The 57,671-nt window shown below is 38.0% G+C and carries 50 protein-coding genes and 1 pseudogene (1 of these 51 only partly in view); 4 read left to right on the forward strand and 47 right to left on the reverse strand.

Going from position 1 to position 57,671, the window contains the following annotated elements; translation table 11 throughout:
- The 34 genes from P5G61_RS21830 to P5G61_RS21995 form a co-directional block, all read right to left on the reverse strand.
- Positions 1-604, reverse strand: the 5' portion of a protein-coding gene (locus tag P5G61_RS21830) for a hypothetical protein (protein ID WP_024630880.1). Its footprint begins 422 nt before the window's first position; 604 of the gene's 1,026 nt are visible here — the first part of the coding sequence; its start codon is at positions 602-604; its stop codon lies off the left edge, out of view.
- A 159-nt stretch (positions 605-763) separates the two neighbouring features.
- Complete coding sequence (locus tag P5G61_RS21835; RefSeq protein WP_024630881.1) at positions 764-1,156, reverse strand: hypothetical protein; 393 nt, start codon at positions 1,154-1,156, stop codon at positions 764-766.
- An 80-nt stretch (positions 1,157-1,236) separates the two neighbouring features.
- Positions 1,237-2,208 (reverse strand): site-2 protease family protein, encoded by a 972-nt coding sequence (locus P5G61_RS21840; protein ID WP_024630882.1) that lies wholly within the window; start codon positions 2,206-2,208, stop codon positions 1,237-1,239.
- 508 nt (positions 2,209-2,716) lie between these two features.
- On the reverse strand, positions 2,717-3,892 hold the full coding sequence (locus P5G61_RS21845) for a hypothetical protein (protein ID WP_024630883.1): 1,176 nt from the start codon (positions 3,890-3,892) through the stop codon (positions 2,717-2,719).
- 776 nt (positions 3,893-4,668) lie between these two features.
- A complete protein-coding gene (locus P5G61_RS21850) occupies positions 4,669-5,691 on the reverse strand; it encodes an SMEK domain-containing protein (protein WP_024630884.1) in 1,023 nt (340 codons plus the stop codon).
- Positions 5,692-6,248: 557 nt separating this feature from the next.
- Positions 6,249-6,809: a hypothetical protein gene (locus P5G61_RS21855; RefSeq protein WP_024630885.1), complete on the reverse strand. Its 561-nt coding sequence runs from the start codon at positions 6,807-6,809 to the stop codon at positions 6,249-6,251.
- 246 nt (positions 6,810-7,055) lie between these two features.
- Complete coding sequence (locus tag P5G61_RS21860) at positions 7,056-8,057, reverse strand: stalk domain-containing protein (RefSeq protein ID WP_024630887.1); 1,002 nt, start codon at positions 8,055-8,057, stop codon at positions 7,056-7,058.
- Positions 8,058-8,329: 272 nt separating this feature from the next.
- Positions 8,330-9,751: a protein kinase domain-containing protein gene (locus P5G61_RS21865; RefSeq protein WP_081717995.1), complete on the reverse strand. Its 1,422-nt coding sequence runs from the start codon at positions 9,749-9,751 to the stop codon at positions 8,330-8,332.
- 124 nt (positions 9,752-9,875) lie between these two features.
- On the reverse strand, positions 9,876-11,081 hold the full coding sequence (locus P5G61_RS21870; protein WP_024630889.1) for a hypothetical protein: 1,206 nt from the start codon (positions 11,079-11,081) through the stop codon (positions 9,876-9,878).
- 217 nt (positions 11,082-11,298) lie between these two features.
- On the reverse strand, positions 11,299-16,626 hold the full coding sequence (locus tag P5G61_RS21875) for an RCC1 domain-containing protein (protein WP_024630890.1): 5,328 nt from the start codon (positions 16,624-16,626) through the stop codon (positions 11,299-11,301).
- Positions 16,627-16,859: 233 nt separating this feature from the next.
- On the reverse strand, positions 16,860-20,750 hold the full coding sequence (locus P5G61_RS21880; RefSeq protein ID WP_152532923.1) for a hypothetical protein: 3,891 nt from the start codon (positions 20,748-20,750) through the stop codon (positions 16,860-16,862).
- 47 nt (positions 20,751-20,797) lie between these two features.
- Entirely contained in the window at positions 20,798-21,034 is a 237-nt protein-coding gene (locus P5G61_RS21885) for a hypothetical protein (RefSeq protein ID WP_024630892.1), read from the reverse strand.
- Between the two features lie 153 nt (positions 21,035-21,187).
- Positions 21,188-21,424 (reverse strand): hypothetical protein, encoded by a 237-nt coding sequence (locus P5G61_RS21890; RefSeq protein WP_024630893.1) that lies wholly within the window; start codon positions 21,422-21,424, stop codon positions 21,188-21,190.
- A 179-nt stretch (positions 21,425-21,603) separates the two neighbouring features.
- Complete coding sequence (locus tag P5G61_RS21895; RefSeq protein WP_024630894.1) at positions 21,604-21,852, reverse strand: hypothetical protein; 249 nt, start codon at positions 21,850-21,852, stop codon at positions 21,604-21,606.
- 203 nt (positions 21,853-22,055) lie between these two features.
- Complete coding sequence (locus P5G61_RS21900) at positions 22,056-24,326, reverse strand: ATP-binding protein (RefSeq protein ID WP_024630895.1); 2,271 nt, start codon at positions 24,324-24,326, stop codon at positions 22,056-22,058.
- A gap of 199 nt (positions 24,327-24,525) precedes the next feature.
- Positions 24,526-24,828: a hypothetical protein gene (locus tag P5G61_RS21905; protein WP_024630896.1), complete on the reverse strand. Its 303-nt coding sequence runs from the start codon at positions 24,826-24,828 to the stop codon at positions 24,526-24,528.
- Positions 24,829-24,895: 67 nt separating this feature from the next.
- Positions 24,896-25,099, reverse strand: coding sequence for a hypothetical protein (locus P5G61_RS21910; RefSeq protein WP_024630897.1), 204 nt, complete (start codon positions 25,097-25,099; stop codon positions 24,896-24,898).
- A 498-nt stretch (positions 25,100-25,597) separates the two neighbouring features.
- On the reverse strand, positions 25,598-25,954 hold the full coding sequence (locus P5G61_RS21915; protein WP_024630898.1) for a beta barrel domain-containing protein: 357 nt from the start codon (positions 25,952-25,954) through the stop codon (positions 25,598-25,600).
- A gap of 199 nt (positions 25,955-26,153) precedes the next feature.
- A complete protein-coding gene (locus P5G61_RS21920) occupies positions 26,154-26,336 on the reverse strand; it encodes a hypothetical protein (protein WP_024630899.1) in 183 nt (60 codons plus the stop codon).
- A 91-nt stretch (positions 26,337-26,427) separates the two neighbouring features.
- Positions 26,428-27,723 carry a DNA primase gene (gene dnaG / locus P5G61_RS21925; RefSeq protein WP_024630900.1) on the reverse strand — a complete coding sequence of 432 codons (1,296 nt, stop codon included), beginning with the start codon at positions 27,721-27,723 and terminating at the stop codon, positions 26,428-26,430.
- 21 nt (positions 27,724-27,744) lie between these two features.
- Positions 27,745-28,443, reverse strand: a complete 699-nt coding sequence (locus P5G61_RS21930; RefSeq protein WP_024630901.1) for a hypothetical protein — start codon at positions 28,441-28,443, stop codon at positions 27,745-27,747.
- A gap of 78 nt (positions 28,444-28,521) precedes the next feature.
- Positions 28,522-29,232 (reverse strand): hypothetical protein, encoded by a 711-nt coding sequence (locus P5G61_RS21935; protein WP_024630902.1) that lies wholly within the window; start codon positions 29,230-29,232, stop codon positions 28,522-28,524.
- 452 nt (positions 29,233-29,684) lie between these two features.
- Positions 29,685-30,146 (reverse strand): RNA chaperone Hfq, encoded by a 462-nt coding sequence (gene hfq / locus P5G61_RS21940; protein ID WP_024630903.1) that lies wholly within the window; start codon positions 30,144-30,146, stop codon positions 29,685-29,687.
- Positions 30,147-30,219: 73 nt separating this feature from the next.
- Positions 30,220-30,756: a hypothetical protein gene (locus P5G61_RS21945; RefSeq protein WP_024630904.1), complete on the reverse strand. Its 537-nt coding sequence runs from the start codon at positions 30,754-30,756 to the stop codon at positions 30,220-30,222.
- A 514-nt stretch (positions 30,757-31,270) separates the two neighbouring features.
- Complete coding sequence (locus tag P5G61_RS21950; protein ID WP_024630906.1) at positions 31,271-31,492, reverse strand: hypothetical protein; 222 nt, start codon at positions 31,490-31,492, stop codon at positions 31,271-31,273.
- Between the two features lie 169 nt (positions 31,493-31,661).
- Positions 31,662-32,576 (reverse strand): protease modulator HflC, encoded by a 915-nt coding sequence (gene hflC / locus P5G61_RS21955; protein WP_024630907.1) that lies wholly within the window; start codon positions 32,574-32,576, stop codon positions 31,662-31,664.
- A gap of 24 nt (positions 32,577-32,600) precedes the next feature.
- Positions 32,601-33,509, reverse strand: coding sequence for an FtsH protease activity modulator HflK (hflK, locus tag P5G61_RS21960; RefSeq protein ID WP_036665381.1), 909 nt, complete (start codon positions 33,507-33,509; stop codon positions 32,601-32,603).
- A gap of 16 nt (positions 33,510-33,525) precedes the next feature.
- Complete coding sequence (locus P5G61_RS21965; RefSeq protein WP_024630908.1) at positions 33,526-34,134, reverse strand: P-loop NTPase family protein; 609 nt, start codon at positions 34,132-34,134, stop codon at positions 33,526-33,528.
- 334 nt (positions 34,135-34,468) lie between these two features.
- Positions 34,469-37,426 (reverse strand): Tn3 family transposase, encoded by a 2,958-nt coding sequence (locus P5G61_RS21970; RefSeq protein ID WP_024630909.1) that lies wholly within the window; start codon positions 37,424-37,426, stop codon positions 34,469-34,471.
- A 159-nt stretch (positions 37,427-37,585) separates the two neighbouring features.
- The gene (locus tag P5G61_RS21975; protein WP_024630910.1) at positions 37,586-38,041 is read right to left on the reverse strand and encodes a hypothetical protein; all 456 of its coding nucleotides are present in this window, start codon (positions 38,039-38,041) and stop codon (positions 37,586-37,588) included.
- A complete protein-coding gene (locus tag P5G61_RS21980; protein ID WP_024630911.1) occupies positions 38,038-38,646 on the reverse strand; it encodes an ABC transporter ATP-binding protein in 609 nt (202 codons plus the stop codon). Before P5G61_RS21980 ends, P5G61_RS21975 begins: the two co-directional genes overlap by 4 nt.
- Positions 38,643-40,616, reverse strand: a complete 1,974-nt coding sequence (locus P5G61_RS21985) for a DUF1430 domain-containing protein (protein WP_024630912.1) — start codon at positions 40,614-40,616, stop codon at positions 38,643-38,645. Before P5G61_RS21985 ends, P5G61_RS21980 begins: the two co-directional genes overlap by 4 nt.
- A 109-nt stretch (positions 40,617-40,725) precedes the next feature.
- A complete protein-coding gene (locus tag P5G61_RS21990) occupies positions 40,726-41,934 on the reverse strand; it encodes a HAMP domain-containing sensor histidine kinase (RefSeq protein WP_024630913.1) in 1,209 nt (402 codons plus the stop codon).
- Positions 41,922-42,596: a response regulator transcription factor gene (locus tag P5G61_RS21995; protein WP_024630914.1), complete on the reverse strand. Its 675-nt coding sequence runs from the start codon at positions 42,594-42,596 to the stop codon at positions 41,922-41,924. Before P5G61_RS21995 ends, P5G61_RS21990 begins: the two co-directional genes overlap by 13 nt.
- Positions 42,597-42,988: 392 nt before the next feature.
- On the opposite strand from P5G61_RS21995, the gene P5G61_RS22000 reads away from it, so the two are divergent.
- Positions 42,989-43,291, forward strand: a complete 303-nt coding sequence (locus P5G61_RS22000) for a hypothetical protein (protein WP_024630915.1) — start codon at positions 42,989-42,991, stop codon at positions 43,289-43,291.
- A gap of 53 nt (positions 43,292-43,344) precedes the next feature.
- Here P5G61_RS22000 and P5G61_RS22005 read toward each other — a convergent pair.
- Positions 43,345-44,698 (reverse strand): annotated as a pseudogene (locus P5G61_RS22005) (IS3 family transposase).
- 158 nt (positions 44,699-44,856) lie between these two features.
- On the opposite strand from P5G61_RS22005, the gene P5G61_RS22010 reads away from it, so the two are divergent.
- Together P5G61_RS22010 and P5G61_RS22015 are read left to right on the forward strand one after the other, a co-directional pair.
- Entirely contained in the window at positions 44,857-44,991 is a 135-nt protein-coding gene (locus tag P5G61_RS22010; RefSeq protein ID WP_142245376.1) for a lysozyme, read from the forward strand.
- A 26-nt stretch (positions 44,992-45,017) separates the two neighbouring features.
- Positions 45,018-45,590, forward strand: a complete 573-nt coding sequence (locus tag P5G61_RS22015; protein ID WP_024630917.1) for a lysozyme — start codon at positions 45,018-45,020, stop codon at positions 45,588-45,590.
- Between the two features lie 543 nt (positions 45,591-46,133).
- On the opposite strand, the gene P5G61_RS22020 is transcribed toward P5G61_RS22015, so the two are convergent.
- Both P5G61_RS22020 and P5G61_RS22025 read right to left on the reverse strand, forming a co-directional pair.
- A complete protein-coding gene (locus P5G61_RS22020) occupies positions 46,134-46,442 on the reverse strand; it encodes a DUF2325 domain-containing protein (RefSeq protein WP_024630920.1) in 309 nt (102 codons plus the stop codon).
- Positions 46,443-46,557: 115 nt separating this feature from the next.
- Entirely contained in the window at positions 46,558-47,058 is a 501-nt protein-coding gene (locus P5G61_RS22025) for a hypothetical protein (protein ID WP_024630921.1), read from the reverse strand.
- Between the two features lie 296 nt (positions 47,059-47,354).
- Here P5G61_RS22025 and P5G61_RS22030 point away from each other — a divergent pair, with 296 nt between their 5' ends.
- A complete protein-coding gene (locus P5G61_RS22030; RefSeq protein ID WP_301248452.1) occupies positions 47,355-49,550 on the forward strand; it encodes an S-layer homology domain-containing protein in 2,196 nt (731 codons plus the stop codon).
- Positions 49,551-49,608: 58 nt separating this feature from the next.
- Here the strand turns inward: P5G61_RS22030 and P5G61_RS22035 are convergent, their stop codons facing one another.
- The 10 genes from P5G61_RS22035 to P5G61_RS22075 all read right to left on the reverse strand — a co-directional run bounded on the left by P5G61_RS22035 (position 49,609) and on the right by P5G61_RS22075 (position 57,285).
- Entirely contained in the window at positions 49,609-50,190 is a 582-nt protein-coding gene (locus P5G61_RS22035) for a sporulation initiation factor Spo0A C-terminal domain-containing protein (RefSeq protein ID WP_024630923.1), read from the reverse strand.
- Between the two features lie 111 nt (positions 50,191-50,301).
- Positions 50,302-50,664, reverse strand: a complete 363-nt coding sequence (locus P5G61_RS22040) for a hypothetical protein (protein ID WP_024630924.1) — start codon at positions 50,662-50,664, stop codon at positions 50,302-50,304.
- A 369-nt stretch (positions 50,665-51,033) separates the two neighbouring features.
- The gene (locus P5G61_RS22045; protein ID WP_024630925.1) at positions 51,034-52,944 is read right to left on the reverse strand and encodes an ATP-binding protein; all 1,911 of its coding nucleotides are present in this window, start codon (positions 52,942-52,944) and stop codon (positions 51,034-51,036) included.
- A gap of 21 nt (positions 52,945-52,965) precedes the next feature.
- Positions 52,966-53,706, reverse strand: a complete 741-nt coding sequence (locus P5G61_RS22050; protein ID WP_024630926.1) for a LytR/AlgR family response regulator transcription factor — start codon at positions 53,704-53,706, stop codon at positions 52,966-52,968.
- A 38-nt stretch (positions 53,707-53,744) separates the two neighbouring features.
- Positions 53,745-54,488: a LytTR family DNA-binding domain-containing protein gene (locus tag P5G61_RS22055; protein ID WP_024630927.1), complete on the reverse strand. Its 744-nt coding sequence runs from the start codon at positions 54,486-54,488 to the stop codon at positions 53,745-53,747.
- A gap of 197 nt (positions 54,489-54,685) precedes the next feature.
- A complete protein-coding gene (locus P5G61_RS22060) occupies positions 54,686-55,069 on the reverse strand; it encodes a LytTR family DNA-binding domain-containing protein (protein WP_024630928.1) in 384 nt (127 codons plus the stop codon).
- A 78-nt stretch (positions 55,070-55,147) separates the two neighbouring features.
- On the reverse strand, positions 55,148-55,270 hold the full coding sequence (locus P5G61_RS22065) for a hypothetical protein (protein ID WP_268870895.1): 123 nt from the start codon (positions 55,268-55,270) through the stop codon (positions 55,148-55,150).
- Entirely contained in the window at positions 55,242-55,820 is a 579-nt protein-coding gene (locus tag P5G61_RS31955) for an accessory gene regulator B family protein (RefSeq protein ID WP_024630929.1), read from the reverse strand. Before P5G61_RS31955 ends, P5G61_RS22065 begins: the two co-directional genes overlap by 29 nt.
- The gene (locus tag P5G61_RS22070) at positions 55,810-56,511 is read right to left on the reverse strand and encodes a hypothetical protein (RefSeq protein WP_024630930.1); all 702 of its coding nucleotides are present in this window, start codon (positions 56,509-56,511) and stop codon (positions 55,810-55,812) included. The genes P5G61_RS31955 and P5G61_RS22070 overlap by 11 nt, the downstream gene beginning before the upstream one ends.
- A gap of 282 nt (positions 56,512-56,793) precedes the next feature.
- Positions 56,794-57,285: a helix-turn-helix domain-containing protein gene (locus P5G61_RS22075; RefSeq protein WP_052016625.1), complete on the reverse strand. Its 492-nt coding sequence runs from the start codon at positions 57,283-57,285 to the stop codon at positions 56,794-56,796.
- Between the last annotated feature and the right edge of the window lie 386 nt (positions 57,286-57,671).

Below are 57,671 nucleotides of genomic sequence, written 5' to 3' on the forward strand. Positions count from 1 at the left end.
TCGGAACGATATTCTTACGCATGGCCAGCTGAGAAATCGTCCGAAGTCTCCGGTAATACTGTGCATAGGATGTAGCAGCGTCAACTATAGGATCAGAAAGATCATTGTTATCTACGTATTCTTTAAATGAGTAAAATATTAATTCGGCTACTTCTGCAGGAGCATTGTCCATAATGAATGACATATCACGATAAATCGAAAGCTCCGGGGCAAACGTGACATTAGGATTGTTTTCTTGGATGTTGCGGATTTGTAACGTCGCTTGACTCTGGTTACCAAACGGCAGGCAACAGAACACGTACCATTGTTGATTATGGTTTGTAAAATACTGCAGAAGCGGTCGCAGTTTTAGATCACTCAGTGTGTCTACTCTGGCAACCTGCCAATGTTGCATAGTTAATTCCTTAAGGTCAGCTTCTTCTACGTTAATGGGTGCCTCGATATACAAGATTTGCCCAGACGCTTGATTAAAGTGAACCTTAAGATCAATATATCGGTCGTTAAGCAGTTGGAAATGAATTTTTATTCTATTCAGCTCATCGAGCGATACAGATTCATTTGAAAAACGAATTTTATAGTGAGTAAATCGATTTACTATATCCATAATCAGTCTCCTTCTGATTTATCATCAGAAGTGCTGATCTCCATTTATATTTGATGAGCTTTAAAATGAGCTTTAAAAGCACATCTCCAACGATAAAGTTGGCTTGGAGCTCCATTCGTGCCGGGAGGTGCTCATTACCGGATAAAGAGAAAGTGGGAATTAATATGTGTACGAGGAAGCCTTGTCTAGAGCGTCCTTGCATAATGTGAGTGCAGCGCTCAACTCAGATTTCGTTGTTTGATACAGTTCTTCGTGAGGCTCACTTGAGCTTAAATCGACTATTTCACTTAACTGCTTGAGTGCTTTGAACAAATCTGGAGCTGCTGCCATGAGTTTAGCTAATTCTAATGCTTGCTCCTGAGGGAGTGATGGTTGAACAAGAACTGTGGCTAACACCTCATCTGAATCAGGTTGAAACGTTTGGTGCGTGTCTTGAAATAAGTCTGGTCCAGTTAAGACTTGGCGTCGGATCGAATAATCACTAGATTCTACACAAAGTTGTAGACCTGTTACATTTGTAATTGCTGGTGTTTCTTTAAATGTTGAATTCATGGTAATAACCTCCTGAAATGATGTTGGATATTCTATACATGAAGCATAAGTCTGTTTTTAAATATTACAACTCTATCAAATCATTGAAGAAATTTAATGATGTCATTCCAAGTGGCTAATATCGTTAGTCCGATCATTAATAGAAATCCTGCAAAGTGTATCCAGCCCTCTTTTTCTGCAGAGATTGGACGAACCATTCCAATCAAAGTTACGAGAACTCTACCACCATCCAGAGCCGGCAAGGGCAGCAAGTTGAAAATGGCTACATTGAGATTCATGATTGCGGCCCAAATCATTAAATTTTGAATCGTTGAATAACTTGCTATATCGAATGTCTGTTTCATTACTCCTGCAGGACCTGATAGGTTAGATAACGCTTCGTTCCCTAAAATGATGTCCTTTAAACCGTAAATCAAGATAGTAGAGTAATGCCAGGCATCCTTCAATGTCTTTTCAAACACGTTCATAGACGAAAAATAGGAAAACAAGATATTGGTCAACAAGATAAGAGCAAGTGCCACCAGGATATTTGCTAATGGACCAGCTAAAAGAATACTTAACTTTTGAATAGATGATTTACTTGATAATAATGAATCATAGTTAGATACCGGGATGATCCTTCTTCTTTTGCCAACGCATATATAGGCATTCTCACTGAGAGGGAGCGTATACAGATCCTCACCATTTAAAAATGTTAATTTCCGATGTTTGTGATCTAGTTTTTTGATTAACACCTTCTCCAGATCTTGATCGTCATTAACCCTATCATAAATGGCAACTATTCCTTCTTCATTTTTATCAAGGTAAAGCTCCTGATCAATAATAAAGTAGGTTTCATCGTCCCCGGCCATTCGTACATAACCACCAATCGGAAATAAGCGTAGGACAAATCTAGTTTGTTTCATCGTAAAAGAAAATAGTCTGGGGCCCATTCCTATAGAGAATTCTGGGCATCCTACATTAGCTTTTTTCGCGATTATAAAATGGCCAAATTCATGGGAGATAACCAGCAACATGAATATCATAACAACGGCCAAAATGGAAAGTATCATCTATTTCCTCCTAAATACTCTGGTAGTGAGAAAAATGATTGCCTATAGTAATTTTTCATGACTTTGAGGAGGAGGATATTTTGAAGCATTATAAAATGCCATCTTCAAACCCATTGATTAATATCATTAATTAAAACAATAAATTAATACCATTAAGGAATGGAAAAGAACCCTACTAGCCCTTGCACAGCGCAGGTTTCCGGGTATCGCTCTATTTTTTTCCTACTTAATCAATTCATGATAGGCAACGTATAAAACAGCAATCCCAATCCACATATTCAACGGATAACCAAAGTAATCATTAAACCCATGTTAAGCAATCCATCAACACAACATGTTTGATATTACCAACAAATATGATTATCAGGTAACACATGCTTATACTCGTTATCCACAACCTAAAAGGATATAAAAAACTGATTTAGTTTTTTAGTATTTTTGAAATTTAATTGGTTAGTACCGTTTTTTTGATAATTATGAAACAAACATGAGACATCTCAACATTCTTTTAGTTTTCAGCCAGCCAAAATTCGTACATTAAACTTTGGAGATCTTTCATCTTATGAAGAACCGTTTGGAGTTTTGAATCGCGCTGGTTGAGATAGATAGAACGATTACCCCTTTGCAAAGCATGGATCCACATGGATTCAATAAGGTGTAATTTCTTCTCTAAGTTATTTCGGTGTGCTTTAGCATCGAGAAGCTCTTTGATCTTGTTCGGATCCTTCCCTTCTTTTTTTGCAATCCGTGAAGCATCTTCTATTAATGAAGATGTTAAATCGTATTCTAATGTGATACCTAATGCAACAAATCGTTCTGATGATTCAGCTACATTTTTGAAATAAGCGGAAATCTCATCTAGCTGTTTCTCATCTTGAATTTCTGAGTAAATCATAGAGTGAAAGGCAGATGAATACAGTAGATCATCAAGAGCTCCAACAAAAATATTGTATGCCAGGTCATAACCCACTTGGCTATAATAGTACTCCATGACTTTTGCCAACTGATTTTTAACTCGTTGGTCGATGACTTCTACAACAAAGCCAGCAGCGTACATTTTTTGAGAAACCCAAAGCAGAGCTCCTTCACTATCGAAAGAGCCCATTTCTTCAAATTCAGGATTCAATCCATGTACGACGACAAGCCAATCTCTTTTTTGCCTACATTCCAACCGTAAATTGAGATACTTGCCGGCTTTTTCAATAATGCTATTCATTTCTCCAACGGTTCGAACATTGAACGTACCGGAATCACGAGTGCCAGACGAGATGAGGTTTTTAACATATGTGACGTATTTTCTACTGGGTAAATAAACATGCTGACATAGCATGTCCAGAACAAATCGTTGAACACGACGATCCTCCGCCATAAATTCAGGTGAGGATAAGAATTTGAAATACTTCACATAGAGGGCTGTGTCTGTACCGCTGTAATCAACAATCGATGATGGATTTACAAAAAGCCTACCATCCTTCTCGTAGATTTCTCCTGTATATTTTGATTCAGATATAATTCGTTTTAATGCGGAAACAGATATGGAAAGCCTATCTTTAATTTCATTTCGTGTTAATGGGATCTCGCCATTGTAAGCAGCGATATTCCCGAGGAGCAGTTTGAATTGAAGTTTCTTTGGAGTATCGTACGTAGTATTTGAAGCTTTAAACATTTCTACCGAATGTTTCATTTTAAGAATCCCTTTCTCCTCACAACCTAAGAAGCGGCATAGAAAAATAAAGGGTTTTGCTTGGAAAATCGAAAAAAATATGATAAAATAATCTCAATAAGTTTCGTTTCCTTACAAAACCCTGCCAGGTGAATTTCTAATAGAGGTTGGTCGGTCAAAACTCTCCTCTACTAGAAATAGGTTGGGTTTTTTTTTATGTATTTTTTTTGAAAATGAAAACGCACTTGCTGATTAGCATGTGCGTATGGTGGTCTCGTAAATGAAAAAGATGACCTTCGCTAGAATCACAACTAGAGAGTTACCGTATAACATGGTCGTATCTTTCTTGTTGCAAAGCATGAGCATGCTAAGTTATTCATAGAATACAGCACTTTTAGAATGAACCCTTCAAATAGGTACTAAATTTTTTGTAACTATTATCTCCTGCTTTATCTAATGAAGAGATCTTTTAAAATGGTTTCATTTCTACTGATGTCAATTATAACAGTCATTAAATTGTATATCAAGATAAACACATTTTTTTTCATTGATTACACTCTACTTTTATTTATTTATGTATCGTTCTAATAAACATCAGATAAATATTTATTTTGAACTAACGTTCCTTATTTTCACAAGCTACTGCATTGTAATTGTAGGCAAATTGGTGTGCTGCTTAAGTTGTTCGCTGTGCCCCTTGAGGGTAACGCTCTCAGTCGGCAGGGGTTGTCCCCCCTGAACTTCCTCCAGTTGATGGATTTTTCTATCTGTTCAATGAAACATTGTTACATCTGTTTTCAACCTAAACAACTAAAATCTAAGTTAACAATTATACTCTTTAAATCGTAATCGTTATCTCTTGTATAATGTAACAAGTTCAATAAACAATGTTCGTTTAAACAAACACCACTGAATAAAATTCTGTAGTCATTGTCATTCACTTCTTCTAAGTAAGCTAAGTCATACGCACTGAGTAAGTCTAATTCTTCATTAAACCTTGTCTCAGAAATGGGTAGTAGTCTTCTGATTAAAGTTTCTCTAATTCCTAAAGCATCTTTGCCCTTAACATATTCCGAGCGTACAAGTAAAGCATAAAAAAACTCGCGAGTTATTCTTGGTAACTCTGATAATTGTTTAATAAGTCTGTTAAATGCTTCATTGATTATTGGAATATTTAAACTAACAGTCTCTTTTTGGTTAATATGTTCAACTAATCTTTCGCAACCGTTGTATAGGTAGGTAGGTCGTTGTTCTAGCCGGTCTAATAAAGATGTCGATTCTCCCGATGGTGTCGTCCCAATCTCAAAATCACTAAATAGTCTAATAAGATCACTTTGAAGCAAGTCATACACCTGTTTAACTTTTTCAACTGGAAGGGTAAGCAGAATTCTTTCTAAATCATTAAAATCCCAGATATCATTCTCAGCAACAAATTGAAGTTCGGTTGCGAGTTCAGAATTGATGGAGTAACTACGTTGCTTTGATCCTAAAATAAGAATAATATAACGATCATACCGCGATTTTTGATCCGTAGTTATCTTTTCTAGAGTTAAGTTTACCTTGCTTGAACTTTTATCAGTAGTTACTTGGATACCCAGCCTCTGAACTTCATCCCCCAAATCTAATCCTGGTTCATTTGATCTTGAGGTATTTAGGTTAACTAAGTTATACCCGTAGATTAAATTCACCAGTTCTTTGATGAAATCCTCACAATATTTGTTTAAATCAGTAAGACCTAAACTACTTCTGGTTTGAAGAACGAAACTTAATTGTCCAAGCCCGTCTAGTATATCCCCTAGTATTTTTCCTCTCGTTAGCATTTCTAAATGCCTCCCCAAATTATATTATTTTTCTTTTTTTCATGCGTTAATTTTAATTATTCAGTAAATATCAATATTCTCAATATTAATCTATGGAATAGCAGATGACAAACAATTACATTTTGTCAGGTTCAAAAGTGACTGTCCTTTATTTTAATGAAAAGTCGTTATAGAATAATCCAGAACACTCATTGTTTTGTATACTTCTTAAATTGAATCGGACTTGTAAGGGTATAATGAAAACGTAAAAGGCCTTCACTGCTGTAACAGTTAAGACCGACGAGTTATCAAGTTGTTGTGTTGATGTAACCGGGTCACGGCAATTTGCTCTGGAATAACTTCATCAAAAAACCACCATCAGGTCCCAACCTTAGTCGGTGGTTTTTTCGTTTTGGCTTGCTGTCTACGACGTTTGATCAATATATAGATTCTCAATATATTTAGCACCGACCGTGCTAATGCAGACAATCTTCTGGTGATCATGCAAAAACCTGTTACAGGCAATCACCTCCCTTTTCTTCGGAATGCAAAAATTCTCGATTGAAACATTGAACTCTTTACTCAACCGCTATATCAAATGTAACATCTGCTACCTTCCATGGTCGGAGTGACCTTTCTCTGAAAAAGTGAACATGAATGGATAAATCATGATCAAATTCATCGCCCATCTCGCTTCCTTGTTCTGATGCAACTACTTTTAGTACCGCAGTGGTATCACTCTTTTGGACGGAAGATGGGTCAACCTCTAAATCGTAAAGCTCACGTACGATCTTTCTCGATTTAGCAATTTGTTCATTCCTAATTTTTAACTGACTGAAAGCAGCTTGATAACCAGGTGAAAGGTAGGCGTTGGATCCATTCATGTATTCGGAAGTATCTTCATAATCAATGTTTCTCAAGTCTTGGGCTACAACCATCGCGATTTCTTCTACACTTAATGAAGGTTCGGCAATGTCTGCAGTTGTTTCATTTGATGGCTGGGAAACTTCTATGGTTTGCTCCGTTGTAGGGTTGGATATTGGGGCTTCCTTGGCCTGTGTATCATGGATTTCGTACGCGCTTAGCGGGCCATTTACGGTGCACCCACCAAGGAGAGCGGAAATAATGATGGTAAACATAATCCTGCTGCAATGCATGATTTCTCTTCCTCCTTGCAGAAAATTAGGGTTGATTAAATGGCTAAGGGAAGGTAAAATCGCCTCTTTTTCCTGGCTTTGTAATATACAATACTTACGTAGTATTTTTATACTGCGCCAGTTTCTTGCCGAGATTGTATTCGCTCGTATTCCCCATACTCTCCCTCCCCATCACTTCAGTGTTAAAACACTCTCTTATGAGCTAAGGAAAAAGGGATAAGTTATCCCCTACCCCTCTAGTCTCTGGTATGAAAAATCGTTGGTCACAATTGTTCCGCTGAAGCCGATTTTACCCTCATAAAGTACCTTTCCTTCGCGGTTAGTCAATGACCCAACACCTATCTTTTGGTCATCAGATATGGTTCCTTTAAAGACTCTCTTATCCGGTAGTAATAAGGCCCCTTCTTTAAGAGATTGACGCCCGAATGTCCCCTCAAAGAAGGCAGATCCATTTGCAGAAAGTACGCCGCTTACAATCTCACCTTTATTAAATAGACCTTTGATTTTTATCTTACCATCGCTTGATAGGTTCACGGTTCCTTCTCCATTCGGGAGACCATTTAACCAGGTACCCGTATATACGATATCTAATTTCTGTGAGAGCAACGTTCCCTGTCCATTTGGTTTGTCCGATTGATTCATCTGTCCAACATACTTACTTCCCCAATTTATCTTCATACCACTATTCCCTGGTATAGCCCAACCATCATTCGTAAAGATTCGTACGTCCTGCGTAGTCACCTCATTTAGTTCAGGAAGATTTACATCGACTGTTTGACCCATGGATACCCAGTGAACAGTACCTCCGATTGTCTCCACGAAGGTGATCGGTACAAACGTTTCCTTATTAATCAGTACTGCCGGGCTACCCATATCCTTTCGTTCTCCATTGAACAAAATGTAACGTGAGCCGGCATTCTCACCAACGCCTGATCCAGAATGAACTATTATTTCTTGGCCATTCTGAATTTTTATAAGGGCATCCATCGTGTTATCTTGGTACTTGATTTCGGCACCCAATGGTTCAAGTATTTTTCTTACCGGTACCATAGTAATTTCTCCAATTTTAAATGGTTTAGAGCCAGCTAACTCTTGTGATACTCCATTAATAAGGATATGTACTGGGGCGTCTTCTTGAGCAAACACTTGTTGTATATTTGGTGCTGAGCAAGCCGTTGTTAATAAAGCAGTACTTATGGATAGCAGCACCGCCATTCTTCTAATTGTCATCAATTTACCTCCAGGAAGTATTTTCTCTATCAATTGTAATCCATTTATACGCACTATGTAAATCATGTATTACATTAATTAATTATAATTTTTTTTTTTGGTTATGTTTCTATACATGAGTGGTGTGCAATTCATTATCCTCAACTGTGCATAGAATAAATGGGTCTAGCAACAAAAAAAGAGTAGTCTGTTAAACTAACAGACCACTCATTGAGCTAACGTTCCCTTTGGCTAATTGACACTTTATAACAAAATGGAGAATTCGGTTAATTTCAGGTTTTTGTAAGACTTTCGGTAATTCCAAGTTTTTTCATCTCGCTCATATGAAACTTTCTCCAGGCCTTATACTCCTCACGATGTTTAAAGAACATTACGTTATGGATCTTATAATATTCCTCATCATCGAGAAATCCATATGGTCCTGAAAGTTCGTTGCTTGTCCGCTGTAACAATTGGAATAGAGCATCATCCATACCTTCCTCATTATCAAAACTAGTGGAAAAATACATACTAGCCACAAACGCCTTTATCTCCGTTTCCTTGCAATTGGAACTTAGGTGATTAAAGAGATTTTTATACTTTATGAATGGAGAGCGCATTAAGAAGGTTGCTAAGTCTGACATTAAAGGTACATTAATAATCCGGTCTGTGTAAAAACTTTTTGCCATTAAAAACTCAACCATAAAGTCGAAACTAGCATTAACATAATCAGCAGGATACACCAATGAAGATAATTTCTTACTAAAATAATTTTTTTTGATTTCTCTCCATCTTTTTTCTTTTATAAAGTCCTGTATGTGATCACTAAGAAGGTCCAGATGTGGATCTATTTCTGGTTTTAGCAACTCATACATGGTTTGCGCCAAAATCCATGCAGCGCGATGATTGGAAAGTTTTTTTCCACTTTTAACTGATGTTCCGAAATCAAGAATTTTAATCTTTTGAATGGGTGTTATGATGATGTTATCTGAATGCAGATCTCCGTGATATATATTCTGATCATGAATATGATCAAGAGTTTCGATTATTTGCTTCGCTACCAAAGCTCTCTCATGAAAAGAGGGATGATTTTTTAACCAATTCCTCAAAGTCATACCGTTGATGAGATCTAGCTCTGCATAGATGTACCCTTCCGAAACTCCAGAATACTTTATATTTACCACATTAGGATGTTCAGCTTTTTTTAACTTTTTTGACTCTAACAATGCCTTCTCATCTTTCAGCCATACTTTTATTGCTAGGGCTGAATCTAAACGTGTGTCTATGCATTCCAACACAAATCCATTTATTCCCGCCCCTAAAAAGGAAACTATCTTTCGGTCTGAAAAAGTAACCATATCCTCCTCAATGTTTACAACATTCTCTTCGGGGTGGACAAAAACAAATGTCTTTTCTACAAAATGTCCCTGTACCTTCTCATGATGACACCCATCTTTGAATAATAATGCCTGGATTCCACATTCGTTTCTTGTCATTTTATCCTTAGTATCCGCATCCTGATTCATTAAGTTTCTAGCACAGATAAGAATTTCTTTAAATGCTGTTACAGCCTCATTTCTATCGTTTGTCACTTTGACACTAGTTTCTTGGTCCAGATTCTTTTCATCATCCCAGAATCTTTTCTTGACTAGGTATGTAGGCATTTGCTCCATCTCCTTACATGTATAGGCATTACCATGAATGCCATCAATCAATTTATTATATTCAATGCGACGCTGTTATTATCCTGTCCTCTAGTTGAACAAAAGCAGCTAATCCACGTGGATAGCTGCTTCGTTAGTTATATTGAGTTGTAGTCCTAGTTAGCTTATAAAACTACTACTTTACGATAGCAACAGGCGACTTGTTTAAATCATATCGAGTAATCTGACTGCTGTCGTTCATGTAATATAGAATACCTCCACCCTCATACACAAACGAGAACGGAGAACCATCGATTTCAGAGGTATTCATGGTATGCAACAATTTTAATTTGGTTGTCGCCGACTTGCTTGCCTGATAGATGGATACTTGAGAATCCTCGACCAGCATCACTGTACCATCTGATGCCGTCTGATAGCTCTTTGCAGAAGCCTTAACTGTTTGCATAACACCTTTACGGTCTATAAAAATAAAGTTGCCATTAGATAGAATTCCTGTAAATCCAAATGAAAACACATCCTTACTTACACGCTCTGAATTGTTCTGACCTTCTCGGTAAATTAAGTTACTTATCTTTTTAGTCCAAGCTACTTTGCCCTCTTTTGTTTTTGCCGTAAAGCTCGTAACATTGTTGCCAAGGTTTTTTTCTAAATATAGATATCCGTCATAACCCAGGCCAGCAAATACTCCTTCTTTGAAATCAAAATTATATCGAAATTGTTCTTTTAATTTTGAATCATAATAAGTCATACGACTTGAAGTTTTGCTTGTCCTATTAATGGTCTGCAGATAACCATCTACAAAGCCGTAATATATCGATGCATTCCAAGTATTCTTGCCCAAAAACTTACCTTTTGGGTTGTACCGGTAACTAATAACACGATCAGAGGCTGTCTCCAGGTATACAAACAGGTTACCGTCAGGCATCAATGACACTCCCGACAACGAACGTATCTTCTCATTAAAGTACTTATCCCATAGCACATGTCCGTCCGGGTGATAAGCTCTTAAACGCTGTTTTACAACCCCAGCCGCATTTTTGATCGGTGTGAGAATATACACTGTACCATTTTTATCGACTTGCGCGTATGTACCGAAGAAGCTAAAGCTAAGATTAGTTCCTGCTGTATAGCTGGTGCTGGACATTAGTTTGCCGGTCTTTTTGTTAAGAATGTACATCTGGTTGTCCATGCTCAAATAATTGTACGTTGTATCAGTAATTCTAACGTTGCTATTCGACATGTAAGTGTGTTCTTCTGGAACTGAAAATGTCCAATCCGGCTTGGGCAGACTTGCAAATTGGTTGGCAGATACACTGCTTGGATTGAGGCTGCAAACAAATAAAACAATTACGAATGCGAGTAAACCGTGTGCACGTTTCAAAAAAAGTCACCTTCTCTATAATTTTGTAGGATTTACAACTGATATATCGTCATTTAATTCGATATTATGAATAGACGAAACGTTTAGTGCATAGGAAAACACTCAGTTAGCTTTCAACCATTATCTCTATTTAATGAGGTGCTAAATTGATTTAAAAAGAAGCACTCAACTCAGATCTCTTATAATTAGAGAAAGAGTGAGTGCTCCTTTAAAAAAATTAGTTCACATTAAATACGAATTCAGCAGCCTCACCAGATGTTGATCCTCGTTTGCCTTTAATCAAAAGCGTATATTCACCAGGAATCATACTTGAGGCAGAACGCTTAAATGTATATAAGATACGATCATCGACTAGTTTACCCACTCCATACGTGAAACGTTTATCTTCCGGATCACGGACTTCAAAAGTAAACTTCTGAGCAACACCATCTACATTATTAGCTACTGAAGCAGTGAATACCACGTAATCACCTTCAACCTGTGCAGAGTACTGCACGTCACTGGCAACCGGTGGTTCAATCATGGAAGAAAGTACAGTAACCGTTTTGGCTTCTGAGTAGGAAGATACTTTCCCAGAAGTGCTGTATGCCTCAACCTTTACAGTGTATACACCAGCAGTGTTAAATACGTACGTCTTCTCTTCACCACTCACTAGGGATGCTCTTGTCTGTTGTACACCTTTTTCATTGTGTACGACATAATACAATGTGTATTGATCCTGCCCAGTCCCTGTAACATGCAACACACCATCTTCATCAACGGAAGCAGAGACCAGTGTAGGTACAGGTGGCAGGTCTACAACAAATTTACTAGCGACTATTTCTTTCGGTTCTCCCAGGATGGAACCTGCTTTTGGAGTAATTCGATAACTGTATTCTGTATTTAACTCCAATCCAACATCCTTGTACGTACTTTGCGTTGTCAGATTGTAGGTTTTAAGAACAGCTCCGTTAAGCATGCGTTCCAGCTTATAACCAGTAGCTCCATCAACTTTATCCCACACAAGTGTATTCGTGTTTTTGGTCTGTGTTTTTACTTCGAACCGTGTCATTTTTAAGTTTTGTTTAACCAAACCATTTTTGATTGCAGTGATACGTTTATTAAGTTGTGTTTTTCTTGAACTTGTTTTCAGCTGACCCACTGCAACAGATGCTAATTCATAGTCGTTTTCTAGCAAGCTAGTTTCAGCAAATTCTACAAGTGTTTCAGCGTCCATGATCAACTCATCATCTGTGCGAGTAGTATCTATCTTCGTTTTAAGAGCTTCAAGTTTTGTTAGCATATCGCTCTTAGATGAATCCGGAAGAGGATTTACCAAGGCTAGGGCATAATAATAGGTATCCCACGTTTTTGCACTTGTTGCACGGGTTACAGCTAAATTAGCATTCTGTACGGCTTTTGTGAGGCTCACTTCGGCCTGCAGCTTAGCTAAGCTCTCTGTTAGTGCATTTTTCTCCATACTTGCCGGCAAAGCATCAATAGCTGTTTTAGCCTTCGTCAGATCCGCTTGTTTTTTCGAACTCTCAGCTGCACTTAATTTCTCTTTTGCAGCATTGATTGCATCCTGGCTTTCTCCTACAGTCGTAATCTTCAATTGAACATCGTTAAGAATTTCAACCAGATAAGATTTCCATGCACCTTCTCTGAGCTTGTCCACGAGGCCTTTAGCCGTATCCAGATCAGTCTGCAGCTGACTTTCTTCGGCTTTGAAAACAGCCTCTTTTGCTGGACCAAGATTCAGTTTAAAGTCAATAATGGATTGGACACTATCCAGCCGAAGATTCAGTTTAGATTGATCCTCAGGTTTCAGCTCAGCTACCTGAGTTCGAGCAACATCTACGTCCTCTTGATTTCTAGACAGTTCTGCAACCCGGACCGAATTTGTTGCTTCAGCCAGTTGATTATTGTACTTGTCTCTTTCATCAATGATGTTTTGCAACGCATCAAGACGGCTTTGGAATGCAGTTTGATCAACTGGAAGCAAGGAGTTTACGAGTTCACGCGCATCATCCAGGTCATCTTGCAGCACTGTTGATTCTGCCTTCTTTACAGCATCTTCCGCTTCCTGTAGCTTTTCTTGATAGTTTTTATTAGAATCGATCAACTCTTGAACCACATCAAGCCGTGTACCCAGCGTCGCTTTATCATAGGCTCTCAGTGCTTTGATTAAGTTACGAGCAGCTGTAACATCCTCTTGTAACAAGCTTGTTTCAGCCTTCTCAACGGCTTCTGTAGCCGATTTTAATGTTTGTTCATAAGAATCATCAATGATCTCTTGAAGATTATCGAGGCGCTCTGATAAGTCCACCTGATCTTTGTCTTTCAGTTTGTCTACCAGATCTCTAGCATGATCAAGATCGGCTTGATCCTTTGTCGATTCCGCCTTGTTAACCGCTTCAATTGCTTCTTCCAGTTGTTTTGTATATTCTTGATCACCGTTAATTTCCGTTTGGATTTTATCCAATCTTGCTGTAAGTGCTTCTTGGTCACTAGTACGCAATTTTTCAACCAACCCTCTTGCCGTATCTACATCTTCTTGAGATTTAGTAGACTCAGCTTTTACTACGCTTGAAACTGCATGTGTAAGTTGCACTTGATATTCCTTTTCGGTATCAATAATAACTTGTACAGCATCGAGTCGTGCTGTAAGATCTGTCTGGTCTTCATCTCGCAACACAGCAACTAATACTCTAGCTGTATCTACTTCTGCTTGCAATAAAGAGGCTTCAGCATTTTCTGTAGCAATAGTAGCGGATCGAATCTGGTTAGTATAATTTTCTATTATCAAATTTTGAACAATACCTAACCGTATTAGCAAATTACCTTGGATCCCATCTGGACGAAGGGCCTTAACTAGTATTAGAGCAGCGTTGACGTCGACTTGTAAAATACTTTGCTCGGCCTTTTCTACAGCAGCGGTTGCTTCAGCAAGTTGCTGAGTATATTTATTATCAATCTCAGTTTGTACATTATTTAATCTTTCATTTAATAAATTTTTGTTTACATAGTCTGCTGGACTTCTTATTTCACTTACCAATTGACGGGCTGTGTCCACATCTGTTTGGGAAAGCGATCGTTCAGCTTGTAATACACCTGCAAGTGCTTTTTCAAAAGTATCTAATCGTTGTTGAACGACATCCAAACGATCCGAAAGATCTTTTTTATCTGTTTCCTTTAACTCACTTACAGATGCTCGTGCAGCATCAATCATAAATTGATCGAGTATGGATTCAGCATCTTCAACGGCTTTTTTGGCCGCCAAAAGTTTATTAGCGTAATCCGCATCACCATTAATCCAAGTTTGGACTGCGTCTAAACGAGCAGAAAGTTCGTCCTTTACAGTTCCACGAATCAGTTCTACCTTATCGCGTGCTGCATCCACATCGCTCTGTGTTTTGGATGTTTCAGCTTTGATAACCGCATCTGTAGCATCCTGTACCTTCTGTTTATACGTAGGATCATTTTGATCAACGATTTCTTGAACAGCGTCTAGACGTGCATTCAAGGATTCTCTGTTTTCATCTTTCAAAGCTAAATTAGCAACAAATTCTCTTGCTTCATCAATATAAACCTGTTGCTTCATTACTTCCGCTAAGAAAACCTTACCGATACCTGAAGCATAGTTATCTTCTAAATATAGAAAATCAATAACATAGCTTGCTTCAGAGTATTTCCCGTACTGATTAGTTGCTCTTGCATAGTAAGTTGTATCTTTTTGAACGTATATCCCAGACGAAGTACCATAATCAGCCCAATAATCGTTACCCTCTGATCTATATTGACGTTTAGTTGCATCAGATGGCCAGTTAATGATTAGCGTAGTCGTACCATCTTTATCACTCGTATCTTTAAGCGTAAAGGTTGGCGGTGCTGGGACTGAATCATCGATTGCACTAATCGTAAATTCGTTAATATCCGAGGAAACTCCATATTCATTCGTGACACGGGCTTCAAGTAGTCCATTCTCTGTGAAGGTTACTGTTTCACCAGAGTTTACAGTTGTCCATTCACCATTCTTAAAACGATATTCCAGTTTCAACTCATCAACACTTGTCGGACTAGTAAAAAGAATTATCATCTCATTATTACTGTACTTAGCAGTCATTTCAGGTTTCGCAGGCTTGCTACCAATCCCCTTAATCAAGTACGTTCCAACTTTCGATGTTCCTTGTGGATTGGTTACTCTTGCCTCAAGTGTTCCATTCTCAGATAAAGTGATGGTATCTCCGGAATTGATCGTTTTCCACCCGGAGCCGTTAAACCGATATTCCAGTATAAGTGTTGTATAGTAATCTGGATTTGTAATGGTAACATCGATTGTGTTGTCCTTCACTTGGCCCACTTTAAAAGTCGGATCCGCCAGTTGCTGGTTTGCAACATTCAGCAATACGGGTACTTTTACAGCGTTCTGTTTGAATCCAAGTTGGCCGACCGAACTATTACCCCAACCCCAGACTTTTCCTTCATGATCAATAGCAACAGCATGATAAGAGCCCATATAGATATTTTTAATATTCAATGAATCATTGACCAGGACAGGCCGTGGATTTGTATTTTCTTTTGCATCTGCAAGTGTACCGGAAGAACTTGTTCCGGCACCCCACACTGATCCATCCGAACGTACGACTAAAGAGCTTCTAGATGATATAGCGATGTCAATAACATCGTTAATTTGAGCATCTTCACCAGTATTCAAGGTGCCAAACTTATGTGGAGAAGTCGCATAAGTAAGGATGCTACCAGACGAATTTCCATAACCAGTTTGTCCATAATCTGTCTTTCCCCAGCCCCAAACCGTACCATCATTCTTTAACGCCAACGTTGAGAACTCGTGACTTACAACTTTCTTGACGTTTGTAAGTACTTGAACCGGAGCCGTGACTGAAGTTCGATCACCATTTCCAACCTGTCCATAGTCATTACTTCCCCATGCCCAGAGGGTTCCGTCGCTTTTGATTGCATATGGTGTTCTATAACCGGCAACAATCTGTACGACATCGGTGAGACCGGCGACCTGTTTTGGGATATGCTTCGTTCCGTCTTCGCTCTCCCAGTACATTTTGCCCCAGGTCCATACCGTGCCGTCACTTTTCAACGCCATGGAGTAGCTGATTCCGGAAGCAACTTGGATCACATCACTGATTCCCTCTACAAGTTGAGGGGTATTAACATCATTGCGACTAGCATTTCCTAAACGACTACTACCGATAGATTGGCCCCAGGCATATACACGTCCATCTGAACGGACAGCTAGTGTAGCGTCTTGGCCATAGGCAACATCAACAATGTTATCCAATCCAAATTGATTAAAAAACAGAACATTAGTCCGTTCATTAGTAGCTAGTTGGTACTCCGCGTTGTCACCCGTTCCATACCAATTGTTATCGCTTGTTTGGATCAGCGTCGTGTCGTAATTTAAAGCAGCCTTGACTCCTGTAAAAGACGAAGCTGCACTTGTTTTATCTGGGTATATAAATGAACCAGATAGCATGGATGCTGCGATCACAGCCGACAACATCCCTTTCAAAAATCTACGCTTCTTCATTTCTTGCTTTCACTCTCCATCTATGTAATATTTTTATCATCGCTTTTAATGATACATGTTTTAACGAGATTTGTAGGCAACCAGACGAGTACATTATGTTCCCCAAACGGGTACATTTTCGAAGAGATTTAAGTAAGTACTACATTTATGTAAAATACATGTAAATCGTTGGAGCGGCCCAATAAGTTCACAAAAAAAACTAGCCAATGTTTTTACCACTGGCTAGCTTGTCTTTACTGTAACGTAATATCGTGCGAAACAGGTTCGCTGTAATCGGATCCTCTTTTTCCTTTGACAGTAATCGTATATGTTCCTGCTGGAGTCGTCGCTATGGATCTACGGTAGCTATATTCAATCCAATCACCCGCAAGCTTTCCAACTGAATAATTCAACCGTTTCCCATCGGCATCATGCAGCTCAAACTGCAGCTTTTCAATTTTTCCATCCACGGTGTTGGAGACCGATGCTCGGAATATAACATATCCGTTCTCTACGGTAACTTCTTCGAATTTAGCATTGACCGGTGTAGGAGGTTCTACCATCTCTGGTTTAACTTCGATGTTGACTGGATTTGTATAAGAGGAAACTCTCTCACTCTGATTATAAGCTTCCAGTTTCAACGTATAGGTGCCAGCCTTCGTAAATCCGTATGTTTTTTCCTCATTGTCTTTCAGGAGGGAACGTATTATCCGGACACCCTTTTCATTGTACAGTACATAATACAACCGGTATGCATCCGATCCTGCTCCACGAACATGTAGAATACCTTCAGCATCTACTTCACCAACCAATAACGTAGGCTCTGTTGGAAGCGTAACTTCAGCTGTGCTGGCTTGGAGCTCCTTGCCTTCACCGTAAGTTGAATTGACCCTCGGAGTGAGACGATATGTGTAAGAGGTGTTCAGAGCTAGGCTACTATCTTTATACGTGGTCTGAGTAGAAAGTGAGTATGTTTTCTCCAATACACCATCAAGAAGTCGCTCAAGCTTATAACCGGTAGCCCCATAGACTTTATCCCAGGTTAGTGTAATGGAGTCTTTTGTTTTCGTTTTTACTTCAAAACGTTGGACCACTAGTGATGATTTTGTAAGATACTCCTCAACGACCTTGAGTCTCTTGTTCAAAGCTGTTTTAGATGAACTGTTTTTTAAATTGGAAACCGCTTCAGAAGCTGATTTATAGTCACTCATCGTTTTATTGCTTTCTACTCGTTCTACCAGAAGCGTAGCATACCAGAGAACCATTTCTTCTTCATATGCACTGTCCATCTTAACTTTTAATGCTTCTAAACGAGTTTCAAGCTTCGTTTTTGCATCACTATCCGGAAGAGCATTGACTTGAGCTAGTGCAGCTCCATACAATTCAACCGTTTTTGCACTTTCAGCACGCGTAACTGCCAAAGTAGCGTTATTGGTTGCCGTTGTAAGATTCATCTTCACTTGAATAGTCGCCATTTGAAAGAGGAAATCATTTTTTACATTACTAGCAGGCAGTGCATTAATTTTTGTTTTAGCTTTATTCAGGTCACCTGCTTTGAGGCTTCCATCTGCGATATTCAAAAGCTGTTTAATCTCTTCAATTTCCGCGTGTAATGTATTCAATTCTTGAATGAGATCTTCAACCACTTTAAGACGAGTAGTTAAATAATCCTTATATGCACCCTCTTCAAGTTTTTCCACGGTTAGGCGTGCACTCTGAACATCTCCATCATTTTGCGTCTCTTCTGCCAGTTCTACCGCTTTTCTGGCACTTTCAGTGTTCTCCAAATAGGTAATGAATTTTTGAACACTATCAATACGTGTTAACAATTCCGTTTTGAATGTAGAATCTGGAAGCGCATTAACTAATGTTATAGCCACCTGAAGGTCAGAAGAACGATAACTGCTTTCGGCCACTTCGACAGCTTCTCGAGCCTTAGTCATTTCTTCAGTCTCCACAGGTTCAGTTGGTTCATTGTCGATTTGTTTTTGTACCTGATCTAATCGATCGTGGAGCGAGGTCTGATCTTCTTCGTTGAGCTCACCGACAAGGTCCCTTGCTTGATCCAGATCATCCTGGTTAAACGTGCTCTCGGCTTTCTCCACGGCTGCAATAGCTGCTTTTAATTGCTGAGCGTATTCTTCAGCTGCTGTTATCAACGTAAGGACTTCATTTAAGCGCTGTTCATAGGAAATGCGATCTTCTTCGTTTAACTGGCGCACCAGATCTTGCGCAACACTAACGTCCACACGATTTAGCGTCTCTTCCGCCTTGCTAACAGCGTCCTCAACCTGGTTCAGAAGCTTATCATAGGCTTGATTTCCATCAATCGTGTATTGAACCGCTTGGAGGCGACTCAAGAAAAAGGCCTGATCTGTTGACTTTAATTGTTCAACAAGTGCCTGAGCTGAATGAACCACTGCTTGATCTAGCGTCTTTTCGGCTTTTGAGACTTCCTCTTCTACACGGATTAAGAGTTGGCTATAAGCTTCTAACTCATCAATCCTGGCTTGAACTGTTTCTAAACGCTTCAAGAATACGGCTTGATCAGTTGCATTTAATTGCTCAATTAAGACTTGAGCTTCATCTACAGTCGATTGGTTCAGAGTTTCTTCTGCTTTAGCAACGGTTTGTTCCACACGTGCTAAAAGTTGATTATAGGCTTCTTTTGAATCAATTTTAGACTGAACCACTTGTAAACGTTCCAAAAGGTTCTCCTGATCCTCTGATTTCAACTTCAATGTTACATCTCGAGCTTGGTCTACAGCCTCTTGTGTCTCAAGGATTTCAGCTTGGGACACCAAAGTCTTAGCTTGGTTGACCAAATCGCTGTATTCAGCAATTGCATCATCGATCTTCTGTTGAACAACATCTAAACGGAGATTAAAACCGGTTTGGTCTCCAGTTTTGAGTACGGAAACAGCGGCTCTTGCGCTAGTTACATCTGACTGATTCAACGATTCCTCAGCCAGTGTCACTGCTTCTTCAGCTTGTAAAAGCTTAGCATAGTATCCAAACTGATCTACTGTTTTTGACGAAATTGTGCTGTTTGTCGCAGCATCTTTGACTCGCGCGTAAATTGTACCGTCATTCATAATCGTGAATGGACCCGCATATGTGTTCCAATTTACATTATCGAAGGAGTACTCCACTACTGCTGCATCCGCGGGTGGTTGCAACGATACCAATAAAGAACCTTCGCTCACATCACCAGAAATTAAAATGTCTGCTGGTTCAGGAGGTATGGTATCGATATTGGTTATCTCATATTTCGTAATCGATGAAATATTTCCAGCAGCATCTGTGGCCCGTGCTTCTACTATAGAGTTCTTACTGATAAGTAGCGCGAGTTGATATCGAGTCCAGGCTCCTCCATTATAGCGATATTCGTTAATATCTGATGAAGATTCATAGTTTATTGTTATTGTCACCGGATTTTTCGTTGGTTTAGTGCTGCTAGCTGAAATTGTGGGTGCTTTAGGCGGCGTTCTATCAATGTTTGATACGGTATGGTTGCTTATAGCTTTGGTTCCATCTCCAGAACCTGCAACAGCAATAATATTTGTATTATCATTTACGGTGATAGGACCGGTATAGTTGTTGTACGTTACTCCGTTATTAACACTATATCTTTTTATACTTGCTTCAATAGGATAGGATATTGTGATTTGTACGTTTGTGTTAGTTGGGGTAGATGGAGTCTGTGTAATCTTAGGGGCAGTGATTGTGGTGCCAAGTAGATCTGATAGCTTGTATCTGTCTGATCGATTGCCAGAACCGGACCCACCTGTATAGTAATAATATTCGGCAACAACATATTTCACTCCAATGCCGAGTTGGGGATCAATTGTATTAATTAGTTCCTCTAAGTAGATATTGGGGTTTTCAACATCTCCCACCCCATCACCAATCGTCTTCTTTACAGTACCATTGACAAGTAAATCGTATCGATATCCTGCAGCAGATGTATTTAAACGGAGACTTAAAGTCTTCCCTTCAAACACGATGGATGTGGCAGCTGCTGCCTTGCCTGGTTGATAAACTGTTGTGCATAAGATCATCAAGATGAGCGCCCATATCGTTACCTTCTGAGTCATTTGTTTATTGAGAGTAAACATTGGAAAAGTTTGATTCTCCTTTATCATTTGATTTTAAAAGAGCACCTTCGAAGGAAGGTGCTCTTTGGGTTGTTTTACTGGCGGATCCAGCCATCTGGGGTTCCAGAAGGGTTTGTATCCGGATCGATGCCGCCGGTAGCGACTGTATCCATATTTGTGAGAACTGTGTTACTGGAGTCACGCATGTATTGAGAGACCAGGAAGCCTACCCCTACTGCGAGGGCGATCCCGCCCAACATCAACATTCCATTTTCAGTCGTCAAGGATGCGGACTGTTCGTTTTTCATCCAGTTACGGATTTTTTGGTTCATGAACTTATTCACCTCCTGCTGTATAGAATCTTATTCATTTCAGTAAGTTGCACTTTCTTAGGACGTACAACAGCATCACAGATCTCATTTGAATATACCGTCCCAGAAATGCATTTATCGGCTGAAACGGACTAGTGAACTGTTCCTATTGCATTACTGACGAATCCAGCCATCTGGCGTACCAGACGGATTAGTATCCGGATCGATACCACCTGCAGCAACTGTATCCATGTTGGTCAATACCGTATTGCTTGAATCACGCATGTACTGGGATACCAGGAAGCCTACACCTACCGCGAGGGCGATCCCGCCCAACATCAACATTCCGTTTTCAGTCGTAAGAGACGCGGATTGTTCGTTCTTCATCCACTTGATGATTTTTTTGCTCATGAACTTCTTCACCTCCATTGAATTCTAATAATCATCCTTGGTCCAAATCCTAACGAAAGTAAATACAATCAACTCGTTGTTAAACGAATTATTATTCTGTTGCTCGCCATGATCATACAACTAGGGGCTTCAGAGAATCTCTCAACGCACCAAAGTATGTTCCAGAAAGTATCAGTTTGTTATTGGCGAACCCAGCCGTCTGGTGTACCTGATGGATTTGTATCCGGATCGATACCGCCTGCAGCGACTGTGTCCATATTGGTCAGTACTGTATTGCTCGAGTCACGCATGTATTGGGATACCAAGAAGCCTACACCTACTGCGAGGGCGATCCCGCCCAACATCAACATTCCGTTTTCCGTCGTAAGAGATGCGGATTGTTCGTTTTTCATCCAGTTTGTAACTTTTGTTTTTGCAGCTTGAAACATTTCTTTCATTCCTCCATATATGTGATTTTTCGGTTAAACCGCTCATTGCCGTTCACCGTTCTACATGAATAATCATACTAAAAATGCTAGGGTTTCGTAAGTTTCTTATCGGGTACATTTTTATCCCCCTTTGGGTAATTTTCTTGATATATAAGGAAAAAAAGCCCCTCAGACCCTTCTGAGAGGCTAACACTTATGGTTGCTCAAACCATATCAATAATCTTGTTGGCAATCTGTTGAACAGGGACATTCCACAAATTCTGAGGGTTATCTTCCAACATGGATCGGACCGTTTCATTAATTCCGCCCTTAGCCGTATCCAATTCGGATTGTACTGTATTCATCTTTTCAACAACCCGTTGATCAAAGTGGTTTTCATCTAGTATTTGTTGAATCAGGCGTTCTCTAACTACACGTTCAGCATGTAGATCAAGTTCAGTAGAGAGTACTCTGGAAGTTGGAACAACTTTTCCTACGCCATGGGCCTCCATTTTCTCTTCAAGCCAATCAATAAACTGCGGGGTAGTCATAGCATTAAGCTCAACCCGATTGGACTGTAACCAGTCTCTCCATTCGTAAGAAACATAATCGGCAACCGGTCTATACTTGGTGCTTTCAAACGTTTCTACTTGTAGCCCAAGTTCCTCCGCTTCGTCCGGGTCTAAACCTAAATTGATAACTTTGACCCTCCGACCTGGTCTAGCTAAAGTTGCTTCCTGAAGTGTTTCAAATATTTTAGTACCTGCAGCGTCCGCGTCATGAATGCAAAAGAACTGAATCTCTTCATCCGTTTCTCCTAATAAGTCAAACAAATCTTTCACTGCTCTTGAGGCATATCCTTTCGATGACAGTAAGGCACAGTCATATTTCTCCGGAAATCCCACGTCCCTAAGGCTTGCAAAATACCCCTCTTTCTCTATAAATATAATTTTGTTAAACGTCCACTGAGGTCTGTTATAATTCTGGACCGCTATAGTTCCAAGTGGTATTTCTTCTCCGGTATGTGGGTGATACAAGGTTCCTCTTGGATCCCTATACATTCCTACTATATTTCCGTAATATGCTTCATACTCCGTTATAACTTGGCAGAAGTAGTTATAGTTCAGCTGTTTACCGCCGAATGCCTCCATTATGTAAGGGCGAATAGCATAATATAATTGCCGCTGACTAAATATATATTTCCCATCTCCACTTGTCTTTTCAATAGCGCTATCTAAGTTTAGTATAATGACTTCTCGCTCATTATGGCCGGCAGAAGCTAGAGATTGATTATACTTTTTGACTTTGGCTACTGCCTTCTTCAATGCTTGTTCGATAGCGTCTGAGAATGGTCGGAAATCTGGCTCCTTACCATCTGATTTAATAGGTTGATGTGGTGTGCTTACATTCACGTAAAAGTTCGTGGGTCTCGATCTCAATGTAATGTACAACCCACCTCCGTATATATCAGAGGTTGCCTGCTTGGTAGAAACTCTTAAATCTGCAGCCACTGGAGTTTTGTTTACTAGGATGTTAATGCTCGACTGTTCTATTCTTTCTCCATCTGCATCACCATTATTCACAACCCATGCCTCTACAACGACAGGTATTTCAGCATGATGTCTTCCTCGTATCGAAGTAAGTTTAAAAGAGCTATAGGTCTTGTGATATTGAGTATCTCCAAAGTTTCGGTTTACTCCGCCTAGTTTTCGAGGGGGAACCTTTTTGATGTTTCTACGCAGTATACTCAATATCTCATCGGCAGAATTAAAGTCTACTTCAGCTGTAGTTATGGAATCGTCATAACCGATTTCTTCATGTACTGAGTTCATCAGCTCCTTTGTTTTGGAAGCCGTAGCACCAAACAACCCTAAAAACTCTCTAAGGGTCATAGAAGCAGAATTAACAAGTTCAAAAAATGCTTCTGATGTATACCAGTATGGCGACGATTTCCCTTTGTACATCTCGCCCCCTTTAGAGAACTGAATGGCCAATCTACCCCAAATCAAAGTATTTTCGTTAATGGACAGACCCAATCGTACTAAGATGGATGTTCCCTGATGTTCGTCATAACCAAGAAATTCCTTAACACTTGTCCCATCGTCTTGCGGGATGATTTTGTACTTCTCTCCTCGAGTAGTAACAATGATATAGCCGTTCGTCGAGATAACTGCACCTGTTACTACCCTTAAGCCATTACCAAGGGCACCGCGTGATGGTACTCTTAGGAGCTTCGAAGAGATCATCGGACGATTGATTGAAAAATATTGTTCCAGCCATTCGGGATCCATTCCTACTCCGTTGTCTACTACTTTAAAACTATAGCTATCAACCAATTCCAATTCACAATCACCTGCTGCATCAAGAGCATTATCTACTAGTTCCTTCACGACCAACTGGGGAATAAAGCTTCGATGAACACCAGCCTTCTGACACAAGGTATCAATATTTCTGAATAACTTCCAATCCTCACGAACAAGTTGCAATTCGATCACCTTTCTTCCTTTTATTTATGACGATTACATCGTAAGCCCATTTCGAAAAATGACAACTTGATGAACTGAACACAAAAACACGCTTAAGCACTGTCTGGCTTAAGCGTGTGGATCCCGTTCGATTATGTTTGTTATATAAGCTTTAATGTAATTCGAACTCAGTATTTTTAGGAAGCAAAAATCTGTTTTTTCAAAAATGTCAGGAACTCTGCGTCTCAATTAGTGTCATGTATACCGCTTCTGCTCTCTGTCGAGGATTTGCCATCAATAACTCAGCAACCGATTTACAGTTGAATTTTTCAGGTGACCAATCACAGACTACTCTCCCTAAATTTCTTACGTAAGTTTCAGCATCGTACGCTATTGCTTTTGCTTGAATTTCAATTGAAGCAATAGGCTCGTATGAGTAGCACGGTGTATCGTAATTCTCTAATCCCTCGTAATTCGTCAATTCAGCTAGCGCCTGGTCAAGTTGCTGATTGCTCATTTCCTTAGCCTGCATGCTTCTCCCTCCCCAAACTTACCTAAATTTCCGCTCAATGCAACGCTTCATCAACATCTCCTCCTTATTAAAGCCCTCTTTCAGACGCCATTTGATCAATTTTTTTATAAAAACCTTGCATTGAAACAGGTACATCGTTTTCAATACATTCGCGTACATAATACTTAAAGCCCTCACCAATTTCAGCTAGCCAATCAACACCGATTCCACCTTCATATGCGGAGTCTTCATAAGCTTCCAATTTGGCGAGAATATTCTGTGCCGTCATCATCATGTATTCTCCTTTTTTGGGAGGCCGCAAGTCTGCTCCCACTTTATTTTCTAATTTAGACTTTATCCTAATAAAAGAATGTTTCGTTAGTTAAGTACAATTTCAAATTTCCCGATTGAACGTTCACAATAAGCACAAGTTAAGTAAAATGATCGTTTATCTTCAGGCATTTCTTGAATATCTACAGGTGGAGAGATTGTCATCTTTGTTCCACATAAGCAATTCACATTTAAAGAAACCTGTATTGCGTTTGGTAATTGGGATAACTTTACTGTAGCTATGCTAATACACTCCTTTCTTATTTATTTCATGCCTTAACTATATTTTGAGAACCAGGGCAAAGACTTAAATTAAACCTGCGACTATCATAAAATCAAATCTTTAAATTACAACTATGATCCATAAATACAAAAAACACACCTGGAGTTGTATGCTCCAAGTGTGTCTAAATGACAATCCTGATCGACTAGAACCGTTTAACTTATTTTTAAAGTTGCATTATTCGTTTATTATTGCATCAATTCGTTGCATTTGCTCAAGTGTTAACTTCATTTCAAGTGACGACGGACTTGAGAAAAATACACTAAGCCTAACGGCTAATTCGGATCTTTTTGTCTTATCTAAAAGATCATCTAGCGATTCATACAAATAGTAGTCTGCTGCATATTCTGTTTTCTGTCTTAGTTCATCTGTAACATCAAATTGGTATTCCTGATAACCAATCTTAACGGTTACGTATTTCCTACCAACTTTAGTTACTACTCCTTCGACATATTTAGAATTACTGTATCTGCTTGTGTTAACACCCAAAGTTAAATATGCAGTATCTCCAGTCTTAAATTGATAGTTGGCCATTACTGTTTCACTCCTTATAGACTGCTATTATAATTTTTTTGATGCTGCAAATTGCTCTTCCCTATCAATTATCTCCTTTGTAATTAATCTTCTCTAAGTTCGGTGCTACTCGTTGATATAATTTAAAAACAATCCGCCTCTTGAACTTCTCAGAGATAATATTAGTGATGGAGACCTTCGAGATTGTGAGTTAACTTATCTATAAGTTGTTGATCCTTTCTTTCCAACTCAATAAATCTAAGACTACTTCACGATAATCCTTTTCAAAGGGATATCCCCCGGCAAGCTGAACACTGAAAGTTTCCTCGATTTTATCCCATTCATCACCAAGGTGAGACCATGCTAGGATGACTTCATCCAATGCTTTCAAAAAGTTTCCCAATTCAATTACCTCCTGGATAGTGTCTTCTTGACTTAAATTCAATTCTCTCTAGACTAAACTGATTGGTATATAGTTTGAGTAAATTCCCAGATTAGAATCGTTGATGGAAGTAAGTAGTAAGTTCACTTTTCCTTACGTCACTTAAATAGTTCGTTGACATTTCAATAGAGAAAATATATTTATCCAACGCTGTTTTAAAAGATAAGAAATCACCTGTTCTAACGAGACCAATGCTTTTTCGGAAGTAGTACTCTACTATGGATAGAGGTGTTTGAACTAATTCTTTAAAAGACTTATCGCCAAATTTCTCAATATAATCTGCAGGATCTAAATCTTGAGGCATGTGTGCGATCCAGAGACGAATCCCATAACGCTGCAGATTATGAATTGCTTTTGAAGTTGCTTTTTGACCGGCGAGATCACCGTCAAAACATATAATAGCTTGATCTGTATATTCACTAACCATACGAGAATGGTGGTTGGATACAGAGGTCCCCAAGGAAGCAACGCCAGTCTTACAACCAGATTGCCAGGCTGCCACAACATCTACGTATCCTTCAAAGAACACTAATTTTGTGTCTTCTGAGATCTGACCTTTTACTCTATTAAAATTGTACAAATGTTCGCTCTTTTTAAAGATTGGTGTTTCTTTCGTATTCAGATACTTCGGTTTTATCTTATCGTTCATTGCTCTGCCGCCGAAACCAACTACCTTCGAATCTGTGTCATAGATTGGAAAGACAATTCTACCTCGGAAATAATCATAATATTTTCCGGCATTATCATTTCGGCCGACCAAACCACATTCCAACATTAAAGCTAAGTTAAAACCTGCAGCCTGCAGGCTTTCGGTAGCGAACCCATTGATGTCAGGGGCATATCCGATATTAAATTCCTTGATAGCTTCGAGCGTGATTCCCCTTTTTTCTGTGAGGTAGGTTAAGGCTAACTTCCCATTACTACTCAGCAAATATTCATGATAGACATTAGCCAGGTAATCGTGGGCTTCGTACATCGATTTCACCTCATTAAAGCGTTCCGATGATTTACGCAGGAGGTGACTGTAGTTTTCGCCAATATAATCTTCCTGGATCTGCTTTATAACTTCGGTTGCAGTAGAATCCGGTTTTGATTTCTTAGCCATAGTAGATAAAAAATCATAGTAGTCGCCCATTTTTCCGCATACAGGACAGTTGAAAGATTGTTCTCTTTGGTCCACAATAAAAGTTGCTTTCGAGTCATCATGGAAGGGACAGAACGAATAGAAATGTTGACCCGATTGGCGTAATACTAGGAAGTCTTGTATCACGGTTACGATGTCTATCTTTTGGGCAGCTTTTGTTGCAAAATCTCTACACATCTCATCAAGACCAGTCATTTGAATCATTATTGGTTTCCTCCATTATGTTTAATTGTTATCGAGCGTTTTTAAGTATTGTGGGATCGATATCCGTTTCAGCTGGTGATCCTCTGTATTCTCTAGAATTACCGAAGGGAAAGTACCCTTGAGAAGAAATGATTTCATGAGTAAAGCATCTCCATCAAACGTGACCAGCTTACCTACTTTAGTCTTGAATGTTTTAGATAATTCATCCGTAAAGACCAAGTAAGCTAAACTACTTACGTTTTCAATCTCGAGACTATAATCAATATTTTGTCTTTCGCAGAAGGACGTTATAAATGAAGAGAGTCTGGCTAGTTCATTTTCTTCAGGCTGCCAGATACTACTGTACCCGTTATCCAGAGCATCTTGGAAAATAGCTAAAATCTTCTTCTCCCAATCTGGATCATGTATATGGTTCATTTCCAGCTCTTGCTCCAGTTTCAACATATGGAGTTGAGTGAAACTTTCACGTATATCTTTTACATGCCCTATAACCTCGATTAAGAGTTCTTCGTTTAGAATGCCGGCCATATTGCAAGACATTATAGTGAACCCGGCTGCCGTGGTTACCTTTTTGGATAAAAGCTCCTTGAATGAAGCCTCATCACTCGAGATGAGTTCTTCCAGATTTACACCTACAACAGCTCGTATTTTTTTTTCAGTCCCTGCTAGTAAGATAAGGTCGTCTTTGCAATAAGGCTCTTGAATAAATAAACGGTTCATAATTGATCTCCCCTATAAAATAGTAAAAAGCAGAAGGTAACTACCCCTCTGCTCTTTCAATGCTTTTGAAATCGGCTGCTATCCAATTTGGTTTAAAATTGCTGTTATTTGCTCTTGATGTTGCTTAATAATTTGCTCAATCAAACTCATGTCTTGTCTCGCTTGAACTATACGTTTTTCTGCAGCTGCCAGTATTTCCTCAGCAGCATTCAAGACAGCGATGGAATGCCCTTGAACTGAGCCCCACTGACGAATCTCGGTACGCGTTTGATGGATCATCTCCGTTTTAGCTTGGAGTTCATCGAAATCCAGCTTTTTAGATCTTCCGATACTGTCTACTAAAGCTGTTACATTCGCGAGTTCTCGTTCGATCTTGTTTTGGTAGATTTCTCTCTCATGTTTAGTGTCTCCATTCAACGCATCCAGCTTTTCTTTAGCGTACATTGATGCCCCTAATGATTGGCCTGCTAATCCTTCAAGTCGTTGTAGATCTAGCTTAACTTGGTTCCTCTGCAATAAGTCTAGGTTTTTCTGTATCTTTGTAGGTAAGGTTATTCCAGGATCTGCAGCAATATTTTGTGCATCGATCTCCTGTTTTAACTCTATTAGGTCTGTAGGAGTCGAAGAATAATCATTTGATTCCATATCCCTTTTGATATCTGACAAGACGCCTACCTGAAGATCAGAATATTCGATCTCAGAGCGGAAATCATTGTTTCCACATCCATAGAGTACGCTTAGGGTAAGGATGAGGACTGTTACTTTAAGCAGGTTGTTTTTCATTTTCATTATAAAACCTCCATGAAAAAGATTATTATTTTGTTCGTTGCTAGAAGCCTCTCTATAAAAAAATAAAAAAAGAGCAACATTCTAATGAATGTGCTCTCTTGAAATTCCACTTAAGGAAATTATGTATTTTTAAAATAAACCATGAATTACTAAATAAATACCTTTGTCACCGTTGCTTTCAACATTACTATGTAGTAAGTTGAACAACCACTTTTCTCAAATCCACATGAATTCGTACTCATGAGTCCATCGTTACAAAATTTCATTTTTTTGTCTTCATGAAATGCATGTACACAAATTTGAATTTTGCTAAATGAGATAAGCTACAAATTGATTTACTCTCTTCATATTATATCGAACCCAGAATTTTGTAAACAGGATTGGTAAATAATCCTCCTTGAGAACATTCAAAAACTGAAAATATAATCTACGCTCTAATGCCATTATCAATGTCATATAGGTTTTGCTGCAGTAAGAATTACTTTTTCGCTTGGTAGAATTGTAGAGACGCCATGTTTAAAAATAAAATTTTGCTTTCGATCTGGAGAGTTTAAAACAAGAGAGTATTTATCATAATGAGATATCGTGCCAGTCATCTTTTTCCCATTAATTAAGTACAGTTCGACTGGTATCTTTTTCATTAGGCAATGCGATAATAGATCGTTTGAATTATGCTCAACATTGCAATTTTGCCTTGCAGTGATACCTACAGCAAATACAGGAACAATTGAAAGAATAGCATGCTTATAAATAAAAGCTTGGTAACCGCCTTTCTCAACTTCAATGACTATGGAGTAAGCATCATAGTGTATGATTTTACCCATCATTGGTACACCATTGCCCAGAAAGAGGGTCACTTTCACTTTCTCTCTCCGACATTGATTTAAAAAGAGATCCTGGACATTGTTGCTCATTTATACCACTCCATCCTATTTATTCGTATAAAGATTTTGTTGTGCAACACAATTGTGTGACTATAGCAACACTTTAATATAGAAATTTATTACTAATCCAAGCGTTGTGTTTCTTTGTTAAGGTAGCGAGATCAGGGTACATTTTTGTTTGATAGATTAAATTCTCACTTAACACATTAAGGACAGATTCACTAAATTCTTTCAGATTTATTGGTGTAGATTTGTGAAATTTAAAAGTAGTCAGCCCTTTAATCATCGAGTGAAGGTCGTAAGAATCCATAATCTGCGAACTCGAACCATTGCTACTTTTTCGACCACTAATAACCTTCCATAGGAAGCCCCAAAATTCTAATTCCTTGGTAAGAAGATGTGTATTAAGCAAAGGCTGGACAAATCCAAACATGGTTAGGTGTGACGAATATTCACCTATAGTTTTATCCTCGTCAATACTATATGACCAGAGAAACCGATAAAAGAGGTCGATGATGAGTTCAGTAGTTGAAGTCCAATCAACTATTGTATCCCTAGGGAAAGTTAATATAAAATAATCATGCCTTTTCTCCAGTACAAGAGGTCCACTTGTCTTATCAATAATACTTGTAAGATTCAATATTCAATCCTCCGATCTTAATCATAAATCCGTTATCAATTTTTACAAATATATTGATAATACGTTGTTTAAAGAATTTCATGCAACCAAATCGATAAATCCTTATCTTAAGTGTTCCTTACATCGTCTTATTATATTTATATGATGAAAACAAAAATCAAGCCTGTAACTCCCATTACAAACTGTGTAAATCCAGATCCGAAATCATCATTCTTCATTAGAAGTGATCCCGTGTATACAAATAGCACAGAACTTATTGGTAGAATTGATAGAACTAAAATTTCAAACAAATGATCATGGATGTTCAGTTTTGACCACCCCAATCCTATTGCCAAACATAGGGGTAAAATAAAAAGACCTATTAATAAAACCTTCCTTCCCCAAGAGAAGTCTTTGATTCTGATCGTAGCTAAGCGATCTATCCCACATGCAGCTGCTGCATGAACAATTCCACAAAATACGAGAATTGGAATAGAAACTCCAAAAATTCCGTAAATATAATAAAGAATCCCCATTAGTGAAGGTCTCGTTTCTCAGGTGCACTGAAAATATAAATATGACTTACCATATGGATGAAGACTGCAGCAATGATAATAGTAAGAACCCACCAATCCAGGTTAATCTCTAAATTAAAATTCACATCAGTTATTCTCATGAAACCGATCGCCACCACGAGTAATACTATGATTTGTGTGAGACTAAGTAAGAATCCACCTGCTATCTGTTTTAATTTCAACCCAAGTCCCCCTTATCCATCTATGTAAACAAAGTATACCATTTGGCCAGCAAAATGTATATCATGATTTACATTTATGCGTCTTGTCATTTACTTCTCTTTTCACTATCATTAAAGTGAAAAAAGTAGAGTGCAGCACCCTACTTTTAAAATCCCTTATGCCAAGAACTTATTTTGTTTTACCCGTGAGAATGCTAGCATATGGCGAATCTGCAGGGATCATAATAACAGGTTCACCTTGTAGTGAGGTCACATAGGATTGGAGTGTACGATATAGGTCATAAAACTCTGTATCTCGGCTGTACGCTTCATTATAAATTCGAGCTGCTTCTTGTTCACCCTCTGCAAGGGTCTTTTGAGCTACCAAATTGCCTTCAGATTCAATAATCCTTGCTTCCCGGTCTGCCTCAGAGGTTTTTTTCTTAGCCTCTTCTTCCCCTTCGCTAAGGTAATTTGCTGCTATAGAATCTCTTTCTGAAATCATTCGTTTATAAACACTTTGTTTATTCTCTTCTGGAAGATCAGTCGTCTTTATTTTGATATCCACAATGGAAATCCCGTAGTTCTCTTCCATAAGGTTTCTTACCTCTGTCGTGATACTAGCGTTCAGATCGTTCCGGGATCCCGAAGCATTCTTTTGTAGTGATGTATTAATGATGGCACCATATTCAGATTCCGAGAGTTTTCTTCGTACAGTATTGTACACTGCAGCATCAATCCGTTCTTCGCCGGATTTTACTGTCTGTACACTTTTCAAAAATTTGTTTACACTACTAATTCTCCATACCGTATAATTGTCCACCATCATGGGTTTTTTATCTTTAGTAAGAATAGAAGTAGATTTAGATGTATATATTTTTTGCTCTTTAGGAAGTCGAGTTATTTTTTCGATGAGGGGAACCTTCAGCTTTAACCCAGCAGCATTTTGGACACGTACAATTTCACCAAACCTTGTAACGACTGCATATTCGTTTTCTTTTACTTTGAAAGTAAATAGTGACATCATGACGAAGGCGCCCAGTATCAAAATGATCGTCAACCGAAGGAACCATGATTTATATGAGAATTTGAAGGTAACGTTCAAGCGAGGTACTCCTCTCTATTCACTTTATTTTTTAGTCAAATCAGTTAAAGGGAGATAGTTGACCGTCTGGCCATTCCCATCAACAATAAAGATCTTGGCTTTGGGGTAGACTTTCTCAATGGTCTCCAGGATCAATCGCTTTTTTGTGATTTGGGGATTTTTTTTGTATTCCTCATAAATGGCGTTAAACTCCTTTACATCCCCCTTTGCACCATTGATGCGTTCTGTCTTTTCACTGAGGGCCTGTTCCTTAGCAGCATTGGCAGCTGCTCTGGCTTGAGGGATTACTTGGTTGCGGTGTTTTTCTGCCTGGTTAATCTTTGTATTCTTCTCTTCTCTAGCATCGGTAACAGCAACAAACGCTTTGGAAACCTCTCCCTCAGGCGGTTCAATGTCTTGGAATTTGACATCGAGAATATGTATTCCTGTGTTGTACAGGTCGTTTGAAGCAATCAGTAATTCTTTTACCTCTGCCTGGATTTCCGTTTTGCCCTCTGTGATAACATAATCCAGTTTTTTGCTACCAATTACGCTGCGGATCGCGGCTACGGTAGCATTACCGAGGAAATTCTCAGGACTATCAGTGTTATATAAGTAGTTTTTTGCATTCGAGATATTGTATTCTACGATCGCATCAGCCCAAACGATGTTCTCATCACCAGTGATCATGAGAGCTTCGCTTTCTACTGAGACAGCCTTGTCCCCATCCTGCCTAAATCCAATCTCAATACGATGTGTCTTGTTCGCATCAACTTTCTCTACACTTTGAATCGGCCATGGCCATTTTAGATGTAACCCTTGAGTACTCTCATTTGTTACCTTTCCGAATGTCGTCACAACTGCTACTTCTTTTTCTTGTACAGTATAGGTTGAATTAAACAACAAGAATCCGCCAAGCAAAACAAAAACGAGGCTCTTCTCTGTGATTTTCATACTAAATCCTCCTATTTTAGATAATGCTTTGAAATCTAATTTTTCCGGTTTGATCGCTAGTTACCGAGGTGATGTCATCAATAGTGCATGCTTGGGTGAATGACTGAACATGACGAACTGAAACAATATAATGAAGATTCGATGCCAGCCAGCGCTGATTGAAAAGCATATCTTCTTGGCTAAGATCATCTACGTAGGATAGATTAAATAATCTACTGAGTTTTCTGATTGCATGTTCTGGATTCTTAGCTACCAGAGTAGTCATGCATCCCTTCATTCCTTTTCCTATCAGATCAAAATATTTGCTTATCTCAGTCGTTCCTCTTAATTCAGACACGTATAAATAATCCGCACGTAGTAAAAGCGCTTGATCAAATAAAGATGACTTTTGTTTGCTGTTAGATGCAGTGAATAGAATAGAATCCGAGTTAGGGACGTATACAGCTGGTCGGTGATCCTCAATCACCAAACTTCTAAATCCTACTTTAGCGTTGGATGCGGCAAGGGAATACAGCAGGCTGGTTGCACCTTTACCATCTTCAGTAATCAAAAGGATGTTCTTTTTTTGAGCTATTAAGGATGATATTTGCTCCATAGCGTTTGTTGGTTTTGTTGTCGTTTGCATACATTTGTACTCCTTCATAGATCTTTAATTTTTATGTATCCTCTACAAGTACTTTTTCTTGATATCATTTCTTCGATCTTGTATTGGATGTGAATTTGTTGCTACAATCGCTTGTTTCAACATGTCGGAAAATCCGGAATTCCCACTGGTACTTGATGACGAGTCTTTTTTGAGTTCACTTGCTTTCGGTACCGGTGGTTTCATTGTTACTAAAGGAAACACTTCTATTATTCTCAGGGGTCCCACCAACTAAAAGCGCAAAACATACGCTAAGCAAATTTCGACATGAAGAAAGCCGAATTTCCCTACGTTAAGGAATCATCGGCTTTTATTTTTATTGATTAAGAGGGCGCAGCGAATGTAAATTTGCTATTTTCTTCATATCAAAGGTGTATTCTCCAAGAAAATTGATATGTTCCCATCCTAGTGGCGAAATATGCTTTAATAAGTTCTCTCGCAAATTTCCTTTTTCTTTCAACAATTTTGTTGCTTCGGTTAGATATACGGTATTCCATACGCTAATTGCGTTAATTATAATGTTTAAAGCACTTGCGCGTTGAAGCTGATCCTGTAATCCCCTTTCCCGTAACTCACCCCGTTTTCCAAAGAATAATGCTCTTGCCAAACCATTCATAGCTTCCCCTTTATTTAATCCTCGTTGGATACGCCTACGTAGTGCTTCATTAGATATGTAATCCAAGATAAAAATGGTTTTTTCTATTCTTCCCATTTCTCGCAAAGCAGTAGCTAACTTGTTTTGCCTTGCATATGACCCTAATTTCCCCATCATAAGCGAACCAGAAACTTTACCTTCTCGAATAGAATGGGCTAAACGGAGCACATCATCAAAGTTCTCTTGAATAATCTTTGTGTTAATTCGCCCACGAAGTAAACTTTCAATTTCGGGAAAATCACTTGGCTTTTGAATTGTGTATAGTTTAGCATCGGTTAAATCACGAAGCCTTGGTGCAAAACGAAAGGCTAACAAATGACTTAAACCAAAAACTTGATCGGTATAACCAGCCGTATCAGTATAATGCTCCTCAATATTTAATTCCGTTTCATGATGAAGCAACCCATCAATGACATGTACAGCATCTCTTGCATTGGTATTAATGACTTTTGTATAAAAAGAGGAGAATTGATCACTTGTAAAACGGTAAATGGTTGCTCCTTTACCTGTGCCATAATGAGGATTAGCATCAGCATACAGCGATGAAACACCAACTTGTACTCGCATTCCATCTGATGAGGAGGTGCTTCCATCTCCCCAATATGCTGATAGAGAAAGCTTATGCTGGAAATTTACCAGAATTGCCTGAGCTTTATTTATAGCATCATCATATAGGCGCCATTGTGCAGCATTAGCCATTTGGTGATAGGTAATTCCAGGCGTTGCATCTGCCATTTTTGTCAATCCAATATTCGTTCCCATTGCCATGAGTGCAGCCATCAGAATGACCTTTTCCTCTCCCTTTGGAGGCCGATTGGTGGAAGCGTGTATTAACATTTCGTCAAATCCTGTCCATTGCGCTACCTCCATTAAAAGATCAGTGAGCTTAATTCTTGGAAGCATGTTATATAAGGATAAACTGAAGTTTCGTGCTTCTTCCGGGGTATCCTTTTCCAAACGATCCACCCTAAGTTTTGCTTTTTCAATATTTACTCCTTCAAGATCATCAAGCTTATTTGAAACCCCTGTAAGGCGTTGAGCTAGAGCCTTCCTTCTTTCCTCAAGGTATTCCTCTGCTGATGAACGAACTGCTAGTCTAGTTTCTTTAAGATTGGTTGTTGTCCATTCATCATTAGGAATAAGGTACTCCTCGAAGTTTTTATGGAGCCTGCTACCGACTACAGATATATCTCCTGAACGAATATGATTTTTTAATTCCGTTAGGGCAGCCATTTCATAATAATGTCGATTAATTGTTCCTTCCTCATCGTACACATGCTTTTGCCATCGTTTTGGAACAAAATCTAATGGAGACCCTTCTGGAACTTTTCTTTTTCCGGACTCATTCATCTCGTTCAATGTTTTTAATGCACGTAATAATGGTTCAGCTGCTTTTGTAGAACGAAATTCTAGAGATTTAAGAAGAGCAGGCGTATACTTTCTCAGATAAGTAAATCGATTTTCTAGCAAGTCAAGGTAATCATAATCCATCGGCCGGGCTAGTTTTTTTGCTTCTTCAACTGAAGTAACGATTTTATCCCAAGGCATTACCTTTTCAATGGTGCTAAATGGATCAAGCCCTTCATCTCGTGCTTGAATAAGCGCAGCCCCAATATCTGCAAAATGAACGACTTTTTCATTAACTGCTTTACCATTTTCCTGTTGTATTTCCTCTTGAGTTTTGCGACCTTTGGATTGTAAAATCATCATTTGCCGATCATGAATTTCAATTGCCTGGTCAATTAAGTCCTGACTGAGTGTCACTAGGTATGCTACAAGAATGGCGTATTTCTTATTTTCCTTAAACCTACGAAATGAATGGGGTTCATAACGTGCTCCGATACGTGATAATTGAAGCAATCGATTGGGATGCACTTCATTTATATTTGTCGGAAGCTTCAAATCCCGAATATATTCCAAACGCTCTATTACCTTTAAAAAGGCATCAGGTGATGACTGGCCGGGAAGTTCTCTTAACCATGCTAATGGGGTTTTCCTGCTTTCCACGAAGGGGTCGATAAGTTTATCCATTTTTTGCTTTTGCCAGTCTGAAAGGGTCTTGGTTAAAGAAATAAAAATCTTTTCCTCTGCCCTCCGACGGGTTTCCCAAACAAGTCGCTCTATAGTAGTTATGCCAGGAAGTATTATTTTTTGATTTAGTAGTTTGTCTTGAACGGTACGAAGTAGGTAAATAGAATTCTCATTTTGTAGGGCATGTTGCAATAAAAACTGTGATGCTTCGCGATATTTACTAGAAGAGAAGTTCTGATAACCATACACTTGTCGGATTTTTTCCATATGCTCATGTTTAGTTGGGTCCCGTTGGGCATATAAAGAAAACGATTTGGGATTTGCATTTATTTGTCTTGCGATGTATTGGATTACGTAATCGGGAATGGGTTCAACATCTGAGAGGGACCATCCAGGAAAACGCAAAACACATAATTGGACAGCAAATCCTAAACGATTATGGTCTCTTCTATGTTGTTTAATAATTTCAAGGTCATATTGTGAGAAAGTATAATAGATTTCTAGTTCACGTTCGGTCAAATCAGCTGGAATTCGTACAAATTCTACTCTTTGATCGGTTGTAAGTAGTTCTTTCCCTCTTGATGCCATATTTTCCACATCCTTTCGCAAGTAAATTTATTTATTTTTCTAGATATCAATAAAAAGTTGATCTGGAAGATCCCAATACTGTAACGATTGTTCTATTGCCACCAATGTTTTTTTATTAAAAGCTGCATATTTCTTCCTAACCGATTTAAGCGCCAATTATTATAACTGCCACATTTCTTTTGCTTTAGAAAGTAACTCTTCCAATTCAAGCTTATATTCTTCCATCTTTTCGATTGCAGCTGGGTCATTTTCATCTATCGGTTTCATATTATCATCATCATCAACGTAGAACTCATAGGTTTCTCGATCCTTCTGTATGCTGAAACCATACTCATATCCACCAGTTATTAATGGCCATATAATTAAAGATTCTTGGTCATCATCATTAGAAATTGCCAAATTTCCAGTAAAACTTAAATAACCTGGTTTTTTTATACTATAGATGTAGCCATCATCTTTTTTTAGTAAATGTACACCAAATTCATTTTTAGGAACAACTTCTACAAACTTATGATATTTGATAGAAGTGATTAAAAACCAACTCAAATTCCAAAGGGCAAATATTGATACAATAATTATGAGAATATTTTTCCTATTTAATTTCATTAGTTTCATAGATTTACCACCCTGTTTCCTTGTTTTTTAATGTCTTCATCGTGTGTAACGAGTATAACCGTTTTACCTTGTTTATTGAGATGTTTTAAAATGTCGAGTACAGTCTCTGCATTTTTCTTATCGAGAGAACCAGTTGGTTCATCTGCCAAAATGACATCACTTTTTTTAAGCACAAGGCGAGCTAATGCAACTCTCTGCTGTTCTCCTCCTGATAGAGTGTAAACCTTTTTATTCACCTTATCTTTTAGTCCAACTATCTCTAAAACTGCCTCTATTGTTATATCGTTCTTTGAGTCTTTCCGAACCATATTTAAGTTCTCCGCGACAGTTCTATTATCAACAAGGGCAAAGTTTTGAAAGAGAAATCCGATCTTATTCCTGAAATACTGTACCTGGTTCTTCCTCTTACTGATATCTAAACCATCCACCAAAATTTCACCGCTATCAATTTTTTCAATGGCTCCAATCATATTAAGGAGGGTTGTTTTTCCGCAGCCACTGGGACCCGAAAAGATGACAAACTCACCATCTTTAATGTCTAGATTTAGATTGGTAAAAAGAACTTTGTCCTCAAAAGCTTTTGATAAATTTTTAATTTTTATCATAAGCTACCTCCTTTTAATATCTTCTGTATATTTGATTCTTCTATTTTACGTATATAAGCCAATATTACGGACGCTTCTAGTATTAAGATAAACAAGCCTCCAACAGCTACATAGTAAACTTCCTCCACATTTGTTATAATACCAATGGCAACTGCTACAACAATACTGATTACAGTGCTGGTAATAGTCATCAAAAGGATCTTCTTATTTTTTTCCATGATGCTGTACCCCAAGATCTTTTTAATGGATAGTTCAATGGCATTGACTTCGTATTCCAATCGGATTATGGAATGGATAATAATCAGTTCAAGTATAAGCACTAATACACTAAGAATCACATTCATATACAAAACCCTTTTCACAATATCCCATTGGTATTCGTATTTTTCCAGTACATTGGTTATACTACGAAATTGATCCGTCAGACCATACTCTTCAATAAATGAATCAAACTCATTCTGAGATATTTTATACATAATGTCATGGTGATAGGTTGACTTAAAATCCTTCTCATTTATTGGATAGTTTGCAATATTCGCAACTGTATTGTTATAGATAATAATCGGGTTTTTAATAAGATCACTGCCGTTTAGGAAAAATTCATCAATAGTAATGATCTCAACATTATCCTCATAATAGATAACGCCAAAGTCATACTGGTAAAAATCCCCTTCATATACCTTCACCCGATGGTTTAACCGGTCAATAAGATCTTTATCCTTAGACAAATCTTTAGGAAGAATAAAGTAGATATCCTTTTTCAAATCTGCACCTTTAAGCTCTTCAATTTGACCTAACAAATAATCAAATGCATTTTTATTCGCTAAAATTGTATCATCCTCTTGTGACTGAGTGATATTCACTAATGTGGTGGCATCAAATCTTTCAAAAAACCTTCTGTAAAAGGTTTCATACATTACCGAATCCTTTTCAACATTACTATCATCGGTACTATCGCTATTCATAGTGGGCTTATAGCCTAAATTAGTGTAAAAGTAGCCAGAATGTTCTTCGAAAAATGCCCGTTGTTTATGAAATGTATATCCTTCAAAGATAGCTGCAATATTGCTGGAAATAATAAAGACTGTGAGAATGACTGTTATAAGTTTCATCCCATAATTCAAAGCCAATAGCTTTTTCGGGACTTTAACATTGGAGAAAACTTCTTTCAAATCATAGAAATAGAGATTAAAATAAAAGGCTGCGTTTATAACCAGCAATACAAAAAACATAGCTAAGGAAATCGAAAACTGAAAAAATACATTGCTATTATGGGACATTAGCAACAGTGATATAAGAAACACAACTCCAAAGACAACGGTATCTAATACAATGTTTTTCCAAATGATTTTGCTGATTCGTTCGCCTAATGATACTCGTATAAAGTTTTCTTTTTTCTGTAATATCACATCATAAAAAGACAGAAAAAGAATCACGGTATCGATGAGCAACCAGATAAAGAAAGTATTCTTCGAGGACTCATTGTCAGGATATCCTTCGTTGGGATGATTTCCAGCATACTTGTCAATCAAATCTATTTTGAATTGTTTAACATTATCCTTGCTGCCAATGACATTATAATCATTTACATTTGCGATATTAGGAATATCTTTAAAATCAAAGAAATGCACCTGTGTTGTACCCAACAAAAGACTTTTATATTCCTTTTCAAATATTTTTAGATAGTCATTAATGTACTTTTCAACACCTTTACTCCCATAAATATTGATCTCTTTAAGTAATGTGCTGTTAACACTTGAAGTGAGTGCAAATACCTCAACGTCATTACGCTCTGCGGAATCTAGAATATCCTGAAACATCTCATCAGCAGTGGTGTTCTCTTGCAGATACATGGTTGTATTAGAAAACACAGCATTAAAATTATTTAAATAAAGCTGATGGCTTTCTCCTATGATGAGCAGTCCCATCATAATCACAATAAAACTAACGATAAATTTAATGTTCTTCAATGAGTATCCCCCCTTATAAAGTAGACATAAATAAAAACTCCCCTCGTTTCAAACGAAATATCTTTCGTCATTACAAGAAGAGTATAAAGTGTAATATTCAACTTTTTATCTACTTTTCGGCGTGGTCTATCAACTTAAAGGTTGCAGAAACTTCTGCACCGCCATTTGATGTATTATTTATAACAAGTTGTCCTCCGTGCTTTTCGCAAATAACTTTACAGATATTAAGTCCCAATCCAACATGCACTTTGTCGGGTTCTTTTTTATCGCGAAAAAATGGTTTAGTTGCACTTTGAAGAGCTTCTTGCGAAAAACCAACACCATCATCGGCAACTATAATTGTAAGCATTTCATCAGCTGCCTCACATGATATTGAAATCCTTTGTTTTGTATATCGAATTGCATTCGAAAGCAGGTTTTCAAAGGCTTGTGTAACCAAATTTATATCGACATTTATATTTGAACAACTGCTTTTTGACTCAAACACTATATTTTGGTCTTTCCCCAAAATATTAGCAGTTTCTTGCAGTTGACTACTAAAATGATCAAAAGATATAGGGTAGGGGACAACTTCGATTTCTTCTAATCTTTGTATAGAATTCATACTAGTTACGTGGCATTCAAGCCGTTGAATATGGTTGTTCATTGTCGTAATAGTTGAAAGAACTTTATCTTTTGAAATTTTATCCTCCGGAAGATATTTTATAAGAAAATCTGTATAGCCACGGAGGACCGTCAAAGGTGTTCTTAAATCATGAGAAAAGGCTGCATTCAGTTTTTTTCGCTCTTCCATTGCTCTCCACATGATACGATTATTTTTATCCAAAGAGGAACGCATTTTTTCAAAGGCGTTGCAAAGCTTCCCCATTTCATCTTTAGTATCATACTCGATTTCAAAATCTAAATCATTGTTTGATATTTTTTCAGCCCCAGAAATCATTAATTCCATTGGCTTTTTCAACTTTAATTTATAGAAAAGCAACGGAACACCAACCAGAGAGCAAATAGCAAATATGGGGATTAAGACAAAGGGAAGTCCCTGATATATGATATACAAAAGCTTATCTGTGGGTGTAAAATATTCTGTCACATTTGTTGTGTCATAAGTTTTAATAACTTCACCGGACTCATCTATCTCAGAAGTATAAGGTACTACTCCTGAACGTAAATATGACCATTGAAGATCCAGAGCTAGTCCTCCTGTGTACTCCAAGGTTTTAACAGACAGCAGGGTAGCAATTAATCCAAACCCAAGCATAAATATCATAAAACTGAAAGAAATCGGCATATTCTGAAATGCTTTTTTTATCTTACCCATTTATATCCCACTCCCCATACTGTTTCGATATAGGGCTTAGAACCAACAGCAGAGAGCTTTGCTCGAATCCTTCGAATATGCTCTGCAATTACAGAACTATCCCCCTCACTATCCCATCCCCAAAGACTCTCATAAATTCGTTCTTTATCAAAAACCTGACCGCTGTTCAATGAAAGGAATTCAATAATTTCAAATTCCTTTTTGGTTAGCGTAACTTTTTCACCCTGAAAGTGAACTTCCTTTGTTGTAAAGTTGATAACAAGCCTATCTTCAAATTTTGCTTTATCTTTATTCACTTGACGCTGATCCCGTCTTATATGTGCTGCGACCCGTGCTCCTAGCTCAACTATGCTGAAAGGTTTCACAATATAATCATCACCACCAACAGCAAAGCCGTTTATTTTGTCAGTATCCTCTGCTTTTGCTGTCAAAAACAGTATTGGACAAGAAACAAATTCCCTGATTCTTTTGCAGACTTCAAGTCCATCAAAGTCAGGCATATTAATGTCAAGTAATATCAACTCTGGCTGTTTTTCTGCTTGTTTGATAGCTTCAGTTCCGTTTTTTGCTGTTAGCGTCAAATAATCATTTATATCAAAATAGTCTTTTAGCAAATCGACTACATCTGGTTCATCATCAACGATTAAAATTGTATTTTTCAACTTTTTATCCTCCAATCCTATGGACCAATTTTATCAATTAATTATCTATTTTTTATCAAAAATTCTAAGAAATTATACAAAGGGGTTCAGTCCCGAAATTGCGGATTTACAACGCTAAACTATTTATGGTTAAAAGTGGATGGTTTAACAACGATAATACATTTGAGACCTTCTGGTTCAGGCGTTCTTATTGCGGTATTTGTTGCAAAAGGAATCGCATAAGGCTGCTAATAACACCACCAAAATCGCTCATATAAGCAAACTGAAATTTTTTCCCACCTAATCGTAGGTGGGTTTTTTTGTGTTTTTCTTTGACTATTTATCTAATTTGTTTTAGATTTTTTGTGAGGCGAGAGCAATATTTTGTTAAGATAACAGAGAGGTGAATACATATGAGTGAACAAACACAAGGAACCAGAAAAGGTATTAATCCAATTCTTCTCACTGTGCTATTGGTAGTTGCATCGATTGTAATATTAATGGTGGGAAGGCAATTCCCTAATTCGAATTTGTGGGTGTGGATCATTCTATATTTAATAATCGATATAGGATTTATAGTATCAATGATATTAGGAATTAAAACGAAAGATAAACCTTTAATGGTATTTAGTATTCTTTCTAATACGGTTTTCTTTATCCTACTATCAATATGGATTTTCTTATTGGCTTTAGCTAACGGAATATCAGAACCTTAAACAAAAAGAAAGTCCCCAAATGATCTAACCCATTAAAGTTAGACAAATATTATTTATGCAACTTTTAAGACTTGAGTTCGGTACTCTACCGGACTCAGGTCTTTTAATTTTGCCTTCATTCGTTTGTGATTGTAATAGTAAATATAGTCCGCTAATTCCCGTTCAAAAGTGTTCAATACTGTCAAATTCCTGTAGATAAAGGAGTTCAGACTTTAATAAGCCAAAGAAATTTTCCATAACTGCGTTATCCAAACAGTTATCCTTTCGAGACATGCTCTGTGTAATTTGATGCTATTCTAATGTTTTTTGATACTGTTTCATTTGATAATGCCAACCTTGATCTGAATGCAGAGTTACTTGGTCTCCTGGATGAAGATGTTCAATCGCTTGGTCTAACATATCGCCCACCAATTTGTAAACCGGACGTTTCATGACGGTATACGCTATTATTTCGCCATTACACAAATCCAGTACTGGAGAGAGGTAACGTTTCTCACCAAATAGGTGGAATTCTGTAACATTAGTTACCCATTTTTGATTCATTTTCTCGGCAGAGAAATCGCGATTTAAAACGTTCGGAGCGATTTTGCCTACATTTCCTTTATAAGAACGGTACTTCTTCATGCGTACCAAGCATTTTAAACCGATTTCATTCATTAACCGATTGATGGTTTTGGGATCGTGTTGAAACCCTCTTTTTTTTAGCTCTTTCGTGATACGACGATACCCATAACGACCTTTATATTCATGATAGATCTCGTTGATAGCTTCTTTTAATTTCTCATATTTTTCAGGTTGATTTACCCGTTTTTCCCAATAATAATACGTGCTGCGTGGAATGTCAGCGACTTCAACTAAATCCACTACCTCATACTCATCCTTTAGTTCGAAAATTACTTGCGCTTTGATTTTGTTTGTAATTTTTCCTGCATTTGAACTAAAGCATTGAACTTTTTTAAGTAGGCATTCTCCATTCGTAATCGTTCGTTTTCTGCCTGTAAGGCCTCTAATGATCCCTCTACTGGTTGAATAGATTTCTTTGTCTCTTTTTTCATGGATGGACGCCCCTTTTTCTTCGATTTAAGGGCATCTAATCCTTCCGTTTCAAGTTTCAGCTTCCAATCCAAAATAGTACTAGGTGCTGAAATATTGAAAATGGCTGCTGTTTCATACAGAGACGTCCCTTGTTCGTTCATATAATTAAGTACGTCTAGTTTAAACTGAACTGTATAGTTTGTATAGCTTTTAATAAGCCCTTCCTCACCATTATAATGATACTGTAGAACCCATTTTTTAATGAGATTATGCGAAAATTCCATATATTTTACCGAGGGACTTATAACCTCCCTCATTATTTAAATATCTTTGAACAATTTCTAATTTCTTTTCGAATGTAAATTTGTACATAAAAACACCCCGCAAATGTTAGTTTGGTGTCTAACATTCACGGGGCAGTTTCAAAATGGGGGCTTTTTTTTTGTTTATAGGTGGTTTATATCTCACAAGCATCTCCACTTATAGGAATCTAAGCAGTATATACGATTTTAAAAAAAGGAGGGGGAAATATGAGGGGAAATATGAAAATCTCACAATCAGGCATTGAACTCATTAAAAGTTTTGAAGGATTTTCTTCCAAAGCATACGATGATCTACAACCGAAGGTGACAATTACTAAAGAAAATCAAGTCAAAGGACATTAACTATTGGCTATGGTCATACCAGGAATGTGAAGGTTGGACAAACAGTTACAAAAGAGAAAGCCGAAAAATTACTATTGGCGGATCTTGTTGAATTTGAAAGGGAAGTTAACTCTTATGTGAAGCAAAGCATTACACAATCTATGTATGAAGCCCTCGTATCCTTCACTTTTAATGTGGGAGCTGATAATTTTTCCAAGTCTGCTCTCTTAAAATACCTTAATAAAGGGGATTACGAAAAAGCTTATCAAGAGCTTCCTTTATGGAATAAGTCAAAGGGTATCGTGCTTAGAGGATTAATTAACCGAAGACTAAAAGAAGCCAACTTGTTTAAAATGGATGGATTAAATGTAAGTGCTAATAAGGGGCAATCGGAAACAGGAAAAACTACATCAAAAATCAAGAGTGTTGGTCAGATTATTGTAGACGGAGTGAAAAACTACACTTACATTTATGAGAAAACTTCTGATACATCTAAACAATTAGGGAAAGCGAATAAAGGAGATCAGTTCGATATAGCTGGCTCTGTTACTGGTTGGTATGAAATCATATACGAAGGAGAACGGGCTTATATTAAGTCTAAATATTGTAGCAAAGTATAAAAAGAGCTGTCCTTTAAGACAGTTCTTTTTATACTTTTTTCTTCGCTTCGTACTCCTTTACTAATTTATAAAAAGTAGTTTTTGGTATTTTAAGAATGTCCCTATAAAGGTTGGATTTCCATTCTTTATATAGTTGTTTGAAGTTGTTTGGTAATTTGGTTCTTGGGCATTTGCTTAGCGTATGTTTTACGCTTTTTGTTGGTAGGACCCCTCTCATTAATAGTACGCTCCTGTTGTTTCAAACTAAGTACGTTGGTGAACATGGTTTAATTTCTACTTCTTGAAGATCGTAGTTCTGAACTGTTCTCCGATCCTGGTTATAAAGAATTAATCTTTGATCAACATTAGAGATAATATTTCCGTAGAATGGTTGGCTACTCCCCAGAGGACGTATACAAAGCAAATTGCCTTGTTTTATCCAGATTTCAATCATTCCTTCGCTGACCTCAAGATTCATCAAAATAAACGCCTCTTTCATAAGAACAAATGGTGTAATCCACAACGCACATAATTGTACACCATGATTTACATTTTGGAAAGGTTTTATTGATTTCCTCTTACTGTACCTAACAGACACAGGGCTTCTTCAATAGCTCCGGTAGCGCCTCTACCATCATGAAACCCCAATAGTTTGTTGTACTCTTTTGCTAGATCTTTTGCCTTCCACATAGACACATGTTGCAGTGCCCCCTTCAAAATGATAATTACATCACTCTTCCGGATTAGAGGCTCGAGTTGCTTCTCAACCTTTCGCTTACAGAGACCGTGGTGATGATTCACATCAAGCCCATATTTTTTTCCAATCTGTTTAAATGTTTCTGTCTGAGTACCGCCGATAATAGCCAGTTTCATATTCGAAAACCTCCATTTTTTTAGATATGTCAAATCATAACCTGGAAGAGAACAATGACAAGTTCAACAATCTAACGTTAAAAAACCGACCCTCAGATAGGGTCGGTTTTTAGTATCAGGATTCTGTGGCTGAATCGACAAAGTCGATCTCAATGTCATCGGGGTCAAAGTTAGCGCATAACTTTTTGAAAAACTCCTGTACAGTCATCGCTTCTGGATCAATCTCACCCTCCGGATAGAGAAAACATTTGTCCCCCTTTTTTTGAATCCACCATATGGCTGGTTTTGGGTGAATAACTTTAAATGATATCGGTTGATCACTTAGGCCCATAGTCATCGTCGTATACTCAAGTCGGCTGTATTTCTCAATACCAAGAACTTTAATGATTGCATTACGCTGGCCTATCCCTTCTAAGAGTCCAAGTGCTAACTCTTTAGACACCCCACTTTTCATATGTGACAATGTACTTTTATACTCCTGTAGGGTTGCAGCTTTTTTATAATCAAACAAGATATCTGAGATACTGTATTCAACTAACTGGTCCTTGACCTGGTATGAAAATCGGCTTTGAAGGGAGATCCCCTTTTGAATAACGAGTTTCACGAGCTTATCCACTGTACAACAACCCCTTATAAAATGTAAATCATGTTATACATTAAGTTATCACTTCTTTTCCCTCACGTCTATTCCTTATCACAATCTAAATAAATTATGTGAGTATTTTTTCCTATATTCCAATTTCAAATTGTTACCTTTATCCTAAATATTGTGATATATTACCTTATGTATTTCAATAAAACAGAGGCCAATAGCTCCTCAACCATGGTTTGTTTTAACAAATGAGCTGCCAAAACAGTAGAGAACACATCTAGTAGAAATATGAACGCGAGAGGAAGATTAGATTGGGGAAGTTGAAGAAGGTATCTGCTACAATATTAGCAACATCCTTGCTTGCTGTTGGGTCGACTGAGGTAATGAAACTACCGGTAGCCTCAGCTGACGCACAGATCCTTAATTTTGTGACTACAGGTAATACATACGATGCTCCAACTCAGTTTAAGTCTGAAATTACCTCGGAATCAAGTTTGCTCTTATCCTGGAGTTATCTTGATGCACCGGAGTATAAAGTAACTAGAGATGGTGAAGTTATTCAGACGATTCAAAACTCTGGTCAAGAGACCCCTTCATTTGAAGACACAGGGCTGACTCTGGGTAATACGTACACTTACCAAGTCTACGCCACTAACGGAGTAGAATTAGGTGCAGCTGCCACTTTAGAGGTAACATTTGCTCCTTTAGCTAAACCTACAATTAATACACTTGATCCCGAATCTAATCCAAATAGATTTAGTTGGGAACCCATCCCTGGGGCAACAGGATATAATATTTTCAGAGACGGTTTTTACGTAGGAACTAAGCTTCCTGATGAAAAGCTGATTTGGCATGAAGCGGGAATCGAACCAGATAAAACTTATACTTATAGTGTGGTAGCTTTAAATGGTGTCTTGGAGAGTGAGCCTGCTACGGTCCAATTAACGACGACACTTGAACGAATTGAACAACCTGCTAATACTATAGCGACTGTAATTGGTGAAAACTCGATCAAGGTAAGTTGGGACCAAGTGCCATATGCCACTTCTTACAAACTATACCTTACTGGATCTGCCGCAAATTATTTTGAAAGTCAAGTAATTTCAGATCATGAATACATTTTTACAAATCTGCGCAAAGGTACAACTTACACAATCGCTGTAGAGGCTAAACGTGGAGATCTAACCAGTACAGTGAGTCGAGTAGTAGCTACAACTGAAGGTGCATTAATTCCCTTACCTACTAATTTGCAGTGGCAGGCGAATGATCAAGTTGGCGTAGATTTATCTTGGGATGCTGTGGAAGGAGCATCTGGTTATAAAGTATATAGAGATACGGATTATGTAAAAACAGTTACCTCCCCTTCGTTCCATGACTGGGGACTTCGATCAAATTGGACTTATGGTTATGAAGTATCGGCTATACAAGGCGACATTGAAGGGCCACGTTCGAATATAGTGGCTATAACAAAACTGATGGATGAAATCCCTATTCCTATCCCCTCTCTTAAAGTAACAGGGAAAACTTACTCGTCTGTAAGTTTAAGCTGGACAGAAGTTGATGGAGCAACAAATTACGGTGTTTACAGTGGTGGTGACCATTCAGATATCATCCCAAAAAACGCAAAGTTGGTTTACTATGGTCATGATCTGGAAGCCATAGATACAGGTCTAATAGCAAACACGGAGTACGATTACTATGTGTATGCTTACAAAGGAGGGAGTCGTAGTGAACCCGCTAAATTAAAAGTGGTGACAGCCCCTGTTGAGGTTGTAATTATACCTGAACCAACACCTGACTCTGGTTCCAATGGGGGTGGTGCCGGTGGATCATCTAGCGGTTCTAATGCTTCTCCATCAGGAACTGGTGTAACAACACCAACAACCATAACTCCACCTGATACGAGCTCGACTTCAACTGAAACAGAAACAGAAACGAATCAGCAGCCTACACTAATCGAACCTTTACCCATGCAATTCAAAGACCTTTCTAGAGACCACTTTGCAAATGTGTCTATTAATAGATTAGTATCTGATGGAACTATTAAAGGGTATAAAGATGGATCGTTTAAACCAAATCAAAAAGTGACTCGAGCTGAGTTTATATCTCTACTGGTTCGTGCTCTGAAGCTTGAAAATACTGAGAGTTACAAAACAACTTTCACTGACGTTCACTCTAGTGCCTGGTACATAAACGAGCTCTCAATTGCTCTACAGATAGGCCTTATCAAGGGATACTCTGATAACACTATTAAACCAAGTGAAGGAATGTCACGTGAACAAGTAGCAAGTATGGTTGCCGATATACTGGTTAAAGCAGGTAAAGTAGGAAAACCAGCTGATCTTACCAAGTTTAAAGATGAGCTCAGCAGCTCTACTTGGGCTAAAGAAGGATTGGCAATTGCTGTCTCCTCGGGCATCATGTCTGGTTATAAAGATGGAACTTTGCGTCCAAAACAAACAGTGACCAGAGCAGAAACAGCTGTAATCATTACTCGATTGCTTGATGCATTGTAATAAATGAATGGCCACCCTACGTCAACACTTGACCTAGGGTGGCCTTAATTATATATTTTTAAACCTTCTCACTCACTGCTCCTGATCGGATGTAGTTGTTTAGGCTAATAATGAATTCTCGATTAGTAGGTTTACGCTCATATCCAGGAAATACAGACTGAAAGTAACTCTCTCTGCCTTTTATCTTCCCCCATGTAGTAATAATAGAGTGCCTTATGGAACGTTCAACATTAGCTGGACTTGTATTCTGCTGTTCAGCAATTAATTTGTAAAGCAAGGTACTACTTATGTTTCGTTTATAATAAAGAACCGACATTGCCTCTACTAAGAATTTATGTCCTTGATAACGTGATGTTAAACCGAGCTTATGTAATGTCGTCATTGCTGCTTCTCTATGTAATGCAGCCGAATCATCACGAATATCCTTCGTAATTTCGATCATCCTTCCATCTCCGCATATCTTAAATATCTGTAGTTTATTTTCCGGTAGACCGGCAAATTCATCATTCTTTGATATAATCGAGCCAAGCATCTGCAGATCTTGATATGTTGTATGTTCCAATTCCTCCATTTCCACAATTAACTTTTGAATGGATTGGGTTTCATCAACCCATACATAGAAGTATTTGGCTATCGTCATGTTCATTCCCCTATTCGTGCAGTATTTTAGTTGGAGCTGGATATGCTCACACTGGAGAAAGAAAAATCCGCGCTCATACTGAGCACGGATCCTGAGATACTTCTTATGCAGTTAAGCGATATTTCTCATTTGTTGTAACAAAGAATCCGCAAAGGAGATGATATTCTCCTGCTGCTCATCAGTCGCATTTTGCATTACAGCAATCACTGTCGGTTTCATATCACGCAAATACAACAAATGCATTCCCAGGGCCCGTGCAATGGCTTGTTGCTTTTCAACTTCGTTTAGGCTTTCCTGTAAGTAAATACTTCGGTATCCGTTGCATACAGCCGCCATTCCCAAAACGATTCCTTTTGGAAGATCGATGGGATCTGGATTAATCGTGATTCCTTCACCATAAGCAATACTATATAGGTCGTCCGTTTGATATTGATTGGTCAGTGCTCTTACTTTCTCATTGATTGTTAAATTCATTTCCCGTTCCCTCCATGATCAATTACATTCATACAATATATATAGTACCTAAGTATCTTGTCGAATAATTTAAATGACGATAAAGCACGCTTCATGTCATCTCTACAAGGACTATTTTACCAAATTCAAAGAGAGTAATGTACAGGTTTTCGTCCGGATAAATAACTATTCATCAGGATAAAAACATCTTGGTCACGATGAACGCTCATAAAAATCGTAAGCAAATATCTCATATAATCCTTATGTCATACATGATTGCCAATTATTATATTCTTCTTCGAATTGCATTAGAGTAAAAACAAGTAGAGAAAAAGGACCTTCCTCTTGGGCAGGTCCTTAAATACCATTGTTTCGCAATTACGCAGTTCATTAGCTGTCTTTCGTTGATTTTCTAACATCTAGCATTATGAAGAAAGAAGTGGCTTGTTCATTAGATTCCACTTTGTGTTCTCCGTTGTATTGTTTTACAATCTCCTGAACAATCGCCAATCCAAAGCCTCTTTCACTTGTTGTAGAATTATCACCATTTGTGTTAGTTACATCAATAGGTTTGGTAGAGAAGCCTCGTTCGAATAATTTGGCCTTTACGTCCTCTTCAATTTCCGGACCATTGTTAATGACAATGATTTCAATATATGAATCATATTTTTTGCGTAAGGAGAAAAACACCTTCCGATCACTTCCCCGTAACTGCACTGCATCGAAAGCATTATCAATAAGATTAGAGATCAATCTGCTAAGATCTATTTTCTTAACCTCTTCGAATGTCTCATAATCTATTTCTGCATCAAAGTCAATTTTTCTGGACTCTGCTACTTTTACTTTACTCCGAATAAGCTGACCTACATACGGATTTTTGGTTTTGATGGTTAAATCAATTTCTTTTAAATCCTTATAGATCTCCTCCATATAATCTTGTGCTTCCTGGAAGTGTTTAGATTGAATTAGCCCATGCAAAACATTTACGTGATTACGCATATCATGTCGTGAGGAATCCATTGAAATCATTAATGACTCCATATTCTCTATAAAAACTTGCTCAGTCGATCTTACATCTTCAGCAGCCGTTTGGTTTAGTTTGTCGATCATCTTAGCCATACTGCTGGTCATATCGTTTATGATTTCACCAAGGGAATCGAGTTCATTCTTCTCGTTGATTTGTACCGTTCCAGAGAAGTCCCCTGCAGCTACCTTTTTCAAATGCGACTCCAGCTTTTTGATTGGTTTTAGTCTTTTCTGCACAACAATAAAAACACTAAAACCAATGGCAACGATTGCTAATAAATTCGATATAATGGATAACCAGGTTACAATCCTAGATAAAGCCTGCTTACTATCCGCATTAAAGACAACAATGGCTGCTTGATCGTTATTGATAGGGAGAAATGCCTTCGTCCATTCATCCCCATTTTTACTGAAGGGAACGGTAATACTTTTATTGTATTTGAGTAGTGCTATAAGATAATCTTCATCCGTCTTATCTGCATAAGTATACTTTCCGTAAACTGTTGGATGAATTTCATTGTTATCTGTTTCAAAAAGCGTTTCTCGGTTTAAATATTCATGGATGTCTATCACTGCGGCCTCTTCAATGCTTGGGCTGCTGCCAAGAATACTCTCTATCATTTTATTGGAGTTCACCAGATTAACCGCCTGTGCTGTAACAATGCCGGCATCAACAGTCAAGACAAATTCATTTCGTAAAGAAACATGTTCAACTGTGAGTTTAAGGTACTCTCCATCGGGCATAAGCATGTATGGACTAACCCAGACGTTATCTACAAATGATCCTTCTAAATTGGTTAGATCTCGATTTAATACGCTTTCGTAGAACCCCACGCTATTTATTCTTGGGTCTATATCGACCAGTTCATCCCATATCTTAGGGTTAACAGCATGCACTACAGATGGTTTTTGATCAACCGGGCGTACAACGTAGGCACCATTTAAGGAATAGTTGTAGACCATTTTCGTCAGTTTTCCATTATTTAAAGCGTTCCCCTCACGAGCAAGATCCTCTACTAGTTTAGAAGACTTTGAACTGAGTTGATCGTTCAACTCATTTTCCAACGACTTATTCGTAGAAGCATTAATATTTGTAGCTAATCCGCTGACAGTAGCAATCCAGTCTAATGTATCCTTTACATGTTTATTTACAGAGCTGTTCAGAAAAGCGATTGCGGATATCACATTGAAAACAAAGATCACGATAATAATAACTAAAATGGGTAACATGACTTGCTTGTCTAGTTTCTTACGAGCTGTTAATCCAGGTATCATTGCAATATCACATCCGATAACTTATCTTACTTGAGCATGAGACCAAGCGGTAAGTAAATTTTTATCATTCTTCACATCAGGGCGCTGTAATTCAAAAGTGCTTCCTTTAAACACAATAGAATTCTGGTGAATTTCTTTAACCGCCCGGAGATTAACTAAAGTAGAGCGATCAACCCGATGATAATGATGCGGCAATAGAAAGTTGAGATACACTTTTAAGGAAATATGTGAGTGATATTCTTCTAAAAGGGTCTGTACGAGCTGATGCTTATGTTCTTTACTAGCTTGGATACATAGAACCTCAGACAACGGTATCTGCACGATCTTTAATGCATCATATATAGGGACCATGATTCCTCCGTCTTGAATGTACTGTTTGTACTGTAGGTGCTCTACTAGCTTTTCCACAGCCTTTTGAATACGTTCAAAAGTGTAAGGTTTACCAACAACATCAATAATTCCCACATCATACGTTTCCGGAGCCTCTGGGTTGGCACCAGTAACTAATATGGCCGGTAACTCTACGCCACGATAAGGTAGACGTATGTAGGTATCCAAACCGGATCGTCCGTCGCCTAACTCAATATCAAGGATTAACGCATCCAACTCATCCTTCAACTCAATAGCTACATTCAGTAGCTCTTGACTATCCCTGGCAACCCCTTTAACTTCAACATTCCCCATCGACTCTAAATGATGTATTAATATATCCGACTGTTGTGGTATGTCCTCTGCTATTAATACTCGAATCTTCTTATCCATTTATCCCTCACTCCAAACCTAGGTATAATTAGTTGATTTTATCGATTAACGATTAATAGATCCTCATCAGACATCTGTAACTGCATTTCAAGAAAAGCTCGGTTCTTACCCGCCACATGGGCTTTTTTACTCCATGGTTTTGGTTTCTCCTCAAAGTAGACAAGTCCATTTTTTATATCAAAAACCCGGATGTATGTTAGTTGAATATAATTCCGGTGGTCTAATCGAAGCATACGATTCTTCTTTAAGAACCGGCTATTGGAGAAGTCTTTCATTTTTTGTGGAGCCTGATAGGTAGTCCCGTTTTTATGATGAAATGTGATTGTGCGATTTACTGTCTCAATGAGTAGGCAGTCATCGATATTGATGTTAATTAATTCATTTTGGATATCATCGATAACAAGTGCAAATAACTCTAATGGTTCGTCTTTTGTTTGCAGCGTTAAATCTAAGAACTCACGATTGCGTTCAGCGACATGACCTATCAGACTACTATCATTGGGGTCATCATCGAAATATACGATCCCTGTTTCTTTAACAAAGTGTTGAATCGCCGACACTTTAATAAAATTACGATGATCCAGGCGAACAAGCTTCATATATTTCAAAAGAGTACTTTTATCAAAATCTTCAAGGCGTTGTGGTGATTTATATGCCTTTCCGTTTATATGATGAAATGTGATCGTGCGATTTACTGATTCTATATATAAGGTGTCTTCCATACGGATATTAGTGAGTTGCCCATTCTGATCTGGATCGTAAACTAATGCTAACAACGACAAAACAACTACCTCCCTAATCCATGTACACAATGTATAAAACTATGTACTTAGTCTAACACCGCAAGAAGTGTTCTACCATGCCACTTTACAGCTGTAAACTTATCTTTACTTCTAGGTTAATATATTGTATAATGCGACAGGTTTATTCACTCTGCTCATAATGATATGAAAAAAAGCACTCCTTATGAGGAGTGCTTTTATAGTTTTGGCAAAGCCAGAATTTTAGGTTTAAGGGCTTTAAAGTAGCTACCACCAACGTTAGCTTTCTTGGCCGATGTCTTAAATATGAGTTGATTCCATTTTGGATCATATCCCTTTGCCTGGCTCCAGTTAACCACATAAGATCGATCGGTTTTATAAAAGCCTGGCAGAGAGCTCAATTCTTTCAATGAACTCCGTATTAGGTACTTATCGTCTTTATCCGTAATCGCCCAAATTCGATTACCATCAATATCATCCGTTGAGAAAAAGATAATATCGTTTAGAACAACAAGTTTGGGGATGGTTTCGTTGGTCTTTTCATCGAGCTTGAAGACTAGTAAACGGTCTATATACTCGATTTGTCTTTCTTCGTCCGACATGTCACCACTCTCCTATTCGCCTAATTATGTATTATCTAAGAGAGGCTTAACAACGCTATCCTCCTCTCTTAAATGAAGCTATTTTTTATCCGGAGCTGGTGGTTCAAACAGAAAGAATTTATAGGTAGCTACAAAAAACACAGTCCCCATCATAATCGTTACTGCAGCGTATCTAGCGATGAATCGCTTTGCTTTCAACACGCCTACACCTCCCTTCAGTTTTATAATGGATTAAAGTCAAGCTTTGGAGAAACATGACTGTAATAAGATGATCATTTTGAAAAAGCGAAGTAGTTATGACAATCAGAGAAGCTATAATTTTGAAGACAATAGCTCTCTTCGCGGTCAATTGAATGGAATGCTTACTAGCGGATGCTGGAGCAAACCGTAAAGTGAGCCCTAACGTTATGATACACATTAAGATTGGAAGTATTCCAGGCAAAGGAAGATATCCTGCTACTAAAATGATGAATGTGGAAACCACAATACATTGGAGTGGAGTGGTCAAATGCAGACCACCAGTAAAAAATCTGAAAATCCCAAACAAACACATTGTTTGAATAAGCAACTTCAGATCGTTCAGAAGCACACCTAACAAAACGATAAGCACAATAATACTCATATTGTTCATGGAATTGATTAATGAATACATCAAATTATCTTTTGTCACATGACGGCCAAATACTTTTTCTTTGTCATTATAAAGAACGACCCAGGATGCAATACGATCAGCAATTACTTCAATCCTCATAGATATTTACGTCTACTCCCTCATGACTTTCATTATATTCTTTCACGTAGGACAATCTCATCATGACAATAAATAACAGCAACATGACAACCATCGAGACTAATAACATTGTATCTAAGTGAAAATATATACTAATGAGAGAAGCGAGAAATGCTAAGATCGCCAACATTCCTGTAAACAAAATTTGCTTATTTACACCTTTGTAAATCACTCTTTCTTTATATGAAAAGGGAACATATGAAAAACCAATATTAAATCTTCTCATTAGAAATGAAACAAGTAAACCACATAATACGGATGAGACTTGTAATATGTATGAGCTAATATGAAGGGCTGAAGTAGCATCTTCAATCGAAAAAAGAATTAACTTACTAGCTAAATAATTAATGACCATATATAATGCTACACCTTTTATGGTCATGGCAAATGAGTAGAAATAACCCACTCGGAAAATAAACCGAAACGTCAGAAAGATGGCTAACACTTGGAATCCCGTATCAAACAATAGAGGAAGTTGAAATCCTTCTCTAATCTCATATGAGCAATATGAGAGTACCGCACCAATTAAAAGCATAGACATGAAATAACGCTTAATATTGAAACGAAAGAGTACAAACGTCAGAATAAAAATAGTTGTAATCTCTAGCGTAGACAACACAAGAGAGATGGCCACTTGTAAACCGTAAGTCATTATTATTCTTCCTCGCCCTCTGAACGTGTACACTTTTCAACAATCATAGTTCTATATACGCATAACTATTATACTAGACTGGGAAGATTTTAACAGCAATTTCGACAAAAAATGTATTTCATTATTTACAACTAGGTTCTGAATGATCACAAAGAGTCCTTTTTTTCATACATAAATTAATTGGATCTTTGTAATTAGCAGCCCAGTTATCTCATTGATAAATGTTTAAACCAGAACAAAAAAAGACTCGATGAAAAAAATACGAGTCCAATAGATAATTCATTATGGTTGATCAGTAATACCCTTTAGATAATCCACGGATGTTTCAAGCACTTCAGCTAGAAGGTTCAGCTTGCTTTCATCCGGCATATACTTACCTAGCTCAATATGACTGAAGCGTATCTCCGACATTTTTATAATTTTACGGACGTCACGCTGGGTCATGTTTTTGCTCTTACGTAACTCTTTAACACGTCGGGCAAGAATGACATTGGGTTCGTTCGATTCCCCCGTAATTAAAGCGACTTTTGGAGCCTTCTCAATTTCTAGATGTGGTGATAATTGAATCAATGTATTTGGATCAATTTCTAATGCTGTACCAATCTTATAGAGCGTATCGTATGTCGCTGGGTGCTGGGTGCTGTTCTTTTCAGCGAGTGAAAACGTTGATGATGATATACCAGCCAACTCAGCAGCTTTCGTTATTGTTAAACCGTTTTGCTTTCTTACTGCAGCAATTAACTCGCCTGCAGATTGATGATTACTTGTGGCCACCCGTACCTCTCCCCCATTCCAATCTATAGACTGAATTAAATTAAATCATTTATGTATTTTGCAGCAATATCATTTTATGAATTCATCATTGTACTGTCAAATTTAAAAAAAGCTTAATGCTTAAATTGGCCTCCATCTCTTTTACTAATAGGTTGGTGCAGCATACTGTACCGGAGAAGATACTTCAGCATGAGGGATAAATGTTACTAAGCGGATATTAAAGTTTACTGCCATATTAAAAAACTCCTTCTTTAAATGATTTTAGGCGGGGGTATAATGAGAAGATTTGAGTACCCCATCTCAAACCTTTCATTCTCACCTTCACTTAATAGGAGTTTTCTAGGCTTAGAATACAACCAACATTAGTTTGAATTTTAAAAATAACA

Source organism: Paenibacillus vandeheii (genome assembly GCF_030433635.1).
Lineage (GTDB): Bacteria > Bacillota > Bacilli > Paenibacillales > Paenibacillaceae > Paenibacillus > Paenibacillus vandeheii.

Bases quoted from the DNA above. Each gene is read 5' to 3' on its own strand.
- P5G61_RS22010 (WP_142245376.1), top strand. From the start codon at position 44,857: ATGAGGGGAAATATGAAAATCTCACAATCAGGCATTGAACTCATTAAA.
- hfq (WP_024630903.1), bottom strand. From the start codon at position 30,146: ATGAGCAACAATGTCCAGGATCTCTTTTTAAATCAATGTCGGAGAGAG.
- P5G61_RS21935 (WP_024630902.1), bottom strand. From the start codon at position 29,232: ATGAAAATGAAAAACAACCTGCTTAAAGTAACAGTCCTCATCCTTACC.
- P5G61_RS21880 (WP_152532923.1), bottom strand. From the start codon at position 20,750: ATGATAAAGGAGAATCAAACTTTTCCAATGTTTACTCTCAATAAACAA.
- P5G61_RS21835 (WP_024630881.1), bottom strand. From the start codon at position 1,156: ATGAATTCAACATTTAAAGAAACACCAGCAATTACAAATGTAACAGGT.
- P5G61_RS21910 (WP_024630897.1), bottom strand. From the start codon at position 25,099: ATGATGACGGCACAGAATATTCTCGCCAAATTGGAAGCTTATGAAGAC.
- P5G61_RS22045 (WP_024630925.1), bottom strand. From the start codon at position 52,944: ATGATACCTGGATTAACAGCTCGTAAGAAACTAGACAAGCAAGTCATG.
- P5G61_RS22035 (WP_024630923.1), bottom strand. From the start codon at position 50,190: ATGACGATAGCCAAATACTTCTATGTATGGGTTGATGAAACCCAATCC.
- P5G61_RS21860 (WP_024630887.1), bottom strand. From the start codon at position 8,057: ATGACAATTAGAAGAATGGCGGTGCTGCTATCCATAAGTACTGCTTTA.
- P5G61_RS21895 (WP_024630894.1), bottom strand. From the start codon at position 21,852: ATGTTTCAAGCTGCAAAAACAAAAGTTACAAACTGGATGAAAAACGAA.
- P5G61_RS22000 (WP_024630915.1), top strand. From the start codon at position 42,989: ATGAGTGAACAAACACAAGGAACCAGAAAAGGTATTAATCCAATTCTT.
- P5G61_RS21965 (WP_024630908.1), bottom strand. From the start codon at position 34,134: ATGCAAACGACAACAAAACCAACAAACGCTATGGAGCAAATATCATCC.
- P5G61_RS22070 (WP_024630930.1), bottom strand. From the start codon at position 56,511: ATGACTTACGGTTTACAAGTGGCCATCTCTCTTGTGTTGTCTACGCTA.
- hflK (WP_036665381.1), bottom strand. From the start codon at position 33,509: ATGAAAATCACAGAGAAGAGCCTCGTTTTTGTTTTGCTTGGCGGATTC.
- P5G61_RS21930 (WP_024630901.1), bottom strand. From the start codon at position 28,443: ATGAACCGTTTATTTATTCAAGAGCCTTATTGCAAAGACGACCTTATC.
- P5G61_RS21875 (WP_024630890.1), bottom strand. From the start codon at position 16,626: ATGAAGAAGCGTAGATTTTTGAAAGGGATGTTGTCGGCTGTGATCGCA.
- P5G61_RS21980 (WP_024630911.1), bottom strand. From the start codon at position 38,646: ATGATAAAAATTAAAAATTTATCAAAAGCTTTTGAGGACAAAGTTCTT.
- P5G61_RS21855 (WP_024630885.1), bottom strand. From the start codon at position 6,809: ATGTTTACCATCATTATTTCCGCTCTCCTTGGTGGGTGCACCGTAAAT.
- P5G61_RS21890 (WP_024630893.1), bottom strand. From the start codon at position 21,424: ATGAGCAAAAAAATCATCAAGTGGATGAAGAACGAACAATCCGCGTCT.
- P5G61_RS21915 (WP_024630898.1), bottom strand. From the start codon at position 25,954: ATGGCCAACTATCAATTTAAGACTGGAGATACTGCATATTTAACTTTG.
- P5G61_RS22040 (WP_024630924.1), bottom strand. From the start codon at position 50,664: ATGAATTTAACAATCAATGAGAAAGTAAGAGCACTGACCAATCAATAT.
- P5G61_RS22020 (WP_024630920.1), bottom strand. From the start codon at position 46,442: ATGAAACTGGCTATTATCGGCGGTACTCAGACAGAAACATTTAAACAG.
- P5G61_RS22050 (WP_024630926.1), bottom strand. From the start codon at position 53,706: ATGGATAAGAAGATTCGAGTATTAATAGCAGAGGACATACCACAACAG.
- P5G61_RS21905 (WP_024630896.1), bottom strand. From the start codon at position 24,828: ATGCAGGCTAAGGAAATGAGCAATCAGCAACTTGACCAGGCGCTAGCT.
- P5G61_RS22060 (WP_024630928.1), bottom strand. From the start codon at position 55,069: ATGTCGGACGAAGAAAGACAAATCGAGTATATAGACCGTTTACTAGTC.
- P5G61_RS21885 (WP_024630892.1), bottom strand. From the start codon at position 21,034: ATGAACCAAAAAATCCGTAACTGGATGAAAAACGAACAGTCCGCATCC.
- P5G61_RS21850 (WP_024630884.1), bottom strand. From the start codon at position 5,691: ATGCTAACGAGAGGAAAAATACTAGGGGATATACTAGACGGGCTTGGA.
- P5G61_RS21975 (WP_024630910.1), bottom strand. From the start codon at position 38,041: ATGAAACTAATGAAATTAAATAGGAAAAATATTCTCATAATTATTGTA.
- P5G61_RS21970 (WP_024630909.1), bottom strand. From the start codon at position 37,426: ATGGCATCAAGAGGGAAAGAACTACTTACAACCGATCAAAGAGTAGAA.
- P5G61_RS31955 (WP_024630929.1), bottom strand. From the start codon at position 55,820: ATGAGGATTGAAGTAATTGCTGATCGTATTGCATCCTGGGTCGTTCTT.
- P5G61_RS21845 (WP_024630883.1), bottom strand. From the start codon at position 3,892: ATGAAACATTCGGTAGAAATGTTTAAAGCTTCAAATACTACGTACGAT.
- P5G61_RS21990 (WP_024630913.1), bottom strand. From the start codon at position 41,934: ATGGGTAAGATAAAAAAAGCATTTCAGAATATGCCGATTTCTTTCAGT.
- dnaG (WP_024630900.1), bottom strand. From the start codon at position 27,723: ATGATTCAAATGACTGGTCTTGATGAGATGTGTAGAGATTTTGCAACA.
- P5G61_RS21840 (WP_024630882.1), bottom strand. From the start codon at position 2,208: ATGATACTTTCCATTTTGGCCGTTGTTATGATATTCATGTTGCTGGTT.